The organism is Pedobacter kyonggii, from assembly GCF_004310665.1.
Taxonomy (GTDB): domain Bacteria; phylum Bacteroidota; class Bacteroidia; order Sphingobacteriales; family Sphingobacteriaceae; genus Pedobacter; species Pedobacter kyonggii.
In genome coordinates, this window is record NZ_SIXF01000005.1 from 173,015 (window position 1) to 230,685 (window position 57,671).

53 protein-coding genes (2 of these 53 running past the window's edge) are annotated in these 57,671 nt (G+C 37.8%); 20 read left to right on the top strand and 33 right to left on the bottom strand.

Annotation, left to right across the window (positions count from 1 at the left end):
- Window positions 1-325, top strand: the 3' portion of a protein-coding gene (polA, locus tag EYS08_RS07775) for a DNA polymerase I (protein ID WP_131029484.1). It extends 2,483 nt beyond the left edge of the window; 325 of the gene's 2,808 nt are visible here — the last part of the coding sequence; its start codon lies off the left edge, out of view; it ends in the stop codon at window positions 323-325.
- A 152-nt stretch (window positions 326-477) separates the two neighbouring features.
- The gene (locus EYS08_RS07780; protein ID WP_131029485.1) at window positions 478-819 is read left to right on the top strand and encodes a hypothetical protein; all 342 of its coding nucleotides are present in this window, start codon (window positions 478-480) and stop codon (window positions 817-819) included.
- Between the two features lie 248 nt (window positions 820-1,067).
- Here EYS08_RS07780 and EYS08_RS07785 read toward each other — a convergent pair whose 3' ends face one another.
- The 4 genes from EYS08_RS07785 to EYS08_RS07800 all read right to left on the bottom strand — a co-directional run bounded on the left by EYS08_RS07785 (window position 1,068) and on the right by EYS08_RS07800 (window position 4,203).
- On the bottom strand, window positions 1,068-1,583 hold the full coding sequence (locus tag EYS08_RS07785) for a metal-dependent hydrolase (protein WP_244215889.1): 516 nt from the start codon (window positions 1,581-1,583) through the stop codon (window positions 1,068-1,070).
- 237 nt (window positions 1,584-1,820) lie between these two features.
- Window positions 1,821-2,126, bottom strand: a complete 306-nt coding sequence (locus EYS08_RS07790; protein WP_057930731.1) for a YbaB/EbfC family nucleoid-associated protein — start codon at window positions 2,124-2,126, stop codon at window positions 1,821-1,823.
- A gap of 224 nt (window positions 2,127-2,350) precedes the next feature.
- Window positions 2,351-3,583: a serine hydrolase domain-containing protein gene (locus EYS08_RS07795; RefSeq protein ID WP_131029486.1), complete on the bottom strand. Its 1,233-nt coding sequence runs from the start codon at window positions 3,581-3,583 to the stop codon at window positions 2,351-2,353.
- Between the two features lie 68 nt (window positions 3,584-3,651).
- Entirely contained in the window at window positions 3,652-4,203 is a 552-nt protein-coding gene (locus tag EYS08_RS07800) for a cupin domain-containing protein (RefSeq protein ID WP_131029487.1), read from the bottom strand.
- A 201-nt stretch (window positions 4,204-4,404) separates the two neighbouring features.
- Between EYS08_RS07800 and EYS08_RS26635 the strand changes: the two genes are divergently transcribed.
- Window positions 4,405-4,542, top strand: a complete 138-nt coding sequence (locus tag EYS08_RS26635) for a GxxExxY protein (RefSeq protein WP_394343109.1) — start codon at window positions 4,405-4,407, stop codon at window positions 4,540-4,542.
- Window positions 4,493-4,783 carry a GxxExxY protein gene (locus EYS08_RS07805; protein WP_262711720.1) on the top strand — a complete coding sequence of 97 codons (291 nt, stop codon included), beginning with the start codon at window positions 4,493-4,495 and terminating at the stop codon, window positions 4,781-4,783. Before EYS08_RS26635 ends, EYS08_RS07805 begins: the two co-directional genes overlap by 50 nt.
- A 132-nt stretch (window positions 4,784-4,915) precedes the next feature.
- Here the strand turns inward: EYS08_RS07805 and EYS08_RS07810 are convergent, their stop codons facing one another.
- The 4 genes from EYS08_RS07810 to pdhA all read right to left on the bottom strand — a co-directional run bounded on the left by EYS08_RS07810 (window position 4,916) and on the right by pdhA (window position 10,856).
- Window positions 4,916-6,121: a DUF418 domain-containing protein gene (locus EYS08_RS07810; RefSeq protein WP_131029488.1), complete on the bottom strand. Its 1,206-nt coding sequence runs from the start codon at window positions 6,119-6,121 to the stop codon at window positions 4,916-4,918.
- Between the two features lie 113 nt (window positions 6,122-6,234).
- Window positions 6,235-8,013 (bottom strand): DUF885 domain-containing protein, encoded by a 1,779-nt coding sequence (locus EYS08_RS07815; RefSeq protein ID WP_131029489.1) that lies wholly within the window; start codon window positions 8,011-8,013, stop codon window positions 6,235-6,237.
- A 141-nt stretch (window positions 8,014-8,154) separates the two neighbouring features.
- Window positions 8,155-9,831 carry a 2-oxo acid dehydrogenase subunit E2 gene (locus EYS08_RS07820; RefSeq protein ID WP_131029490.1) on the bottom strand — a complete coding sequence of 559 codons (1,677 nt, stop codon included), beginning with the start codon at window positions 9,829-9,831 and terminating at the stop codon, window positions 8,155-8,157.
- Window positions 9,832-9,860: 29 nt separating this feature from the next.
- Window positions 9,861-10,856 carry a pyruvate dehydrogenase (acetyl-transferring) E1 component subunit alpha gene (gene pdhA, locus EYS08_RS07825; protein ID WP_029274973.1) on the bottom strand — a complete coding sequence of 332 codons (996 nt, stop codon included), beginning with the start codon at window positions 10,854-10,856 and terminating at the stop codon, window positions 9,861-9,863.
- A 495-nt stretch (window positions 10,857-11,351) separates the two neighbouring features.
- Between pdhA and EYS08_RS07830 the strand changes: the two genes are divergently transcribed.
- The 3 genes from EYS08_RS07830 to EYS08_RS07840 all read left to right on the top strand — a co-directional run bounded on the left by EYS08_RS07830 (window position 11,352) and on the right by EYS08_RS07840 (window position 13,411).
- Window positions 11,352-11,909: a C40 family peptidase gene (locus EYS08_RS07830; RefSeq protein WP_131029491.1), complete on the top strand. Its 558-nt coding sequence runs from the start codon at window positions 11,352-11,354 to the stop codon at window positions 11,907-11,909.
- Between the two features lie 177 nt (window positions 11,910-12,086).
- Window positions 12,087-13,184, top strand: coding sequence for a CapA family protein (locus EYS08_RS07835; RefSeq protein ID WP_131029492.1), 1,098 nt, complete (start codon window positions 12,087-12,089; stop codon window positions 13,182-13,184).
- 44 nt (window positions 13,185-13,228) lie between these two features.
- Entirely contained in the window at window positions 13,229-13,411 is a 183-nt protein-coding gene (locus tag EYS08_RS07840; RefSeq protein ID WP_131029493.1) for a hypothetical protein, read from the top strand.
- A gap of 125 nt (window positions 13,412-13,536) precedes the next feature.
- Here EYS08_RS07840 and EYS08_RS07845 read toward each other — a convergent pair whose 3' ends face one another.
- A complete protein-coding gene (locus tag EYS08_RS07845; protein WP_029274977.1) occupies window positions 13,537-13,722 on the bottom strand; it encodes a hypothetical protein in 186 nt (61 codons plus the stop codon).
- 113 nt (window positions 13,723-13,835) lie between these two features.
- Window positions 13,836-15,878: a M13 family metallopeptidase gene (locus EYS08_RS07850; RefSeq protein WP_131029494.1), complete on the bottom strand. Its 2,043-nt coding sequence runs from the start codon at window positions 15,876-15,878 to the stop codon at window positions 13,836-13,838.
- A 90-nt stretch (window positions 15,879-15,968) separates the two neighbouring features.
- Here EYS08_RS07850 and EYS08_RS07855 point away from each other — a divergent pair, with 90 nt between their 5' ends.
- Window positions 15,969-16,901, top strand: coding sequence for an SPFH domain-containing protein (locus EYS08_RS07855; RefSeq protein WP_131029495.1), 933 nt, complete (start codon window positions 15,969-15,971; stop codon window positions 16,899-16,901).
- A gap of 123 nt (window positions 16,902-17,024) precedes the next feature.
- Entirely contained in the window at window positions 17,025-17,288 is a 264-nt protein-coding gene (locus EYS08_RS26315) for an NAD-dependent epimerase/dehydratase family protein (RefSeq protein ID WP_244215890.1), read from the top strand.
- Between the two features lie 445 nt (window positions 17,289-17,733).
- Here the strand turns inward: EYS08_RS26315 and EYS08_RS07865 are convergent, their stop codons facing one another.
- The 4 genes from EYS08_RS07865 to EYS08_RS07880 form a co-directional block, all read right to left on the bottom strand.
- A complete protein-coding gene (locus EYS08_RS07865; RefSeq protein ID WP_244215891.1) occupies window positions 17,734-19,899 on the bottom strand; it encodes a carboxy terminal-processing peptidase in 2,166 nt (721 codons plus the stop codon).
- Between the two features lie 270 nt (window positions 19,900-20,169).
- Window positions 20,170-20,859: a tetratricopeptide repeat protein gene (locus tag EYS08_RS07870; protein WP_131029497.1), complete on the bottom strand. Its 690-nt coding sequence runs from the start codon at window positions 20,857-20,859 to the stop codon at window positions 20,170-20,172.
- A 29-nt stretch (window positions 20,860-20,888) separates the two neighbouring features.
- Window positions 20,889-21,731, bottom strand: a complete 843-nt coding sequence (locus EYS08_RS07875; RefSeq protein WP_131029498.1) for an isoaspartyl peptidase/L-asparaginase — start codon at window positions 21,729-21,731, stop codon at window positions 20,889-20,891.
- Window positions 21,732-21,824: 93 nt separating this feature from the next.
- The gene (locus tag EYS08_RS07880; protein WP_131029499.1) at window positions 21,825-22,700 is read right to left on the bottom strand and encodes a cyanophycinase; all 876 of its coding nucleotides are present in this window, start codon (window positions 22,698-22,700) and stop codon (window positions 21,825-21,827) included.
- A gap of 294 nt (window positions 22,701-22,994) precedes the next feature.
- Here EYS08_RS07880 and cphA point away from each other — a divergent pair, with 294 nt between their 5' ends.
- On the top strand, window positions 22,995-25,610 hold the full coding sequence (gene cphA, locus EYS08_RS07885) for a cyanophycin synthetase (RefSeq protein ID WP_131029500.1): 2,616 nt from the start codon (window positions 22,995-22,997) through the stop codon (window positions 25,608-25,610).
- Between the two features lie 219 nt (window positions 25,611-25,829).
- Here the strand turns inward: cphA and EYS08_RS07890 are convergent, their stop codons facing one another.
- The 4 genes from EYS08_RS07890 to EYS08_RS07905 all read right to left on the bottom strand — a co-directional run bounded on the left by EYS08_RS07890 (window position 25,830) and on the right by EYS08_RS07905 (window position 32,401).
- Window positions 25,830-26,285, bottom strand: a complete 456-nt coding sequence (locus tag EYS08_RS07890; RefSeq protein ID WP_131029501.1) for a PA2169 family four-helix-bundle protein — start codon at window positions 26,283-26,285, stop codon at window positions 25,830-25,832.
- Window positions 26,286-26,389: 104 nt separating this feature from the next.
- A complete protein-coding gene (locus EYS08_RS07895; RefSeq protein WP_131029502.1) occupies window positions 26,390-27,307 on the bottom strand; it encodes a glycosyltransferase in 918 nt (305 codons plus the stop codon).
- Between the two features lie 161 nt (window positions 27,308-27,468).
- Window positions 27,469-28,329 carry a methyltransferase domain-containing protein gene (locus tag EYS08_RS07900; RefSeq protein ID WP_244215892.1) on the bottom strand — a complete coding sequence of 287 codons (861 nt, stop codon included), beginning with the start codon at window positions 28,327-28,329 and terminating at the stop codon, window positions 27,469-27,471.
- Entirely contained in the window at window positions 28,304-32,401 is a 4,098-nt protein-coding gene (locus EYS08_RS07905) for a T9SS type B sorting domain-containing protein (RefSeq protein ID WP_131029503.1), read from the bottom strand. The genes EYS08_RS07900 and EYS08_RS07905 overlap by 26 nt, the downstream gene beginning before the upstream one ends.
- 830 nt (window positions 32,402-33,231) lie before the next feature.
- Between EYS08_RS07905 and EYS08_RS07910 the strand changes: the two genes are divergently transcribed.
- Both EYS08_RS07910 and EYS08_RS07915 read left to right on the top strand, forming a co-directional pair.
- The gene (locus EYS08_RS07910; RefSeq protein WP_131029504.1) at window positions 33,232-34,611 is read left to right on the top strand and encodes a M57 family metalloprotease; all 1,380 of its coding nucleotides are present in this window, start codon (window positions 33,232-33,234) and stop codon (window positions 34,609-34,611) included.
- A 643-nt stretch (window positions 34,612-35,254) separates the two neighbouring features.
- Window positions 35,255-35,938, top strand: coding sequence for an FkbM family methyltransferase (locus EYS08_RS07915; protein ID WP_131029505.1), 684 nt, complete (start codon window positions 35,255-35,257; stop codon window positions 35,936-35,938).
- Here the strand turns inward: EYS08_RS07915 and EYS08_RS07920 are convergent, their stop codons facing one another.
- The 10 genes from EYS08_RS07920 to EYS08_RS07965 form a co-directional block, all read right to left on the bottom strand.
- Complete coding sequence (locus EYS08_RS07920; protein ID WP_131029506.1) at window positions 35,939-37,264, bottom strand: flippase; 1,326 nt, start codon at window positions 37,262-37,264, stop codon at window positions 35,939-35,941.
- A 78-nt stretch (window positions 37,265-37,342) separates the two neighbouring features.
- Window positions 37,343-37,960, bottom strand: coding sequence for a hypothetical protein (locus EYS08_RS07925; RefSeq protein ID WP_208745815.1), 618 nt, complete (start codon window positions 37,958-37,960; stop codon window positions 37,343-37,345).
- Window positions 37,961-38,005: 45 nt separating this feature from the next.
- Window positions 38,006-38,518, bottom strand: coding sequence for a DinB family protein (locus EYS08_RS07930; protein WP_131029507.1), 513 nt, complete (start codon window positions 38,516-38,518; stop codon window positions 38,006-38,008).
- Window positions 38,519-38,537: 19 nt separating this feature from the next.
- A complete protein-coding gene (locus EYS08_RS07935) occupies window positions 38,538-39,236 on the bottom strand; it encodes a DUF4476 domain-containing protein (RefSeq protein WP_131029508.1) in 699 nt (232 codons plus the stop codon).
- A gap of 76 nt (window positions 39,237-39,312) precedes the next feature.
- Window positions 39,313-40,002: a YjjG family noncanonical pyrimidine nucleotidase gene (locus EYS08_RS07940; protein WP_131029509.1), complete on the bottom strand. Its 690-nt coding sequence runs from the start codon at window positions 40,000-40,002 to the stop codon at window positions 39,313-39,315.
- A 41-nt stretch (window positions 40,003-40,043) separates the two neighbouring features.
- Window positions 40,044-40,361, bottom strand: coding sequence for a low molecular weight protein tyrosine phosphatase family protein (locus EYS08_RS07945; protein ID WP_131029510.1), 318 nt, complete (start codon window positions 40,359-40,361; stop codon window positions 40,044-40,046).
- A gap of 60 nt (window positions 40,362-40,421) precedes the next feature.
- The gene (gene upp, locus EYS08_RS07950; RefSeq protein WP_131029511.1) at window positions 40,422-41,066 is read right to left on the bottom strand and encodes a uracil phosphoribosyltransferase; all 645 of its coding nucleotides are present in this window, start codon (window positions 41,064-41,066) and stop codon (window positions 40,422-40,424) included.
- An 89-nt stretch (window positions 41,067-41,155) separates the two neighbouring features.
- Complete coding sequence (locus EYS08_RS07955) at window positions 41,156-42,424, bottom strand: DUF7033 domain-containing protein (RefSeq protein WP_131029512.1); 1,269 nt, start codon at window positions 42,422-42,424, stop codon at window positions 41,156-41,158.
- A 135-nt stretch (window positions 42,425-42,559) separates the two neighbouring features.
- Window positions 42,560-43,066 carry a DUF6702 family protein gene (locus EYS08_RS07960; protein WP_131029513.1) on the bottom strand — a complete coding sequence of 169 codons (507 nt, stop codon included), beginning with the start codon at window positions 43,064-43,066 and terminating at the stop codon, window positions 42,560-42,562.
- A 49-nt stretch (window positions 43,067-43,115) separates the two neighbouring features.
- Window positions 43,116-43,781: a class I SAM-dependent methyltransferase gene (locus EYS08_RS07965; protein WP_131029514.1), complete on the bottom strand. Its 666-nt coding sequence runs from the start codon at window positions 43,779-43,781 to the stop codon at window positions 43,116-43,118.
- Window positions 43,782-44,037: 256 nt separating this feature from the next.
- On the opposite strand from EYS08_RS07965, the gene EYS08_RS07970 reads away from it, so the two are divergent.
- From EYS08_RS07970 to EYS08_RS08000, 7 genes are all read left to right on the top strand, one after another.
- The gene (locus EYS08_RS07970) at window positions 44,038-44,622 is read left to right on the top strand and encodes a HupE/UreJ family protein (protein ID WP_131029515.1); all 585 of its coding nucleotides are present in this window, start codon (window positions 44,038-44,040) and stop codon (window positions 44,620-44,622) included.
- 11 nt (window positions 44,623-44,633) lie between these two features.
- A complete protein-coding gene (locus tag EYS08_RS07975) occupies window positions 44,634-47,003 on the top strand; it encodes a M1 family metallopeptidase (RefSeq protein ID WP_131029516.1) in 2,370 nt (789 codons plus the stop codon).
- A gap of 337 nt (window positions 47,004-47,340) precedes the next feature.
- Window positions 47,341-49,383 (top strand): excinuclease ABC subunit UvrB, encoded by a 2,043-nt coding sequence (gene uvrB, locus EYS08_RS07980; RefSeq protein WP_131029517.1) that lies wholly within the window; start codon window positions 47,341-47,343, stop codon window positions 49,381-49,383.
- 1,038 nt (window positions 49,384-50,421) lie between these two features.
- A complete protein-coding gene (locus tag EYS08_RS07985) occupies window positions 50,422-51,714 on the top strand; it encodes a DUF3472 domain-containing protein (RefSeq protein WP_131029518.1) in 1,293 nt (430 codons plus the stop codon).
- 56 nt (window positions 51,715-51,770) lie between these two features.
- Window positions 51,771-51,968: a YwbE family protein gene (locus EYS08_RS07990; protein ID WP_131029519.1), complete on the top strand. Its 198-nt coding sequence runs from the start codon at window positions 51,771-51,773 to the stop codon at window positions 51,966-51,968.
- 128 nt (window positions 51,969-52,096) lie between these two features.
- Window positions 52,097-52,351 carry a DUF4834 family protein gene (locus tag EYS08_RS07995; protein WP_131029520.1) on the top strand — a complete coding sequence of 85 codons (255 nt, stop codon included), beginning with the start codon at window positions 52,097-52,099 and terminating at the stop codon, window positions 52,349-52,351.
- Window positions 52,352-52,452: 101 nt separating this feature from the next.
- Window positions 52,453-52,902 (top strand): nuclear transport factor 2 family protein, encoded by a 450-nt coding sequence (locus EYS08_RS08000; protein WP_131029521.1) that lies wholly within the window; start codon window positions 52,453-52,455, stop codon window positions 52,900-52,902.
- 6 nt (window positions 52,903-52,908) lie between these two features.
- On the opposite strand, the gene EYS08_RS08005 is transcribed toward EYS08_RS08000, so the two are convergent.
- From EYS08_RS08005 to EYS08_RS08025, 5 genes are all read right to left on the bottom strand, one after another.
- A complete protein-coding gene (locus EYS08_RS08005) occupies window positions 52,909-53,373 on the bottom strand; it encodes an SRPBCC family protein (RefSeq protein WP_244215893.1) in 465 nt (154 codons plus the stop codon).
- Complete coding sequence (locus EYS08_RS08010; RefSeq protein WP_131029522.1) at window positions 53,366-54,322, bottom strand: TIGR01777 family oxidoreductase; 957 nt, start codon at window positions 54,320-54,322, stop codon at window positions 53,366-53,368. The genes EYS08_RS08005 and EYS08_RS08010 overlap by 8 nt, the downstream gene beginning before the upstream one ends.
- Window positions 54,323-54,327: 5 nt before the next feature.
- Window positions 54,328-55,143 (bottom strand): thiol-disulfide oxidoreductase DCC family protein, encoded by an 816-nt coding sequence (locus EYS08_RS08015; protein WP_131029523.1) that lies wholly within the window; start codon window positions 55,141-55,143, stop codon window positions 54,328-54,330.
- Window positions 55,144-55,324: 181 nt separating this feature from the next.
- Window positions 55,325-55,831 (bottom strand): GbsR/MarR family transcriptional regulator, encoded by a 507-nt coding sequence (locus EYS08_RS08020; RefSeq protein WP_131029524.1) that lies wholly within the window; start codon window positions 55,829-55,831, stop codon window positions 55,325-55,327.
- Window positions 55,832-55,866: 35 nt separating this feature from the next.
- A complete protein-coding gene (locus tag EYS08_RS08025) occupies window positions 55,867-56,976 on the bottom strand; it encodes an alginate lyase family protein (RefSeq protein WP_131029525.1) in 1,110 nt (369 codons plus the stop codon).
- A 129-nt stretch (window positions 56,977-57,105) separates the two neighbouring features.
- Between EYS08_RS08025 and EYS08_RS08030 the strand changes: the two genes are divergently transcribed.
- Window positions 57,106-57,671 carry the start of a YfhO family protein gene (locus tag EYS08_RS08030; protein WP_131029526.1) on the top strand. Its footprint extends 1,930 nt past the window's final position, so 566 of the gene's 2,496 nt are visible here — the first part of the coding sequence; its start codon is at window positions 57,106-57,108; its stop codon lies off the right edge, out of view.

A 57,671-nucleotide genomic window follows, 5' to 3' on the forward strand; every position in this document is an offset into this window, starting at 1 on the left:
AAGACGTTATTTAAGAGACATTAACTCTGCCAACCAAACCGTAAGAGGTTTTGCAGAACGAAATGCCATTAACGCACCCATTCAAGGTTCTGCGGCCGATATGATTAAGATTGCGATGATCAACATCCACAAAGAAATGAAAGCGCAGAATTTACAGTCAACTATGACCATGCAGGTACATGATGAGTTGGTGTTTGATGTGCTGAGATCGGAAAAGGAAACGATGAAGGCAATTATTCAGGATAAAATGGCCAATGCCATTAAACTCACTGTACCCATTGTAGTGGAGATTGGTGAGGGGGATAATTGGTTGGCTGCACATTAAAAGAATAAAAATATTCGTTATCTTCATTAAAACTTCATATCAATTAATCAATTTTATATCAACAAATAACGAGTAAACAAAAATTAAGGATTATGAAACCTCTGAGTGAAACGAAGAAGCTTCATGTTCATTAAAAAACAAATCTAAAAAACATGAAAAAATTATTGAGTTTAATCGCAATCGCAGCATTTGGTTTAACAACAGCATTTGCTCAAACACCGGCTACGGCTCCTGCAGCTAAAGCTAAAACAGTTGCTAAAAAAGAAGTAAAAACTACAACTGCACCAGTAAAAGCAGGTGTAAAACAAGAGGCTAAAAAAGTAGAAACTAAAACAACTACTACAGCTGCTAAAGTAAAAGCAGATGGCACGCCAGATATGCGTTTTAAAGAAAATAAAGCAAAGGCGGTAACTAAAGTTGCTGGTCCAACTAAAAAAGACGGAACAGCTGATATGCGTTACAAAGCAAACAAAGCTGCTGCTAAAAAGAATTAGGTTCAGGTTTATAATTTGAAGGGTCTCCAATGAAAATCGGAGGCCCTTTTTGTTTTATTGGTATGGGGGATACACATCCCTAATAAATGTCGTCATTCCCGCACAGGCAGGGATCTTAAGGCTTGTGGCATTACGATTCCCAATCAAGTTGGGAATGACGATTCTCCGAAACTAAAACTTATGGTTTCTCGTTGGTCGTGATTGCAAATCACGACCGTTCAAACGGCGGATTTGTAATCCTCACGAGATTATAAACTTATCGTCTCACCAATTTCTGGCAACAATAAGGTTTTGTTTTCGCGCTTAAATTTATCTAAAGCCACTTTGGTATCAATTTCGATTACCGGGAAAGTATTGTAGTGTACACCGATTACAGTATCGCAGTCGAAATATTTCGTTGCAACCAAAGCATCATCAACATCCATCGTGTAATTTCCACCAATCGGTAAGATGGCATAATCCAGGTTGTAAATATCAGCCAAAACCTTCATCTCGATGGTTAAACCTGTATCGCCTGCAAAGTAAATCTGTTTGCCATCTACTTCAAGTACAAAGCCTGCCGGGTTTCCGCCATAACTTCCATCTGGCAAACCCGATGAGTGGGTTGCAGGCACCATGCGTACAGTCCCCCAATCAAACGTAAATTTGCCAAAATTCATTCCATGTACTTTTTCTATGCCTTGCTTACTTGCCCAATCTACTACTTCTGGCATGGCAATAACGGTGGCTTGGGTTTGCTTTGCCAATGCTACCAGATCAGCCACATGATCGCCATGGCCATGGCTAACCAGTATATAATCGGCCTCAATTGCTTTAGTATCTATATTTTAGCTAATGGATTATGTGATATAAACGGATCAAATAGTAATTTTTTGCCGGCTGCCTCTAACAGGAAGCAAGATTGGCCGTAATAAGTGTATTTCATAATAATAGTATCAAGATTTGAGTCTCAAGTAGCAAGATTGATGTTACTAAAATAACAATTGAGTTTTCTAATAGTTTTATTGCCCAAACATACCACCTAAGCCTCCAAGCATATCCTGCGCTGATGCCTGCATTTCGGCGGCACTTACCTGTTCTGCGCTTGCCATAGCTTTATTAATAGCTGTTAATAAAAGTTCTTCTAATTCTTCCTTATCGGCATTTTTCAAAAACTCCTCATCAATGGAAATTCCGGTGATGGCTTTGTTTGCTGTAGCGGTGATTTTTATGGCACCATTTTCAACTTCGCCAAATACCGAAATGGTATCCAGGCGTTTTTTAATTTCCTCGGCTTTTTGTTGAGCCGCAAATAATTTATCGAACATAACTTGTTGTTTTTATTATAAAACGAAATTAAGGTAAATTGTTTTTTGATATTTATTTTTAAAGCGCAGTTACAGCAGCCAGATCAATGTTTGTTCCCGTTCTTTGCTTATCCTTTCGCTGCGCTACAGGGATGCCGCTTCGCCTGGGGCTAAGAAACCAATTCCTGCTCTCTTAGGATCGGCTAAGGCCCAATCAATTGACCCCAAAAGCCTAAATATGGTAATTAATCCTCGTCGCTTCCTGGCAAACTTCCATTGCCATGGTAAGCCCCTTTACGGATAACCGGCATGTTGAAATGCTTGTACAGCTCATCAAGATGCATTAAACTTCCATTAGTAAGGTTGCCTAAAAATATGATTACAATATTCTTGTCTAAATCCCGCACATAAATATGGCGGAAACCATGCCACCAACCCGTATGATAAACTACTTTGTCCATCTTTTCGCCATCAAAGATTCTCCACCCATATCCATAGTTAAAATGGCCGTTTATGGGTTTATTGCGACCTACATATGCCGAATCGAGACTCTTTTTGGTGAGTAATCTTCCGTTTTTCAAGTATTTATCAAATAATACCAAATCGTGTACCGTGCTATAAATGCCTTTATCTCCAACAGGACCGTCTAAAAAATTTTGTGCAACAGAATATCTAAAACTATTGCGGTCGTGACCAACTACATCAACCGGAATTTTTTCATACTCAGTGGTGCTATACACATGCGTATGCTTTAGTCCGGCAGGTTTAAACACATGCTCCATCATATACTGCGAGTAACGTTGTCCGGTTACCTTTTCTATAATGGCACCCAAAACCATAAAGTTTGAGTTGTTGTAGTGAAAACGGTTATCGGGTTTGGTATATGGGTTTGGTTTCCGCTCGGCAATAACATTCATTACTTCCTGATTGGTTACGCCTTTTTTCATGTTGCGTTTTTCTTTACGCCAGATATCGTCAATGAAGTACACATAGTTCATCATGCCGCTGCGGTGAGAAAGCAATAATTTCACCGTTATGCCCTCGTATGGGAAATTAGGATAGAATTTTTTTACATTATCGTTTAACGAAAGTTTTCCGGCTTCTACCAATTGCATAATAGCTGTACCGGTAAAGGTTTTGGTAATTGAAGCCAACTCAAATTCTGAGTTGATGGTTAAACTATCGCGGTGCAGGTAATCGGCCCATCCAACGGCTTTTTCGTAAAGAATTTTTCCATCTTTGGCTACCAGCATATTTCCGTTGAAATTGAATTTCCGGTGTAGGTTATCTACAAAATCAGCAATCCATTTATCACCTTTTTGTGGATTATAAACCAATAAGAGGCTATCTGCTTTGTCGTCATCTTTTGTGCGGATTTTTTTTTCAGCAGCCTTTTTCTCTTCAGATTTTTTGCTTGAACATGCAGTTAGTAAAGTTACAGAGAGGGCTAATGCTGAACATATATATCGAAAATTCATTTATATTAAGGATAGTGTATTTAAAACCCGAAAATTAAAGAATTTTAGACGGTTAAAACGAAAGAGTTTTACACATTTTCGCAATTTTGATTATACCAGCATTCAAATAAGTGACCTTTACTTCCATAAACGGGGTCGCTGTCTGGATTTTTCACTTTGGCTATGGCTTCATCTGCTTCAGGCCGCTCTTCAGCTTTGCCATATTTAATATCGTAGTCTGAGCCATTCGGGTATGCACCAACAACAGTGAAGTCATCGGTTGAGTTCAGTTTTTTATGTGCTACACCTGCAGGGATAATAATTACATCACCTTTATCCAGTTCTATACAAACACCATGATCGCCTCCAAACTGTACATCGGCCTTGCCACAAAACACACCCATTACTTCGTGCGTATTGCTGTGGTAGTGGTGGTAATCAAAAATACCATCAACCCAGGCATTGGTATACCCGTTCTCTGCGAAAACTTTCTTGATTACTTCTTCGGTATCATCAGGATGCAACCTGAATGTACCTTTGTAAATCATTAACGGTAAAGTAGGATTGTTCGGGAAATTGCCATTCTCCTCTATTTTATGTGCAACCAAATAGGCTTCTTGTATCAATTTTTCTTTGTCCATGATTTTGGGGTGTTTTAATAGTTAACAAAGTAATGGGCAAAGGGTTTAGCGTTATCAGGTTTTTCTCCCGCAGATTTAAGAAGATAGGCGCAGAGCTGCTCTCTTTTTCTTAAACTGAATTTATAATTTTGATAATTACAGAGATTATAATATTTTTAGTTAATCATCCTGATTTAAGAATACCCATTAAATTTTTATACTATGGATGAGAATGATATCTCCTATCAAATAAGGGGTGCAATATTTACAGTTTACAATGAATTAGGCCCAGGGCTATTAGAATCTGTTTATGAAACGGTACCTGGCTTATGTTTTAACCGAAAATGGCTTAGATGTTAAGCAACAGGTAAAATTACCAGTTGTTTTTGAAGGTATAACCCTCGATGCCGGCTATCGGATAGGTTTATTAATAAACGATCTGGTCATTATCGAAGTAAAATCAGTAGAAACACTTGCGCCTGTTCACCATAAGCAAGTACTTACCTATCTAAAGCTATCGGGGCTAAAACTCGGCCTGCTTGTTAATTTTAATTCTTCAAACATATCGCAATCGATCTGGAGAAAAGTTAATGACCTTTAATAAATGTTTTCTATAGATCTAAAAAGATTAATACAGATTTCAACTATTTTTATCTGCGCACTTTGCGAAATCTGCGGGAAACAATTTGCTGTTTGGGTTTTGTCCCGCAGATTTAAGGATGATTTGCACAGTTTAAGGTTGTTGATATTCAGTACTAGAGAAAAGAGGCTTCCCAGCTAACTTTTTAAGCGGTAATTTTTTTCCATAGCTTAACTGACGCCAGATCCATTCAATGGGGCCATAATTATACCTGGAAAGCCACCATTTGCTAAAGAAAACCTGCAGTCTGTAAATAATAATTGCCAATATTAAATAAAAGCCTATTGGCATTGACGTCCAAATACCAAGACCAAAGCCCGAAAAAATAAGCAGGCCTATCAGGTTTTGTGCCATATAATTGGTCAGGGTCATTTTACCCATAATAGCCAAACTACCAAAAAAAGTTTTGCATCGCTCTGAAATGTACAGCCAGCAAATGGCGCTGGAAATAAATAACATGGTGCTTAAAATTAGCCAATAACGTATGTTATAATAATCCTTAACGTTCCACTTTAATTTGTCGATAATAGGGAAATAGGCAGAAAGTACTAGGGTAACAGCCAATGAAATCCAAAACATTTTTTTTACCAGTTTTATTTTTGTTGGAAATGCATTAAAGAAATTGATCTTGTACAGGCTAAAACCCCATAAAAAACAACAGAACATTACAACATGTACCGTATATAAGTACGGCTTACTGATCATTTGGGCAACATAGGTGCCTTTTAGCCCGAAGTACAGTACGTCGACCAGATAATTGCTCCTGTAGAGGTAAAATAGTTTTGTGATATCCTCACGGCCAGTGTCGTGCAGCGAGTTGATAAAAGCACTTAGTGCCGGGATAATCAACAAGAGCACCAAGCTTACCACAAAAGTGGTTTTGGCTGAGCTTCGATAGAAAAATAACAGTAACATCCCCAAAATGGCATAATCTTTTAGAATGTCGCCAAAAAACAATGCGCTATTAATTAATGCGAGCACCAGCAACCAGAACATACGGCGCATAAAAAAAGTATAGGGATTCTTTCCCTTAGTGCTAATGTTATTCATTAAAACAGCAAAACCATAACCAAAGAGCAGGCTCAGCATTGTCCACGATTTGGCTGCAAAAACTGTTTTTGAGAAATACATCAAGCCGTCGGTTAAACTATCGGGCTTAAAGAGAACAGGGTCTTTATCCAGTACAAAAAAATCATAATAATTCATCAAAACAACACCCAAAAGTGCCCAGCCTCTAAGTATATCAATAATCATAGTGCGCTGATTGAGTTGAATAGGTTGGCTTGACAAGTTATTCATAGAGTAGGGATTAATTAGAATGTAGGATAGAATGTTTTTAGACTTAATAGTCCTCGTTGCAAACAAGGACAATGAAAGTAAAAAGAGGATACCATTTCTGATATCCCCTTTTTTTACTTCTGACTTGCTGCCCAGGCATTCATCTTCGCTTCAAAAACAGACAATGGGAACGATCCATCTTTTAAAACTGCAGTATGAAAAGCCGCCAGTTTAAATTTCGGACCTAATTCTTTCTCATATTTGGTTCTCAGTTCTCTTATTTTCATGGCACCAGTTTTATAACCTAAAGCTTGTGCAGGTATACCCATATAACGTTCAATTTCTGCTGTTGCACCTTCAGTGCTGATGGCTTCATTGTCTGTCATGTATTTTATGGCCTCTTCTCTGCTCATATTTTTTGTATGGATGGCCACATCAACCACTAAACGGATGGCCCTGTGCATTTCATCGCCTAAAGCGCCCATATGCTGGTAAGGATCTTGGTATAGGCCAAGTTCTTTACCCAACGACTCGCAATATAATGCCCAACCTTCTACATAAGCATTATGTCCGCCAAAACGGCGGAAATTAGGAAGCAACTTATTTTCCTGGGTTAAAGAAATCTGATAATGGTGACCTGGAATTGCCTCATGAAGAAAAAGAGATTCCATACCCGAAGTAGTGTTAAATGTTTTAGCATCTAAAATTGGCACATAAAAGATTCCGGGGCGTGATCCGTCTGCTGAACCCTGATTGTACTCGGCACTGGCCGATGCTGCTCTGAAAGCTTCTGTTTGGCGGATTTCGAAAGGTGTTTTAGGTTCAACATCAAACATCTTCTTCAAATTGGGTTTCATCCGCTGGTGGATATTCTCGAAGGCAGCTAAAACTTCTTTTGGTGTTTTATAAGGCATGAATTTTTTATCCGTTTTCATGTATTCGAAAAAAGCCTTCAAATCACCCTTAAAGCCAACTAAGTTTTTGATGCTGTCCATTTGGCCTTTAATACGGGCAACCTCTTTTAAACCTGTTTGATAAATCTCCTCGGGTGTTTTATTGGTGGTAGTTTGTTGTTTAACCAGATAAGTGTACCAGGCTAAACCACCTGGCATGGCAGAATAGCCAGAGGTAGTTCTTGTTTTTGGCAGATATTCGTTCTGCAAGTAATCGCCCAATTTTTTATAGGTAGGAACAATTACTTTAGTGATCGAATTGCGGTAGGCTTCTGTTAACTTTTGTTTATCAGCTGCAGAAAAACTTGCAGGCATTAATTTGATTGGCCCATAAAACAAACTCTCTTCGGGTGTAGCCACAACCATACTCTGCATCTGGGGGATCATTTTAATCACCAATGCTTTTGGCAATACAATACCGGCGGCAGCACCTTTTTTAAAATTGCCAATGGCGGTATCGGCCCATACCGAAAATGCATCAACACGTTTTAACCAATCTTCATAATTTTTTACGGTTTTAAAAGGCTGGATGCCGGTTCCAGAACCAAACTGGCCAATGGTTAAAGGCAAAGCAAACATCTGGTTAAACGGCAGGTATTCGAAATGATACTTAAACCCTTCCATATTAATATCCAACTGATCTTTTAAATAATCGAAAGATAATTTGTCGTTTGCACTTAGACTTTCTCTATCGTATTTGCCCAGGCTATCTAGATAGCGTTCGTTATAGCTTTTAAACTCTTTTATATAAGCTTGCGATCCGTCATTTGCCAAAAGATCGTTATAACGTTGATCTCCGATGTAAGTAGCGCTTAAAGGATTTAATTTTAATCCATCCTGATAATATTGCTCGCAAAGGGCCGAAAAGGCTTTGTTTTCTGCGGCATTATCAGAACTGTTTTTTTGCTTACAGGCAAGCATTGCAGTAATACAGACAGCAAAAAGAAATATCTTTTTCATTTATTTTGGGTTAAGGTTCTAATCAAAAATAGGAAATTAAGTCGCCATTTACGAAAAGCCTTAAACGCAAAAAAGCCATCCTAAAGAATGGCTTTTAAATTTTATAATGAGATCCTTCGACAAGCTCAGAATGACAAAGTATTATGCTAATAACCTGATTGGCTCTTCTAATAAACCTTTTAATGTTTGTAAGAACTGTGCTCCGGTTGCGCCATCAACCACACGGTGATCGCAACCTAAAGTCAATTTCATTACGTTACCAGGAACAACAGCGCCGTTTTTAACCACTGGAACTTGTTGTATAGCACCTACTGATAAAATTGCACCATCAGGAGAGTTGATAATTGAAGTAAATTCATCAATACCAAACATACCTAAATTAGATACGGTGAAAGTAGAACCTTCCCAATCTGCTGGCTGTAATTTTTTAGCTTTTGCTTTACCACCAAAATCTTTTACCTCTGCAGAGATGTGTGATAAAGATTTGCCATCAGCGAAACGCACTACCGGTACCAATAAACCATCTTCAACAGCCATTGCTACACCAATGTTGGTATGTTCGTTAAATCTGATTTTATCGCCACCCCATGATGAGTTAACAGCTGGGTGTTTTTTCAATGCAACAGCAACCGCTTTAATTACGATATCGTTGAAAGAAACCTTAACAGGAGCAACTGCATTGATTGCCGTACGGGCAGCCATTGCGTTGTCCATATCAATACTGATGGTTAAATAGAAATGTGGCGCTGTAAATAAACTTTCTGCTAAACGTTTTGCAATTACTTTACGCATCTGCGAAACCGGAGCTTCCGTAAATTTAACTTCACCAACAAACTGAGGAATAACTGGTGCTGGTGCTGCAGCTTTCTCTCCAGCCGGAGCTGATGCAGATTCTGCTTTTGCTGGCGCTGCACTTGGTTTAAAGTTTTCGATATCTTTTTTAATGATACGGCCACCTTCTGCGCTACCCGCAACCTGTGCTAAATCGATCCCTTTATCTTTAGCTATTTTCTTAGCCAAAGGAGATGCTTTAACGCGGCTATCGCTGTTGTCTGTAGTTGTACCACAAGATGAAGTTCTTGGTGTTTCAATTTCAGCAACATTTGCAGATTTTTCTTCTTTAGGTGCTTCAGCACTTTCAGCTTTTGGAGCCGGGGCTGAGCCGCCTGCTAAAATTCCGCTCACATCAGTACCTTCTGGACCAACGATAGCAATAATTCCGTTTACTTTTGCAGCAGCGCCTTTCTCTACACCAATGTGTAATAAAGTTCCGGTTGCATAGCCCATTACTTCCATAGTCGCTTTATCAGTTTCTACATCAGCAAGAACATCATCATCTTTTACTTTATCGCCAACTTTTTTATGCCATTCGGCGATTACACCTTCGGTCATAGTATCGCTTAATAAAGGCATGCGGATAACCGTAACACCTTTTGCAGCTAATTCTTCTTCGCTTAAGCCACCACCCTGAGCTGGTGCTGCCTCTTCTTTTTTCTCTTCAGCTTTTGGGGCTTCGGTGCTTTCTGCTTTTGGGGCTTCTGCGCCTTTTTCAGCCTCTAACGCTGCTTTATAGTCTTCGCCTTCTTTACCAATAACGGCCATGATGGCATCAACAGGAACGGCTGATCCTTCTTCTACACCTATGTATAAAATCGTACCATCCCAATAAGATTCCATATCCATTGTTGCTTTGTCAGTTTCTACTTCTGCCAAAACATCGCCGCTTTTCACTTTATCGCCTACTTTTTTATGCCACTTTGCCAAAACCCCTTCGGTCATGGTGTCGCTCATTTTGGGCATTTTAATTACATCAGCCATTATATCTAATTAATTGAATCTTATTAATATTAGTCCATTACGTAAGGGTAGTCCTGCTGCATATATACATCTTTGTATAATTCAGATGCATCAGGCCAAGGAGATTCTTCAGCAAATTTTACTGCTTGATCTACAATTGCTTTTACTTTAGCTTCTACTTCTTCAATCCAGGCTTGATCTGCATACTTTTCTTTAAGAATCGTTTCTCTTGCATGCTCAACTGGATCTTTTGCTTTATAATCTTCTAATTCTTCTTTGGTACGGTATTTTGCCGGATCTGACATTGAGTGACCACGGTAACGGTAAGTTCTCATTTCTAAGAAAGTAGGCCCTTCACCTTTACGTGCACGTTGGATCGCTTCGTCCATTGCATTGTGAACAGCAACCGGATCCATACCATCAACTGGCGCACATGGCATATCAAAACCTAAACCTATTTTATAAATATCGGTCATGTTAGTGGTACGTTGTACTGAGGTACCCATTGCATAACCATTGTTTTCGCAAACAAAAATAACAGGCAATTTCCAAAGCATGGCCATGTTAAAAGTTTCGTTTAATGCACCCTGGCGCACAGCACCATCGCCCATATAACAAATGTTAACATTATCAGTTCCTTTGTATTTTTCTGCAAAAGCAACGCCAGCACCTAATGGAATCTGACCGCCAACAATTGCATGACCACCGTAGAAGTTATGCTCTTTACTGAACATGTGCATTGAACCACCTTTACCTTTAGAGCAACCTGTAGCTTTACCGTACATTTCTGCCATAATACTATCAGCACTAACTCCCAAAGCTAAGGCATGAGCATGATCACGGTATGTTGTAATCATTGAATCACCTTTTTGCATTGCAGATATTGCACCTGCAACTACAGCTTCTTGTCCAATGTATAAATGACAAAAGCCACGTATTTTTTGTTGTCCGTATAACTGGCCAGTTTTTTCTTCGAATTTGCGCATAAGCAACATCGACTCAAACCACTTTAACCAGGTATCTTTATTTATTTCTACTGCACTCATTTTAGGGTATTTGTTTTTTGCGACAGCAAATCTAATTTTTTTATTGTAATTTTTGGCACTTTTTAGTGTAAAAACATCATAGTATAAGGGTTGTAATCAGATTTAACAGTTGTTTTACAATTAAATATAAACCCTGGCTGCTGATATCGATTTAACAGCGATTTCTTATAATTAAATCAACACCCTTTATCATAATATGGAATCAATTTATTCTGAAATTTAATTCTGTATATACGCTTATTCTCATAATTTAAAATAAAATCGAATTATTCCTGTTTAGTGTAATTAAGTAAATCGTTTTTTGAGAAAAGATGAGTTTTTAGGAGATGTTTATAACAAAAAATGATGGCGGAAAAACAAAAATGTTAATAACTTTCGTTTTTTAACGTTCAATATTTGGATAACATTTGTATAATTAATACTTTTGGCAACCAACAATAAGCCCATGTGGTGTACGTTAATGTGTAAGTGAATACCCAAACATAACTGTATAACATGATTAAAAAAATTTTGTTTTCCACTCTAATTGCTATTTGCACGCTCTCTGCTGCATTTGCGCAAACAAAAACAAAAGAATCTGGTAAAGAATTAAATGATCCCGACAACCTAGCATCTCAGTATTTTTCGCAGGTTATGGGGGTTGCTGTAGATGCAACTTCGAATTTAAAACTGTACAAGTTTATTTACGAATGGATCGGAACTCCTTATAGTTACGGTGGAAACACCAAAAGAGGCATTGATTGTTCGGCTTTCACTAAAGCGATTTACGATAAAGTTTTCAACACTACCATCAGAAGAAATTCTCGCGATATTTTTAGCATGGTAGATCCATTGTCTAAAGAAGATTTAAAAGAGGGCGATTTAGTTTTCTTCAAGATTAAAAGCAGAAGTATTTCACATGTTGGTATTTACTTGGGCGATAACAGATTTGCACATGCATCAAGTTCTCGTGGTGTAGTAATCAGCAACCTTAACGAACCTTATTACAGCCGTTATTTTTACAAGGGTGGGCGTGTGTTAGAATCGTTCAAGAAAGAATTTACAGTAGAATAGATCAGTTGGCACTTTTCAGTTAACAGTTAAAAACATACACAATCCTCCTGAAGTAATTTTGGAGGATTTTTTATTGAACTAGCATTTTCTCTCAACCGATCGTCGTCCTGCCCCGAAACTTCTGGATCAGGATCTTTATAGTTGTTAGAAGAGGCCAAACAACCTGCAGAACATCTAATGAAGCTTATTAATACAACTTTAATCTTACCTATTATCCTAATTGTTTTAATTAGCTGCACCAGTAATAATGCACAGATTACTGCCTCTGTAGCCAAACAGGATACGGTGATCAGAAAAATAAAAGATACTATATCCATTACGGCTGTAGGCGATATTATGCTCGGCTCCGCTTTTCCATCTAAAACAAACCTCCCCCCTGATGATGCTGTAAACAGCTTCCAGGCGGTAGATAGTTTATTAAAAGGTGATATTGTTTTTGGGAACCTCGAAGGTTGTTTCCTTAACTCAGGCAATTCGAACAAATGTAATGGCATTAACCCGAATAACTGCTACGCTTTTAGAATGCCAGAGCGCTATGCCGGGATATACAAGGATGCAGGATTTAATGTTTTAAGCATCGCCAATAACCATGTTGGTGATTTTGATGCCAGGGGAAGAAAAAATACAGCAAGGATTTTAGATTCGCTGCAGATCCATTATGCCGGACAAGTAAACAAACCTTTTGAAGTTTTTGAAAAAGACAGTGTAAAGTACGGATTCTGTGCCTTCGCACCGAACGAGAATACAGTCTCAATTAATAAAATCGACAGTGCCAAGGCTTTGGTTGCCCGTTTAAAATTGATGGCGGATATTGTAATTGTTTCTTTTCATGGCGGTGGTGAAGGAGCAAGGTTTGAACATGTTCCCCGTAAGAACGAGATTTTTTATAAAGAGAACAGAGGTAATGTTTATGCCTTTGCACATGCTGTTATTGATGCCGGTGCGGATGTAGTGTTGGGGCATGGCCCGCATGTAACCCGGGCTGTGGAAGTGTATAAAAATAAATTCATCGCTTACAGTTTAGGTAATTTTTGCACCTATGGTATGTTTAGCTTAAAAGGCAATAACGGTATTGCGCCCTTGCTTCAGCTAAAAATAAATGCGAGGGGCGATTTTCTATATGCAGATATCGTATCAGTTAAACAGGATAAGATTAACCGTTTAACCCTGGATGATAATCATCGTGCCTTTAAACGGATTAAAGAATTGACAGATATTGATTTCATTGGCCATCAGCTAAAATTCGCTGATAACAGGATCAGTTTAAAAGATTAATCTTCTGCGACATCAATCTCAATTTATTTCAGAATATTTGCCTTATGAAAAAAGGATTAATACTTCATTATATTATAGGTATTGCAGCTGCAATTTTAGTATTGGCAGCAGCCTACTATATCAACCAAAATCCCGAGAACCTGTTGTCTGCAGGAATTATAATCCTGGCGGGCTGCCTGGTTGCTTTTAGCCAGTACCAAATCATCAAACACAAAAAGAAGCAATAGTATGATGACAACTGTTGTCCACGCTACAAAGGCTAATAATTTTAAAGACGGCTATCTTGGTCTGGCCATCGGGGCAGCTATAGTACTCTTTCTGCTGTCCAGAAAGTTTAGAAGGAAGGCTTAAACTAACTCTCATCTTTCGTATTCTTTACCAGGCCAATGCCCGAGACAAAGAATATAAGTCCGATAATGCCATAAACCATTAATCCCCTAGTATTTTCGCTATGGCTTACAAAGCCATAGCCTGCGTATATCAATCCAATTATACCAAGTACGGTTAATATGGTTCCAAAAGTGCGTTTTACATTCATAGGGTTGTTATTTAATAAGATAAAGACAAAATATTATCGATTTTGTTTTAAGGAAACAAAGAAGCCCATCTCATTAACTGAAATGGGCTTCTTTTATTAGATGAAAGAACCGTTTACCACACACCTAACCGGTTTGTTGGAGCTATATACATTTTTGCTGTTGCAGGAATGTTGAACGCCTTGTAAAATGCTCCCATATTGTACACGGGGCCATTTACACGGAACATTTCTGGGCTATGTGGGTCTGTTTTTAATCTTACACGCATACTTTCATCGCGGGTTTTGATTCTCCATACCTGGGCAAAGCTTAAAAAGAAACGTTGATCAGGAGTAAAACCATCAATCTTTTTATCGCCTTTTCCCTGCTCAGTTAATTTAAAGGCATCGTATGCAATGTTTAAGCCACCAATATCGGCAAGGTTTTCTCCCAGTGTTAACGAACCATTTACATGCTGATTATCCAACAATGAGAAGTTGTTGTAAAATGTTTCTACTTTACCTGCTTTAGCTTTAAATTTATCGGCATCGGCTTTTGTCCACCACTCTTTTAAATTACCTACTGCATCGTACTGGCGACCCTGATCGTCAAAACCATGTGTCATTTCATGACCAATTACAGCACCTATTGCACCGTAGTTAATGGCGTCATCTGCAGCAAAATCAAAGAACGGGAACTGTAAAATCCCAGCCGGAAAAACAATTTCGTTGAAAGACGGATTGTAATAGGCATTAACGGTCGGTGGAGTCATTCCCCACTCGGTTTTATCAACATTTTTGCCGAGTTTATCCATCATTTCTTTGTAGGCATGTTTACCTGCCGACTGAAGGTTTGCATAATAAGTGTTCTTCGAAACCTCGACATCATCGTACTTTTTCCATTTATCAGGATAGCCGATTTTTTTGATAAATGCGTTTAGTTTTTCTAAAGCTTTCTTTTTGGTTTCAGGTGTCATCCAATCTACCTTCTGGATTCTTTCTGCATATACTTTCTGTAAATTGTTTACCAGCGTTAACATACGCTCTTTAGCCTCTGGTTTGAAATACTTTTCGGCATATAACTGACCTAAAAGTTCACCCAAATTACGATCGGTTGCATTTACAATGGCTTTCCATCTTTCTGTCGGTGCTTGTTGACCATATAATGTTTTAGAGAAAAAATCGAATTTAGCATCTCTGAATTTTTTGGTAAAGGCATTTGCCGATCTGTTTAAAGCATCAAACTTTAATTTTTCTTTCCAGATTTCGATAGGTTGGCTTTTTACCAGGGCTGATAAAGTTTGATAATATTTTGGCTGCCTCACAATAACGGTATCCGTACTTGCCCCCAGTTTACTTAAAACAGATTTCCACTCAATGTTCGGTGTCTGTTTTTGAAAATCAGCCACGGTCATTTTGTTATAGTTTTTCTGTGGATCGCGTAGTTGAACTGGAGTAGAATGCGACTGCGCAATAGCCGTTTCCAGTTTTAAAATATTGTCGGCATATTTAGCTGCATTAGCAGAATCGCCTGCCAGGCTAAAAATTTTTGTGATGTATTTGATGTACTCGGCTCTGATTTTTTTTGCCTTATCATCTTGTTCTAAATAATAACTGCGATCAGGCAGGGTAAGACCGGACTGCGAAAATGATAAAGCATTTTTGGTGCTTAATTTGTCGTCTGGATCAACGCTAAAGCCCAATAAATCTCCCTCACCATCTTTATAGCCGTCAGCAACAAAGCTGATTAAATCCTTATCGTTTTTAATCCGATCTATTTTACTTAAGAGCGGCTTTATAGGTTCGATACCTAACTTCTCAATGGTAAGGGTATCCATTCCACTGGTATAGAAATCGCCAACTTTCTGTTCGGTACTTCCTTTGGCTGCATTAGCTTTTGAAGCGTTTTCAAGAATGCTATTCAGATTCTTTAGGTTATCATTGTATAAAGTATAAAAAGAACCCCAGCCTGTTTCTGTTTTAGGAATTTCAGTGTTTTTCATCCATTTCCCATTGGCATACAGGAAAAAGTTATCACCAGGGTTTACAGAGGTATCCATGCCGGCTTTATCGAAAAATTCGGTACGTGTATTCGCCACATCGGCATCTTGATGGCTTTTATTCTGGCAAGCCGCAAAAAGCAATACGCCGGCCGCCGGAAGTAATAATTTAATTTTCATTGTATATAAGTTAGTTAGAAAAGCTTAAAGCTACAAAATGCCTAATGTAGTTTGTATGAATTTTTTATAACTTCATAAAAAAATCTAATTATGCAATACACCGTTTACATTATAGCTGCCGTAGGATTTATTATCCTGCTGAGCTCGTTTGTTACTGTTAAACAGGGAACCATTGCGGTGGTAACCGTTTTCGGTAAGTACCGTCGCCAGTTAAGACCTGGTTTAAATTTTAAAATCCCATTAATAGAGCAGATTTATTCTCGCATTTCCATTCAAAACCGTTCTGTAGAGTTGTCGTTTCAAGCGGTAACACAAGATCAGGCCAATGTATATTTTAAAGCTATGCTGTTGTATTCTGTTGTAAACCAGGATGAAGAGACAATCAAAAATGTAGCTTTTAAGTTTGTAGATGCAACCAACTTAATGCAGGCATTAATCAGAACAATTGAAGGTTCGATCAGGGCATATGTGGCTACACAAAAGCAAGCAAATGTATTGGCACAACGCAACGAAATTGTGCTTCATGTTAAGGAACAGATTGATCAGGTTTTAGATGGCTGGGGTTACCATCTTCAGGATCTTCAATTGAATGATATTACTTTTGATGAAGAAATTATGCGTTCAATGAGTCGCGTAGTAGCCTCAAACAACTTAAAAGCAGCGGCTGAAAATGAGGGCCAGGCATTATTAATTACCAAAACCAAAGGTGCAGAGGCCGACGGTAACGCGATCAAAATTGCAGCTACTGCCGAGCGTGAGGCTGCACAGTTACGCGGGCAGGGTATCGCTTTGTTTAGGGAAGAGGTTGCAAAAGGGATGACCAATGCTGCGCATGAAATGCAACAGGCTAACCTTGATACATCGGTAATTCTTTTCACCATGTGGACAGAAGCCATTAAACAATTTGCAGAATACGGCGAAGGTAATATCATTTTCTTAGATGGTAGTACCGAGGGAATGAATAAAACCATGAAAGAAATGATGGCAATGCAGCTGAGTCAGAATCCTCCGAAGAAAGACTAGAAGTATTTTTCATACAAAAAAGACTGTTGCAGTTGGCAGCAGTCTTTTTTTTACGTTAATTATTCGTTTTGGCTAAATGAAGAATAGATTAACCTAAATTGTTTCTATAAAATTAATTGAATTTTGAGTGATGATGAGATTCGATTTATTTCAGATCGATGCGTAATTGTTGTACACTATTTAAAAATTAATTATAATAAAAGTTTTTGTACAGGCGCAACCGGATTTGTCGGTTCTGCAGTAGTAAAAGAATTAATTAGCGCAGGCCAAGAGGTTTTGGGCTTGGCACGGAATGAAGCGGCTGAAAAAGCACTTGTACTTGCTGGAGCTGAAGTGCATAAAGGTGACTTGGAAGACTACAGCGTTTACAGGAGGGCGAAAAGTTAGCTGATGATATTTCCATACTGGCTTTATCCATGTGCTGCCAGATGTTACCATCCAACAGTTAAATAGATTAAAGATAAATGTGGTTTAGTGTCGGATAGGAATATCCGACACCACGAAATTCCGAATGTCTAATATACTTTTAGAGTTGTCAACTTTTTAGCGAATTGGTTATTAAAGTTGACAACTCTGAAATCCAATTACAAAAAAGGCCGCTTTAGTTTGCTAAAGCGGCCTTTTACTATGTCTATCGTCATGCTGATTTTGTTTACAAGTAGAAGCAGTACTTTTAATTGTCTTGTAGCTACTACTTGGTCAGCATCTTTTCCGCTAGGTAGACCCTGAAATAAATTACCTTCGGTGAGCTCGCTTAAAGCTCGGTTTACTTCGTAGCTTTCCGCTGCGCTACAGGTCAGGGTGACGAGTATGAATTAAAATATATTTCTTCTTAGTTATTTTTTGGCATCACGCCTAAGTTCATTACATAGTTGCCAGATTGTTGCATAAAATCGCCCATTACTTTTAACGATTCATCTTCAATAAAATCGAAAGCATCCTGCTTGGTAATTTTATCTCCTTTTTTAATGGCAGGTAATCCTCTTAATGCTCTTAATTCATTCTGTCTGGCAAGCGTTTTAGCTTCTTGCGCATCGCGCTCAGCTTTAAGTTTTGCTTCGTTTAAAGTTACAGAAACTTCATTATCACGTTTTTTAAGATCAGCAATATCTTGTTTCAGGTATTTAAAATCCAATGAGTTTGCGATACGCTGCTCGCTGTTTTTAACCAACTGTGCTTTAACAGGAGTCAGATTTGCAACTGCTTTAAAGTTAGAGCTTGGAATAACGTCCCATGGTAAGGCTGATGATTCAGTATCTTCTCCAATTTTATCCATCGGATAAACTGAAGGGAAAACAACATCGGGTGTTACACCTTTATGCTGAGTGCTGCTTCCTGCTACACGGTAAAATTTAGCCATGGTTAGATTAATTTGGCCTAAATTGATATCAGCCGGGCTTGCTCCACTTGGCGATGTGCCAACGGTTTTGTCTTTAGAAATTAATCCTGCTACCCTTTGTAACATACTTGGGTTTACCAGTTTATTTAGGTCGATAGAAGATTGAACGGTACCTTTACCATAAGTTTGGCTACCCATAATGATACCACGGCCATAATCTTGTATTGCACCAGCGAAAATTTCTGATGCAGATGCACTTAAACGGTCTACCATCACACCAAAAGGCCCATCCCAGGTTACACCGCTATTTTCATCCTCATCCACTTCAATTTTACCGCGTAAATCTTTCACCTGAACTACCGGACCTCTATCGATAAATAAACCGGTTAATGAGATGGCTTCAACAAGTGAGCCTCCACCGTTTCCACGTAAATCCATTACAATTGCATTTACCTTATCATATGTTTTTAACGAGTCGATTAATTTTCTAACATCGCGGGTAGTGCTTTTGTAGTTTTTATCACCTGCATTTGCTGCTTTAAAATCAGCATAGAACGCCGGTAGGGTGATAATCCCGATTTTATAATCTTTACCATTACTGTTAATGGTTTTAACTTTTTTCTTGGCGGATGTTTCTTCCAAAACAATTTTATCGCGAACCAATTCGATAATTACTGGTTTAGATGACATTTCTTTTCCAACTGGGATAACTTTCAAACGCACTTTGGTTCCTTTCGGGCCTTTAATTTTCGATACTGTGTTATCCAATCTCCAGCCTACTACATCAACAAATTCTCCATCACCTTGGGCTACGGCAATAATGCGATCGCCAGCACTCAGTTGTTTCCCCTTAAATGCAGGCCCACCAGCAATAATTTCAGAGATTTTAACTACCTCATTTTCTAATTGTAAACGGGCGCCAATACCTTCAAAAGAACGCGACATATCTTCGTTAAATGCTGCTGCGTTGGTTGGGTTAAAATAATTGGTATGTGGATCAATAGATTCGGTAAAAGCATCCATCAAAATCTGGAATACATCCTGATTATTGGTTTTTGAAGTTTGCGACTGTAGGTTCTGATAACGTTTAGTCAATGTTTCTACATTCTTTGCTTCAGCTGTTCCGGCTAAATTTAAATTGATCAGTTCGTATTTAACACGTTTTTTCCAGGTATCGTTCAATGCTTCTGAAGAAGTTGCCCAAGGCTGCTTCTCTCTATCGTATACATAACTGTCGGTTTGATTAAAATCGTATTTTGTTTTAATCTGTGCTAAAGAATAGGTAAAATATTCGTTTAATCTTTTGGCATAAACGTTATAGATGAAAAACGGGCCACTTAGATCGCCATTTTTGAAATCATCATCCAAAGTGTATCTGTATTTTTCAAATTCCTTAATATCCGAAGCCAAAAAGTAATTTTTGCCTTGATCTAAAGATTTGATATACTTATCTAAAATGATCGAAGATATAGAATCGTTGATCTGAATTTTTTTATAATTATAACTCTCAATTAAATTTACAACCTCTTTTATAACTAGTTGTTGCTGCTCATCTGGTTTTACGTTGGTAACACCCTCAACTATTGGCTGAGTTTTAGGTGCAGCATGACAAGCAAGTACTGCCGCAGTAAAAATTACAAAAAATATTCTCTTTAACATCTCTTTAAATGATTTAAAATCCATTTCCAATTCTATATAGCCAATATGATACCATTTTAGCAAAAAAACAAAAAAGAGACAGCATTATTACCGTCTCTTGTTAAAACTTTATCAAATCTAACTAAAAGCTTTTTATTTAACAATTTCCTATGTAGAACGTTGATCGTTATTTTTTGTTTTGATGGGTAATCAAAATTTGACCGATTACAGATCTTTAAGGGCTATATTCTCAGTAATATAAGAAGTTTTACAGAAAAATAAGTATTTAAACTAGCTTGGGTTTACCTTTTTACTGGTTGTTTTGCTGGCAATCATTTCCCTGGCATCTTTGATCTGCGTTTTGTACTGGGTGGTTTTGATCGAGTTTGCTAGCCATTCGGCCGATTTCAGATCTCTCAGTGCAAGTGTAAAATCTTTCTTTTTAATTTTAACCTGAACAATACCTAAAATAGATTCGATATAAGCGTTGTTGCTTTTTAACTGTTTTGCCAATATACCTTGCTGTGTATAAAACCACATCGATTGGGTATACTTGGTATTGGCCAAATAAACTTTGCCTAAAAGATTATAGGTGTTCATTACTCCTGATCTGTTTCCAGTTTTAGAGTAATTTTTTAAAGCCACATTTAACAGAATTTGCTCAGCATCAGTGAAACGGCCAAGTTGATAATGCATACTGCTCATCTTGATAACTGCCTGTCCGTACCTGTTGAAGTTTTTTACGGCATTATACTCGAAAGCGGCTTTGCCAAATAAGGTGAGGGCTTCGTTATAATCGCCTTTTCGCTCTAAATCTTCTGCTTCCTCAAAAAAGGAATTGCCGTCTTCCAGGTCAAATTTAGATACTGCTATATTTATAGCACTACCGTTAGGTTCTTGGATCTCAGATTTATCTATATTTTGAGCTTGTAGTTGTAATGATGCAAAAAGGCCTATTAAAGCCAATACAATCTTGGTCATGCAACAAAAATAATACTTTAAATCTAATTTCAGCTAAATACCTGTAAATTAACATCAAAAGATGCCCAAACCATGTATGCGTGTGAGTCGCAATGATACACTTCGCCTGCTGCAGAAATGCCTACAACGCCTGCAAAGCCATCAAAAGCTTTGAGTTCAGCAAAAGATTTATCTGATGCTTCCTTTAAAGAAAAACCATCGGTAACACGGGTTACAATTTTTGCGGCTAAGGCACCGCTTACAATATCTTCACCTACTCCGGTACAAGAAATACCTGCATATTGATTGGCATAGTTGCCCGCAACGGTTGCAGAGTCACTCACCCGGCAAGGGATTTCGAATCCTTTTCCCCCTGTGGAGGTTGCGGCTGCTAAATTTCCATCTGCATCGAGTGCTACACAACCAACCGTTCCTTTATTGTTCTTTTGGTTTAATTTAGCTTCGTATTCTGATTGGCGCTGTGGGGTAATCGGATCGAAATATTCAAATCCGTTTGTTCTTGCAAATTGCTGGGCACCATCATCACTGAGTACCCGGTCATCATATGTTAATAGGTTCTGCGCAATCTGTATAGGGTTTTTAACATCTTCAACATTAATTACACCACTAAATTTTTCTGTTTTACCATCCATTAGAGCTGCGCTCAATCTCACCTTTCCATCACTTTGAATCTGCGAACCGATGCCTGCATTAAATAATTCGTTATCTTCTAATAGTGCAACCGTATAAACCACGGTTTCTAAAGCAGTATGTGTTTTTAGATATTCGTGTCCGAGCGTAACAATCGAAGCCAAAGCATCTTGTTTAGCCTTTTTCGTTTCCTGGTTGGTAGACGATTCGCTGAAGAAGCCGCCATGTATGATTAGTTTCATTTTTTGAGTATTGTTGTATTAAGTAGCAAGTAGTAAGTATCAAGATTGGGTAAGTCCTAACTGAAAATCGCCCACTGTTAACTGCTAACCGAATTACCCTATCGGAACAACCTTTGGATGATGAATCACCAAGCTATGGTCTGTTAAATCATAAACGTCGCCATCGCACATTACATGTACCACCATGTTTTTAATTGAAACAGGCTGGCCCATTTCTACATCGGTTAAATTGGTATCGGCCATATTGCGGCCATCTACTAAAATTACCATGCCAGAGCCGATGGCTTCCATCGTATGACCATCAGAGATGAAAAGCCCGGTATCCTCGCCGAGACCAATGCCTAAAATACCAGGATTGCTGGCAGCTGCATATAACAAGCGGCCAATCCTTCCACGCTGAACAAAATGTGTATCAACAATAACATCATCAATAAAACCTAATCCACCGGTAATTTTAACCTCCCCTTTAAGTAAAGCATCTTTGCTGCTACCCTGATAAATCATGTTTTTAGAGCTTGCAGCAGCTCCAGCTGAAGTACCAGCAATTACTACGGGCTCATTTCTGTATTTTTCCAAAAGGATCTGATGGATTTTTGTTCCACCGAAAATTGAAGAAAGACGAAGCTGATCGCCACCGGTAAAAATAATTACCTCTGCTGCTTTGATACGTTCATAATTTTCATCAGAATTGGCCTCTTCACGATTGGTAATGTTAAGAACACCAACATTGTGTACGTCTAATTGTGCATAAGCCTTGATGTATTCTTCACCAACTTTTTCGGGCATTAATGATGCTGTGGTGATGATCTCGAAACGAGATTGAGTATCTCTTAATGATTCTGTAGTAATCCGTTTTAAAATTCCACGCTCAAAAAAATTCATATTCTCAGGCAGTCCAAATTGCGTTTCTGCGAAGCTACCTGTGTTTATTGCGCCACCAATGATGATGAGTTTACCTTTCGGAACCATTCTTTGTGTATTATAATTGTATCAAAAAACCCAAATATATAGGCTTATGATAAAAAACACGACTTTTTTTGTCAAGAATATTCAATTTATTAACAAACGTTAAAATATTATAACCTAAAATTAACAGGATTGTGCTTGAAAATAAAACAAATACACCTTAAAATTGATTTAGCTAAATGGAACGTCTAATTTCAAAATAAATGCATAATTTACCATCATCAATTTTATTCTAAAAATTGAGTTAAAAAGGCTGTCCCAAACGCTTGTTTAAATAAAAAACGAACAAAACATTACATGAAGATATCAAACATACAAGTATTAAGAGGGCCGAACATATGGTCAATTAGCCGAAAAAAATTGATCCAGATGCGTTTAGATTTGGAAGATTTGGAGCAAAAACCAACCAACGTAATTGAAGGATTTAGCGAAAGGATTGAAAAACTCTTGCCAAGCATGTTTACACACCGGTGTTCTAAAGGTGTGGAAGGAGGCTTTTTTACACGTGTGAAAGAAGGGACCTGGATGGGGCATGTAATTGAACACATTGCTTTAGAAATCCAAACATTGGCCGGAATGGAAACTGGCTTTGGCAGAACTCGCCAAACCAAAACTGAAGGTATTTATAATGTGGTATTCAGTTATCTGGAAGAAAAGGTTGGTGTTTATGCTGCTGAAGCAGCAGTTAAAATTGCCGAAGCCCTGATTAATAACGAAGAGTACGATTTGGAGCACGACATCCGCAGGATGAAGGAAATACGTGAGCTGGAAGCTTTAGGGCCAAGTACAGGTTCTATTGTAGAGGAAGCCGTAAGTAGAAGTATTCCATGGATCAGATTAAATAAAAGTTCTTTGGTGCAATTGGGATACGGTAAAAATCAGGTACGTTTTAGAGCTACCATGACCGAAAAAACCAGTAGCATCGCTGTAGATATTGCCAGCAATAAGGAAGAGACAAAACGTTTGCTTACCGAAGCTGCCATTCCGGTAGCCTCCGGGGTAACGATTTCAAATCCTGATGACCTGGAAGCATCGGTTAAAAAAGTTGGATTTCCTTTAGTTTTTAAACCACTTGATGGCAACCATGGCAAAGGTGCGACCATTAACGTGAAAACGATGGAAGATGCTGTAGCAGCTTTCGAATACGCCAAAACCTACTCGAGAAAGGTTATTATAGAAAAATTTATTACCGGTTTCGATTTTAGGGTACTGGTAATCGATCATAAAGTTATTGCTGCCGCACAACGCGATCCTGCACACGTTAGGGGCAATGGAATTCATACTATCCAAGAATTGATCGATAAGGAGAATGAAGATCCACGCCGTGGTTATGGTCACGAAAATGTGCTAACAGAAATTGCTGTCGACCGGGATACTTTGGATCTGCTGGCCAAAAAAGAATATACCTTAAAAACTATTCCAGAAAAGGGAGAAGTGGTTTATTTAAAATCTACTGCAAATTTAAGTACAGGCGGGACATCAATCGATGTAACTGACATTGTACATCCTCAAAATATTTTTATATGTGAAAGGATTTCGAGGGTAATCGGATTGGACATCTGCGGTATCGATATCATGGCGCAGGACCTTACTCAACCCTTAACCGAAAACGGAGGTGTGGTTTTGGAAGTTAATGCAGCACCAGGATTCAGGATGCACCTTGCGCCAAGTGAAGGTTTGCCTAGAAACGTGGCTGCATCGGTTATTGATATGCTGTATCCGCAAGGGAAATTATCACAGATCCCGATTATTGCTGTAACTGGAACAAATGGAAAAACCACTACTACACGGTTAATTGCCCACATCATCAGAAGTAATGGTAAACGTGTAGGTTTTACAACGAGTGACGGTGTATATGTGCACAACACGATGCTAATGAAGGGCGATACCACTGGACCGGTAAGTGCTGAGTTCATTTTAAAAGATCCGACAGTTGAATTTGCTGTACTGGAAACCGCCCGTGGCGGAATTTTAAGGGCAGGACTGGGATTTAATGCATGTGATATTGGCGTAGTAACCAATATCCAGGAAGATCACTTGGGTATTTCTGATATCCATAATCTTGACGATCTGACACGTGTCAAAGCGGTTGTGATCGGGGCAGTACGCCGTAAAGGTTGGGCAGTATTAAATGCCGATAATGGTTATTGCGTTCGCATTGGCAAAGATGCGCGCTGTAATGTTGCTTATTTTAGCATGGATGAAAATAATCCGGTGATTAAAGAACATTGTAGAAAAGGTGGAATTGCCGCTATTTACGAAAACGGATACATTACCATTAAAACAGGCGACTGGAAATTAAGGGTAGATAAAGCCACGCATATTCCATTAACTTTTGGTGGTTCTGTGAATTTTATGATCCAGAATGTGCTTGCAGCAACGCTGGCAACTTATTTATGGGGCTATAAACCTGAAGACATCCGTTTATCGCTAGAAACATTTATCCCTTCTGCAGCACATACGCCAGGCAGGATGAATATTTTCAGGTTCAAAGAATTTAAGGTGCTGGTCGATTTTGCACACAACCCTGATGGATTTAATGGCGTAAAAGGTTTCTTGCAAGGTGTAGAGGCTACCGAACATGTAGGTATTATTTCGGCAACAGGCGATAGAAGAGACGAAGATATTATCGAAACTGCCCGCATTTCTGCTCAGATGTTTGATAAAATTTATATTTGTCAGGAGAAATATCTGCGTGGCAGACAACAACAAGAACTGGTTGATCTGCTGGTAAAAGGCATTAAGGAAGTTGATCCTAATAAAGAGATTATCATCAACAATAAAAGCACCGAATGTTTACAGATCGCAATCGAAACTGCTAAAAAAGGCTCTTATTTAACGATTCTAAGTAACACGATCGACAATACGATCCAACGCGTTACGGAACATTTAGATCGGGAATTAGAATCGTAAGTAACTAATTTATTCTGCCACCGATCGTCATTTCGAGCGGAATGAAATGAAGCCGAGAACCACGTAGTGCTCAGCGAAGCTAAAACTTTCTCGATACATCTCCCCCGTTCCGAGTTGCTCCATCCGATAGCTATCGGATCGAGATGACGAAAATACTATAAAAAAACCTCCTCCGATAGTAAATCGAAGGAGGTTTTTCCGTTTTTATATATCGGTCACTTATGCTTGAGCATCACGTAATCTTTTAATTTCATCATGCGATACTCTTAACGATGCTTTCTGGTCGGAGATTAAATCTCTTATATTTGAAGGAAGATCCTCTTCCTCTAATGCCATTTTATATGCATTTTGTGCTGCATCTTCTCCAAACTCACAATTGTTTAAAACAGTTTTACGGTCGTGGCCGGTAAATAATGCTTTAACATCCATCCATGCCCTGTAAATTTTTCCTGAGTTTGTTGTTCCGGTTTCAATATCCTCACCCAATGCAGCTACTTCTGCAGCCAAAGCCATTTTATATTTTTGACTTTCGGCAATCATATTTAAAAATAGCGTTTTTAGATCGGCATCTCCATCCTTTAATTCCTGACGTGCTTTTTCATAACCTTCAATACGATCGTTATTAATTTGAACCAGATCGTTTAATACCTCTGCTGTTGCTGTTGTCGTTTTCATGTTTTTTTATTTTTATAGTTTCGATGTATAAAAGCAACATGTTCAATTAAAAAAAGGTTTGTCATTTTTTTAATTGCTTACAACAGTGAGCTATATCAGCTTAATTATTTCTTTGAAAAGTATTGTGTCAGCTTTTCTTTTACAAAGCGCCTAACACGGGTTACCATATTGCCTTTTCGTTTAATCAAAAAGCTTTTTATGGCTTTGTACGCGATGGGGTCTTCAGCTATTACGGTAGGAAACTCGACAATGGGTTTAGGGTTGATGATTACGTTATAGATATCGTTTATTCCTGAATGCACACCAGTGCCATCATGGCCTATGTTGTTAACGAGTGATTGAGATGGGTTAAGTGTGATGCCTCCTTTTAAAAAGATAGAAGCATACCATCTAATTGCCCAACTGTTATTTTTTCCTTTCTTAAACTCTAGCATCTGCTTCCAGAAATTCATTTTATTATCAATGGCGAATGCAGCTCTTTTCTTTTTGTCAAACTGTTTTATAAGAACGTTAATATCCGGTTCGAAGTTTTTCCATGCCCTTCCCCATGTGGCCCAGCCCCAACTTGTGGCTGCCCTGTAGAAAAACGATTGCGAAAGGTTATCTGATTTTAAAGGATACATGTAAGCTCCAATATGCATTACTTTTTCCTCTTCGCGGTATTGGTTTAAAGCGTTGTTGAAATAGGCTAAAGTATGGGGGGAGGTAACCAGATCATCTTCAAAAACAATTACCTGATCGTATTCTGTTATTAATTGGGTTATACCTGCAATTACCGAATTGGCTAAGCCAGCATTGGTCTTACTTTCGATTACTTTAACCGATTTAAAACCATCTACTTTTTTGATGATTTTTCTTACGGCAGCAACTTTTTCTTTATCTAGGTCTGTTTTGGCGCCATCAGAAAAGATATACAAATGGCTTTGCGCAGCCAGTTCATTTTGTTGCAGAAATTGTAATGTACGCTCGGTGTGTTGCGGACGGTTGTATACGAAAAGTGCTATTGGGGCAAGGTTTTGCATTTTTGTTTTATCAATTAAGTTTATCAATAAACTGCTCAGTTTCTCCGTCATTTCGACTGGAGCAACGCGGAATGGAGAAATCTTTTAAATTATGTTAAGAATCAAGCTATAAGATTTCTCGGCTTCGTTGCACTTCGCTCGAAATGACGATCGCCCTACTCCTAAAATATATGTAGATTATTGTCAGACTTTTTTGTTAACACCGTATAGGCATTGGCAAACTGTTCTTGCTTTTTCTTCCCAAACAAATTGCCCAAGTTTTTTTTAATCCGGTATTCCAGTTCGATTTTTAAGTTTTTAAAAAATGTTTTTGATGCTTTTCTATTGATAAACTCATTAAACTTTACCGTTTCTGGTGCAGTCATCGAAACTTTATCTTCCAGGATTTCTAAACCCTCACTCTGCAGCAAAAACCTCAAGGAAGTTGGAGTGTACATGTTAATGTGTCCATAATCCAAAAAATGTTTCATCCTTTGGTCTACACCAAAACGATAATCTTTAGGTACTTCAACTACAATATATTTTGCTACCCTTTTCAATTCACGGATCAGGATTCTTTCGTATTCTACGTGTTCTAAAACGTGCGCAAGAATAATCAGATCAAATGCATCATCTTCATAAGGGATTTTATACCCATCAAAAGTTTGTGCTTCTTTTAAGCTGGCGAGGTTACGATCTTTTATAATATCGACACCACTCTGTGCAATTTCTAAAGCATAAAGTTCTGGTGCGAAATGCCATTCATTTAAAAAATGTAAAATACTGCCATCTCCGGCACCAACCTCAAGTACTTTTTTAGGTTTTAGTCCCTTGCAAACATCAACAATGTTTTGCGCTTTATATTTTGCACCGAGCATTCTCCATGCTACATCGCTATTGGTATAAAAATTATCGTAGGCCGTTTTTACTTCTTCGCTTAACATGCAGTTTGTATTGTTAATTGCGATAAAAATAGTTAAAATTAGTAAATACCGTGTTTTTTTGTACAATACAATACTATCGTAAAACCGTAATGCTTCCATTATAAACGGAATTGTACTTATCTTTAAGTTCAATAACGTAGTAATACACGCCAACAAGCACTAGCTTACCTTTATTCGTTCCATCCCAAGCTGCCAAAGTACTAGTGTTTTGGTACATCAGCACCCCGTACCTGTTGTAAACTGATATTTTAGAACCAGGATAATTTAAAATGTTTCCAATGTTCCAGTTATCGTTAATGCCGTCGCCATTTGGTGAAAAGCTTTTCGGAATATCTATCGTGTTTAAAACAATTACCTCTATCGGAATTGATTTACTGCAATTAAGTCCATAATTAATTTTTAATGTGTAAGTGGTATTTTCTCTCGGACTGGCATCGGGGCTTAAGCTATACTGATTTTTCAAACCAGTTTTGGGTAACCATTCGAAAGTATAGGGTTCGTTCCCTAAATCTGTAATTACATTTAAATTAACCACTTTACCGTAATCTATGGTGAGCTTGGCAGGGGCGGTTACAGAAATGTCACGGTATGAAATGATTTCCACTTCATCTTTAGTAGTTGTATTACAATTATTGTTTGCAATTTCCCACTGAAGAACAACCTGTTGACCGGATGGAAGATTATTGATAACAGCATTAGGATTATTAATATTTGCAGCAGTAAATGGATTAAAATTTACGGGCGAAATAACAGACCAAGTGCCCACTTCGTTCTCACCAGGTTTATTTCCGCTTAAAACAATAAATGATTTTCCACATAAACTCAGATTTTCTCCAGCATCGGCAATGGTTGGCCGTGGATTCAAAGTAATTTTTAATACGTTACTTAGTGACACACAGGAATTACTATACGTTGTTCTTCTAAAATAACCTGTTTGTGTTAGGCTGTTCAATACAATATCTTTCGCAGTTTCGCTACCGATAATACTCCAGTTTACCTCATCATTGCTCAATTCCCAGGCATAACTTAGGGTCATGCCAGCTGCCCCAATAGGATCTGAACCCATAATGCTGAGCGGTCCTGTTGTATTGCCGCAATAATTTAAAGTTTCGGTACTAATGATGTTATTTCGCGTATGTGGAGAAGTGCTTATCTCATATTTTGAGTCGAAATAGCTTGTGCCTCCTGTGGTAATCATCCTTCTGTAAAGCATAATGATAGGCGTGTTTTCAAAATGCTCAATGGTTTTTAAAGAAAAATCTGCATTGTTACCGTTCTGGATATTTACCCAGGTTCGCAAATCAAAAAATTGCCATTGGATAATTGGGCTGCTTCCAATAAAAGCCTCTCCTGTAAGCTGCACTGTTTCGCCTGAGCAAGTTGCAAGTTTAGTTGTTTTATCAATACCGATTCTAATATCTTTCTCAATAACACAGCTATTTCCATAGGTAATTTTGAGGTGGTAGACCGTTGTTTTATCAGGTTTCGACGTAGGCGTTAGTATATCAGGATGATCAAGACCGGTGCTTGGACTCCATGTAAATGTGTAGTTATTAATAACAGGCGTTATTGTAGCAGGAATTTTTACCGATTGACCTTCGCTAATGGTTATATTACTGGGTAAAGTTAAAATGGCCTCACTGTAATTGTGGATGGTAATAGTAGATGACGAGGATGTTGAGCATACATCCTGGTTGATTGTCCATTTTAAAACCACATCAACATCACTTGGTATATTGGTAATCTGCAGGCTAGGATTATGTTCATTAATAGCATTAAAAGGATGATAACTTGCTGGGCTTACCACCTGCCAGGTACCAGTTTCGTTCATGGCAACCGCATTTGCATTTAAGGTAACCATATCGTTATTGCAAAGGGCAATATTATTGCCAGCAATTGAAGCTGTAACCTGTGGTTGAGCTTCTATTTTTAATGTATTGCTATAACTAATACAACTTGCAGAGAAAGTAAGTCGTTTAAAATATTTGGTTTTGGCAATGCTAACCGAAAGGTCTATCCCTGTTGCGTTGTTTATATCCCGCCACGTTAACTCATCATCACTTTCCTGCCATTTATAAACCGCTGTTTCATTTTCTGCACCTTGTGGAACTGTTCCGGTGATTAGCACATTGGATGCTCCACTACATAGTACATTTTGCGTTGTGCTGATTAAATTAGTAGTGGTTGCAGGGTGGATTATAATATTTATATTCGGTTCAATAAGTTCGGCATTTGCCGTAAACACCTTCCGTCTAAACTGATAGGTTATATCCTGATTGGTAAAGTTGGTAAGCCCTTTCAGTTCATAATCGATACTCGCACTAGCGTTGGGTGCAGCTATCCAATTGCCTGTTGGATCTTTAATCTGCCATAAGTAGGTGTATGATGGCCTGGTATTGGCCGCAACACCTACCAAAATCTGTGTAGCCCCTGAGCAAATTGTTATTTCGTTTGTTTCTTCTACCTGTACGGTAACCAACCAGGTATAATCCTGGCAGTTAGATGTAATGATATATTTCTGTGGCTGGGTAAAATTGTTTGCTACGCCAGATAATGGTGCAACAACGCCTATATCGGTTGTTAATATTGGTTTAAGTGCCGTAACATTGGTTCCGGCCCTTACCTTAATGGTTATCGTTTTATCCTGTGTGTTTATTAATGCAGGTGCTGTTTGTTCTGCTAGCTCAAAAGAAACAATGTTTGCCTCACCGGTAAACTTAATCTGGTTATATTTTGAAATATAACCATCTGATGTCCCATTTTTTGCAGTAATCTTTAATTCGCATATTCCTGGATTAAAATCTACAGTACTACAAAATGAGCCGCCAAGCAAAACATTTTTTTTCGAATCGACTGCAATTTTATGCCCGAAGTTGCCCGAACAGCTACTGCCAAAATTAAATGCCCATACATATTTGCCCGTTCCTGTATATTTTCCAAAAAATGTATCCCTTACACCGTGGAAGGTTAATGTTTTATTGAAACTGACATCACCAAAAATCAGGGTTCCATCAAAGTAACCTCCAATGTATACGTTATCATCTACATCAGCGGTAATATAATAACTATAAGGCGTTGAGCTATTTCCGCCTATGTTTTTGCCCCACAATGCCGCACCTGAGGAACTGTACTTTCCAACGAAAAGATTTTTCCCTCCCGTTGATGTTAAGGCAACATTGTTTGCGGGAGAACTGAGGGTTACCGTACCACTATAAACACCGGTTAGGTAAATATCGTTGTTTGGGCCTGAGGCTAAAGATGATACAACGGCAGTAGCTCCATCAATTTTGTCAGACCATATTAGCTGACCGGTTTCTGTGTATTTTGCAATAAAGTAATTTGGTGAAGTGCCGGTAATATTGTTGGCCGGACCTTTGGGATTTAAATCGATGCTGGACGAAAAATAACCCATTATAGTAATCTCGTTGTTGGTATTGGTTATTACATGCCGGATCTCATCTGTACTGAATGAACCGAAACCATAAGCCCATTGAATATTTCCATTTTTATCATATTTGACCATAAAGCCATCTAAACCTCCTTTGGGTAGTAGGTTAAAACCGCCAAGGCTTATATTAGATGAATAGGAGCCTACAAATATAACATTACCTAAACGATCAGCGGCAACAACATGTCCATACTCGGTAGATGAACCACCAACATTTTTTGCCCATTTAAAATTGCCATCCAAATCTAACTTTACAATAAAAGCGTCATTTCCGCCAGCATTGTTAAGATTGAAGGTGCCTGATCCTGGATCACAATCCATGCTAAATGAACTAAACTGGCCGCCAAAAATTACATTTGATTCATTATCAACTGTTAAATTATTCACCTGGTCAAGCTCTGATCCACCAATGCTTTTTGCCCAGATTAATTTTCCATCAGGTGTATACTTAGCAATAAAAACATCATAATCACCGTTCGATGTCAGACTAACCGGAGCAGAAATACCCGATAAATCTACAGTGATTGTACTTCTAAAATTTCCAGCAATGTAAACGTTATCAAATTTATCAACAGCAACGCCGCTCACCTTGCTTTCCCCAAAACCGCCAATATCTTTAACCCAATCTGGAATGGGCTGCTGTTGTGCAAAACTGTTAGAAGGAAGGATAAAAAATGCTAAAAGATATAATAACCTGTGAAATAGCCGAATTTTATTGTGCATTATAAGAGCGGTAAAACAGTGTGTTTAGATTCTGTAAAAAATAAAAATAATACAAATCTACAACTAATTAAAATAGCAGGTTAATTATCGCTTAATGATTTTTTTTGTTGATTTTTCTTACTGCAGTAAATTTTTCTTTATCCAGATCGGTTTTGGCACCATCAGAAAAAATATACAAATTGCTTTGTGCTGCCAACTCATTTTGTTGCAGAATTGTAACGTACGCTCTGTATGCTCCGGACGATTGCATACGAAAAGTTCTATTGGGCAAGGCCTTGCATTTTTATATTTATCAATAAGCGAGCCAGGTATTTTTTTACCATATAAGATGTTTAAGGTCTGTATAAGTTTGGATATATCTTGCCCTCTGTATTCACATTTAATCACCTCAAGTACTTTTTAGGTTTTAGTCCTTTGCATACATCAACGATGTTCTGGGCTTTATATTTTGCATCCAGCATTCTCCAGGCCACATCGCTATTGCTATAAAATTATCGTAGGCCGTTTTTACTTCTTCGCTTTACATTTCAGTTATTAAGCATAAATATAACTTTTGAGAAATAAATACCTATCACTAAATAATAAAAATATAAAAGTTTTATGCTGTCTATACATCAACATATTATTAATAATACTTTAACGTAAAAAAAATTTGTATTTATGTAAAACTTTAGTTTATTTGTATGTAGATTTTCGCAGCGTAATGTTTTCTTTCAAAACAGTATACGTTTGTAATCTGATTAATTAAAATAAAGAAAAATTAAAAATTCTTCTGATGCCAAAAGGAGTGCTCAGTAGATATAATTGTCTATAAATCTAAATTAACCATTATGAAAAACAGAAAAATGATTGTGAGGTTGCTCATGATCTCCGCTATTTCTATCTCAATTTTCGCCTGTAAAAAAGGAGAAAATAATGTTAGCCAGGAGGAAGTAAAAAAAACAGATGCTGTTTACTCCTACATTAGAAGCCTAGGTTTCCCAGCATCAGCTATTAAAGATCTCGGCAAAGAATATCTTGTAGAAGAAGATATTGCCTTCTCAAAGGATATGATTATCCCTTCAACTTCAGGGCCAAAAACAGAACAGTATTATACTGGAAATCTCGTGAGTTCTGCTAACAGAACCAATATCAGAATTTATGTTGATGCATCTATGGCATCTTTAAGTGCGGAAGTCAATTCTGCAGTTAATCAATGGAATACAGTACCAAGTTCTAATATTCATTTTAATCTTGTAACAAGTGGTAGTTATGATATTCTAATTATGGATGAAAATTTAGGAAATGGTTATTGCGGTGTTGCCCGTTTTCCTATTAATGGAAATGCCGGAGGATTAATCAAGATCAACAAGACTTATATCTCTGGAAATAGTTTTGACCAGAGACAGCGGACAATTGCCCATGAAATAGGCCATTGCGTTGGATTCAGGCACACAAATTGGTCCGCAAATGGCGAACCACAAAACGGTACTGATGATATTGGAACTCCAGCAAGTGCGATAGACGTTCCGAATGTTGGTGGCACAGATCCATCCTCTATAATGAATGGAGGTCAATGTGGTATCGGTGCTGCTTATTTCTCAGTTAAAGATAAACAAGCTATTGCTTCATTATATCCTGTAGTAACTTCAGGTCCATCAGGAACATTAACCACAATGGCAGGGATAGACATAGGCGTAGATGATGGTGTATATTTTTGGGGTTTATCTGGCTTGGTTACTAAAGGCAACTCAACTTCAATTAATGGCCCTACCCAACAGTATTTTCTGCCTTCTGGTAAGAACTTTGGTGACGTTATAGATATGGCTATTTCTAATGCTGGCCGTGGTTACGTTTGGTATAAAGATGGTACAATGTCTGTAGGCCAAAGTATTGGTAACTTTGGAGATTATATTCTCCCTAAAAGTTATGTCCTTCCTGCTGGCAAAACACCTCTGGATATTGTTGGGATTGCAATTTTAAAATCTAACGATCACTGTTTTGCATTTTATAGTGATGGTACATTTTCTGAAGGAAACTCCACAGACCTTGGTGCATATGTTGGGCTTCAAAATTACGCACTTCCTCCAGGAAAAAATTATAATGAAATCGTTGATATAGGTATTGCAGCTAGTTCAGGGTGGTTTTATGCATGGTATTCTGATAATAAAATGTCTGTTGGAACATCAACTGATTTAAACTATTGGATCCCACTAAAATCTATGGATTAAATCATTGATTTTTTTCAGTAACATATCTTATTCAAAGATAAAATAATGCAAAGTTTAATTAAACGAATGAACTCGATGTATTTCGGGTTCATTCTGTTAAGTTTATGTAGATACTAATCGAGGTATAAAAAAGTTATAAGTTAATTGAAAAGGTTATACTTATATTATAGAACGCACACCTAACCATGACAAAAGCTAGGATTTAGTAATTTTTAAGCAGTATTTAAAGCATAATGCTTTTTTGGTATCAAAAATTTAGGGCTTTCGACATGCCACCACTGACGTTATTTAACAAATCAGTATTTTAGCTGCTTATGTGTCCACATCCAGTTAAGCCCATAGCACAGTATCCTCGTTTTACTTAAATCCGGCCAAACAAATTTTTCGGACTTCACATTCCTCGCCCTACTGCTGGCTTTGAAAGAAAAATTTTCATTCGGCGTTTTTTGGTTCTTTTTGACGGCAAAAAGCAGAAGTCCATCGGCAGCGTCGAGCCGAAGCAAGCTACTTGCCGTAAGGGTAAAGAAATCAATATATGCCACTCATATTTATTTTTAAGAATAAATTATCCCTCAGATCGGCATAGTAATTATTTTTTATTAAATTTTAAACAGGCTCTTAGTTTATATTTATATTTTTATCCATGATTAAATCAATAAAAAAAGCACTATCAAAATACTTACCTGTTAATTATTTCGCCTACAGTAAATCATACTCACAAGATGGTGAGGACATGATACTTAAAGCGATTTATGAGCAGAAAAAAGCGTATAAAGGCTTCTTTGTAGATGTTGGCGCACATCATCCCGTAAGATATTCCAATACCAATTACTTTTATAAACGTGGATGGAAGGGGATTAACATTGAACCTACGCCATCGGCTATTGGCGCTTTTAATACCTTTAGAAAAAGAGACATTAATTTAAATATTGGTATAGGTCCGGAAAAAACCAAACTTAAGTTCTACTGTTTTAACGAGCCTGCATTGAATAGTTTTTCTGAAGAGGTTTCTAAAAGGATCGACGCCGAATCCGCTAAATATAAAATTATAAAAGAACTTGATATTGATGTACTGCCTTTGGGTGATGTTTTGGATCAACATCTGCCAGCCAATACCACTATCGATTTTTTGAGTATTGATGTGGAAGGTTTGGATTACCAGGTTTTACTTTCCAATAACTGGGATAAGTATAAACCAAGTGTTATTTTGGTAGAAGAGAATGTTAATGTTGATGAGCTGAATAATTCGCCGATATACAAATTTCTAAAGGATAAGGGTTACGCCTTTTTTGCAAAAACCTTACGCACCTGCGTTTATCGCCTATAATTATTTGTTAAATATTTTTTGGAACGCGGTAATAAGGAACAGTGATTTTAACATCATCAAACCTTGTTGCCGCGTTTTTTTGAATAGCAAAATAAAAAAAGTAGAACAGAAATAAGCAATTACCGTAGCTATAGCCGTACCGATCATACCCATTTTTGGGATCAGTATTAAGTTTAATACAATATTAACAGCTGCTCCAAAACCCGTACGGATAAAGGTAAGACGGCTAAATCCCTCTGCAATCAGATACTGACCACTCGCTACACCTAAGAAAACAAAAATACTTCCCCATACATGTAAGGCTAACGCTGGCGCTGCAAATGCGAATTCAGGGTTATATAACCTATAAATATAGGGTGCAGCAAAAGTTACAAATAAGGCAAATGCAAGACTTAGCCAGGCCATTAAATCGTATAAATTTTGAAGCCTTTTTTGGTACCGCTCCGGATTATCTCTTCTGGCATTTAAAATTGCAGGAAAAAGAGAGGTTACAATGGCCACAGGTACAAAGTTTAAGGCTTCGCTTAAGCTAACCGCGGTTGCATAGGCACCAGCCTCTGCAGTTCCCTTTTGCCCCATAATTTCTTTCAACATCAGCAGATCTATTTTCATGTAAACCGAAACCATGATCCCCGAAATAATTAATGGCCACGAAAAATGGAGCAATTTGAGCGCTAATTCTTTATTAAAAGACCATTTAAAAATGTTTCTGCCCTTCCGTTGGTAAACGTAAAAATAACCTATTGATAGCAGGGCAGTATCAAAAAGAAATGAATACACGAAATAGATCAAGTTAGCAGAAAATACAATCAGCGCAATTTTGGTAAGCGCTGATATGACATTTCCAACAATCTGTACCTGCATAATGTATTTCGACTGTACTTCGGACTGGAAATAAGAATCGATTACGGTTAAAGATTGAAATAAGCCCGTAAAAGATAATATTAAAATAATATGATATGGAATATCAGAAAGCGGGCGGATGGTCCAGGCTAAAAAAATAGCAGGTATGCAGACCAGACCAGCAATAACCTTTAACAAAAATGCAGTTCCTAATATGGTATCTCTATTTCCTGGAAACTGATGAAGCTCTTTTACGATGAACTGATCGAGGCCAAGGCCTGCAATAGATGCAAAAAGATAGGTATATGTAATTGCACTTGTTAAAATACCATTATTAAAGGCAAGCAGGTAGTTGGCTACCATAATGCTAACAGCCATTTTAATAGCCAAGCTGCCAACTCTGCCCAGCATTAACAACCCCGTATTTTTTAAATACTTGTTAAATGCTTCTTCGTCAAAACCTTTTAAGGCGGGTAATTTCATTAACGCAAAGATGTAAAAAAATGTGCGTTAAGTTAGGTGCTGAAAATTCAAAATATTAAGTACACAATATATGTACTATTATTTTCCTTCACTTTTGGTTTCCAGCGCCTTTGCTTCTGTTGTTTTGGTTTCAGGTGTTGGCGCAGGAACAGTATTTACCACTGGGGCAGGTTTGCTGTTTAAAGGTGCACCAACAGCAATATCACAGCGATGGTTGGGCTGGCCATGGGGTGGGTTCAAGCCCTTTCCTGTTTTTATAGCTACAGTTTGTTTTACTGCAGCAGGCTGTGTGGTAACTACTTGTGTTGGTTTGCTATCCAGCGGCGCACCAATGGCAATATCACATCTGTGCCCAGGTTCTCCGTGTTTAGGATTTAGTTTTTTACCTGAAGTATTTACAATAGGGGTGGCCGGAGCAGGTATTGCTTGTTGAGTAACCTTCGGCTGTGGCTGAACTGTGGCTGTTTGATTTAACGGTGCACCAACAGCCAATGCACAGGTATGTCCGGCCTCACCATGTGGCGGATTGAAAATAAGGTTAGTTTTGGCACTTTGCGCTGGGGGCTGCACAATATTGCTTTTTTGAAGTCCCTGTATTCCCGTAGGTGTTGGAATAACAGCTTGAGCAGTTTCTTTCTTTTCACTATTACAGGCGCAAAGTAGAGTTAAGGCGAACAGATAAAAAACATGTTTCATAGCGCTTAATTTAATTTATCCAAATATGGCGAAATTAATTTACGCCTAAAAACTCTTTTCTATTCTTTCTAACTGCTTGAGATGATGTTTTAAATGAATTTCGATAAATCTTAGCCATTGTTTGGCATTTAAGTAGCCTAGTCGTGGGTGTTTTGTTTTACAATTGGCTTTTGCGTTAGCAATTATGGGATAGTTATCATCAAGACCTTTTTCAAACTCTAAAATAAAATCGAGGGCTTCTGTTTTGCTGATTTTTTTAACACGCTCGGCCAGTCTTTTCGGAACTTTATACTTTTTTGCCGGCGGTAAAGTGCCTAAAACCAAAATCAGTTTTACAATAAAATGTGTGGGTTTGTTTTCGCCTTTACCACTTGCTGCGCGTTCGAGCGCAATTAACGAGAGCAGGCTTGAATCGAAAATATGCGAATATACTTCGCTGTAACTCCATCCGGCAATGGGTGGCGTGGTTTGAAAAATATCCTCAGAATAGTGAGATAATTTCGATTTATAGGCATCGACAATTTTATGTACCGATGCCTTTATTTTTGCAGTCGTCATTTAATAAAGATAAGCTGAATTACTGTTTCTCCAAGTATTTTAAAAAATCATCTTTATAGTTGAAAAATTCGAATATTTCGGCGATTGTAAAATAATTTTGTGGATCTACAACCGTTTGATAAAGGCTTTTGGCAGTTTTTGAACGTTCAGTATCGAAAGTAAATGCTTTGAGTATGAGTTTGCACTGACTACTGGAAAATGAAGCTTTCTTATTTACCGCGTTGATGAGTCTCACCCTTTCACTATCAAAACTTGATTTTTTATAGCTGGTATAAAATTCTTGAAAAGCCTCAGGCGATAATAGCCTATAGTTTAGGTCAGCTAGTGTTGGTTGAATAGGGGCCGTATTGAGATTTTCCGTATAATCATAAAAATCATCCAGCGCGTATTGATTGTTGCGAAACAGGCTTAGTTGTTTAATTACATTCAGCCTGCCGTTATCGAAACCTAAAATGAGACGCTCCTGTGCATTTACATTAATCCGCTCTTTTAGGATTAATCTATCGCCCTGGATTATAGACAGCTCGGGTTTAGAATTATATACATCGTAAAAACGAAATCTGCCCGTAGCTGATCCTATGACTTCATCGTCTAAGTATACTGTATACTTGCCCGGTTTAGTAATTTGCAGAAATACTTCGGCTGCACTACGGTTGTTTTGAGCGAAACTTAGTGTAGCAAAAAGCATTGCCAATCCTAAAAAGATGGTTTTCTTCATTTAATTAAGGTTTCATTTGTGTGTGTTTAAGCTAATGCCAAACGAATGCCAAAACCAAACAAAAAAGGAGGTAAAACTAAAATAGTTTTAATAATTCTTCGAGATGCGCAATTTCTTTCTGCACATCACCAGGTTTTTCTTTCTGTAAAGGATTGAAAAATATAGCCTCCATACCAAAATTTAAAGCACCATAAATATCCGCTTCAAGACTATCGCCAATCATAATGCTTTCTGCCTTTAAGGCTCTGGCCTTATCTAAGGCATATTCGAAAATAATAGGATTGGGTTTGTTTACGCCCACATCTTCTGAGATAATTACGTTTTCGAAATAAGGGTTAAGATTAGAGAGGTTCATTTTGGTTAAGGTTGTTTCCTTAAAGCCATTAGAAATAATATGCAGGGTATATTTTTGCTGTAGGTAGCCCAAAACATTTTCTGCCCCATCGAACAAATTGGTTTTGGTGGGTGAGATATTTACATAATCGTCCTCAAATTGATGAGGTACCGAATCAGGGTGAATACCTAATTGAATGAATGTTTTGTTAAACCTTTCCGATCTTAAAAAATCTTTGGTAATTTTTCCCAAGTGGTAATCGGCCCACAGCTGATGGTTGTTTTCGGTATATGTTGTAATAAAGTCGGCACACGATTTTAAGCCAAGCTCCTCTAATTTATAGATTTGGTATAGCTCGTTTAATGTTTCTTCGGCATTACGGTCAAAATCCCAAATGGTGTGGTCAAGGTCGAAGAAAATGTGCTTTTTCATGAGTGATGATTTTTTACAAAGGTAGCCTAATGATTTTTGATTTATAAATAATCGGCAACTTTTGCATTTAACTCTTCAATAAGTTCTTCATCCATATACTGATAATCATCCGGGATATGAAGCGTAATAATTTCCTTATCGTAGGTTTCTTCAGGAAAACGTTCAATGATCCTTTGCTTATGCTTTTTCTCCATCACAAAGATAAGATCGGTCCAGATGATTAGTTTTTCATTGATTTTAATCCTCGCCGATGGTGCTGTTCCCGCTGACCTTACCTGATGATCGGGATGATTTTGATATATGGTTTCGGCAGTGGCACTACGCCATTTATTTCTGCTGCATATAAAGAGGATGTTCACTCAATTGTTCTTATAAGAATGTTGACTTTGGACTAAAGACTCTAGACTAAGGACTAAATGTTAAACCTTCTCTCCGTAGGCCAGATCGCCTGCATCGCCAAGTCCCGGAACGATATAAGATTTACTAGTCATTTCGTCGTCGATTGCTCCAAGCCAAAGTTTTGCTTTTGGCAGATTCGCGCGTACATGCGCAACACCTTCTGTACTGGCTATTGCGGCAACGATATGAAGTTCTGCAATTTTGTAGCGGTTAATCAGTTCTTTACAGCACATCACCATGCTTTGTCCAGTTGCTAACATCGGATCGGCCATAATCAAAACTTTTCCTTCTAAATCCGGGGTAGAAATGTAGTCCATCTGAATCACAAAATCGCCGCTCTTCTTTACTTTTCGGTAAGCAGAAATAAAACAGCATTCGGCTTTGTCGAAGATGTTAAGCAAACCTTGCTGAAGTGGTAATCCGGCTCGGAGTATAGTAGCTAAAACGGGCTGCTGAGTTAAAACCTCACAGGCCGATACACCCAAAGGGGTTACGATTTCTTGAATGGTATATTCCAATGATTTGCTGATTTCGTAGGCAAAAAACTCACCAAGCCTTTCCATGTTTTTGCGGAAACGCATCGAATCTTTCTGGATGTTCTCATCCCGAAGTTCGGCAATAAAGGTATTGGCGATAGATTTTGTCTTGCTTACATCAAAAATCATAATAATGTTCTGGTATCTTACAGGTTTATTCCAGTGGGACGTTTAATTACTAAAATTAGCAATTTTAAGCCGGATAAATTAAATTAAAATCAATTTCCCGCGTAATCGAGCATTTCTTTAAACAGCGACTTTAGTTTTTTGTATTTTGCATTCGAAGATAGACTTTTTAGGTCCCAACTGCTATAAAAGGTACCGTTTACCACCTTCACTGCACCGATATACTGGTGTATTGTTTTAGTGGCTACCTCATGTGTTAAAAACTGAAGAATGTAATCGGTGAGGCAGTAAGAATTAACGATTAAAGGGGTTACTTTTTCAAGCTGAAGATCGTACCAGTTAAATGGCGTACAGGTTCCGGCCCTAAAGCCCGGTACATTACTATAACCCATAGAATAATCGGAAGTAATACCTGAATTGAGAATATTTAAATAACAAATGGGGAATTTTAATACTTCTAACTGCTGACTACTTACAAGTGTAGGGTTTGGGTGGATTTTTTTGAGCTTAACCAGGCCTTCTTTAATCTCGAGCATTTTTTGCTTATCGCTGGCACAAGGTCTTAATAGTCCAATTGATTGATTGCTAAGTATTTTTGAAATGCCATTTATCCTAATGTAATTTATCGGCACGTCAGGAAAATCGACAAAATAAAGAGGATTACTTTTTTTTGAAGAAAATAGCTGGTTTACCTCATCTAAAACCTGCTCATTATTAATCCCTACCCCTGTTAACCTGTCAAATTTCGAGCTCAGGTAATTGTTATCTTTTTTAAAGATGGCACTGAAAATAAATTTGGTCCTATTTAATAATCCCTCGGGTAGGTTGGGCAAAATATTGAAGTGAACGGTTGGCTGGTGCTGGAAATTCTTTTCGTGAAACTTAAAATGTGGATGCTTTTTTTTGATTAAACTTTTAATGATCAATGCCCATTCATCAATAATCGGTCTATCTAAAATCTTCCATTTATGTTGATGGCTTTTTGATGGCTTAAATTCCTCTTCATTTTTTATGGGATAAAAATATTCCTCATAACGGCTTAATATAAAAAATGAGGCAGCAAAAACATCAAATGGCAAGGCTGATTGTGCAACAGGAAAGGGAGTCTGATATTCACCAAAAGGAATAGTTTTTGGTTTAATTTCTTCTAATTTGTTGGAGAAGAGTAAAGCGGTACGCTTAAAAAAAAGCTCATCACCTAACGGCTCTTCGCCATAACTGATTTTGATGTGCTCACTTTGTAGAAAATATTGGCTATTGCCCGTAAATTCCAGTTCTGCTTTAAGAATATCTTTAAAAATAAAGTTAAAGATATATTTTATCCGAGGCGTTAATATGTTGGAGAAGATGATTAGATGCATAACTTATTTTAACAACACGGTATTTAAAAAAAGATTACAAGAAATATTTCTCAGCAGATATTAACTTAAATAATATTGCCATCCAAAATTAACGGTAATTTAACATTGAGCTGTAATTTAATACAAAAAATACAATTAAAAGTTTGCTGTGAACTTTTTTTCAGGGTAAAGGATTTTTGTGCTTTTACGGACAGTACCTTTTACAATATGTACAATGCTCATCTGATCGTCAAACATATCATATAAAATAGTGTTGCTCACCTCAACAGATTTTATAGACGAAATTTTCTCCACTTCAAGATAAATATTAGTGGCCTCATGATCAATCTCAAATCCAATGTAGTTCATGGCAACAGCTTTGCTATTGGCTTTTAGCTGTAAATGAGAAAGTAGATATTTTTTTATCAATTCATCCATCGCGCTCTTCATATTCGGATTGCTTAGATCCGTTTTCTGTTTATATACTTTGGCTAAAATTGCTTCGAAGTCGTCAGAAAAGATTTTACAGCTTACTTCTAGGGTTTTATCCTTGGCATTAAAGTTTACTTCAGTCGTGCTTACATGCAAAGGGTGTTTTATTTCTGCTCCAACAGAAAAAAAAGCAGCACACAAAAGCAAAAAGCTATATTTTAATTTACGCATCAACATATTAAATCCTTCCTTAAAAGGGTAAAGTTAACACATAATTAGTCTACTTGTTAAATGTAATTAAGGTGTTATGCCCACATTGTTCTAAATGTAAGTGCCTGAAATTTAACAGGGCAAATATTTTACTTAGTTTCTTATGGGATGGATGAACGTGTGTAAGCTTAATATTGAAATTTTCATTGAGCCAAAAACTCATTTTAATGGCCAATTTTCTAAAACCCGATTCTTTTGCAAGTTCTTCCTGAAGATATTTCTCATTATTAACCACAATAAAACCGTACCCGTTTTTTTTGATTAAGTTGTAGATGCATTTTGCAAACCGGTAATCGTTAATACAGTAATACCAACATATGCGGTTAAAAATAATATCGAACTTGCCATGGGCTTCCTCTAAGTAGCCCAATGAAAAATTTACTGTTATGTTTTGATCCTTAGCTTTAGCTTTTGCTATTGTTAAATAATTCTGGCTGATGTCGTGCCAGGTAACTTTTGCGCCCCTTTTGGCAAATTCTAGACTATATTGCCCAGGACCGCCGCCCAGATCAAGTAAAGTTTTGTTTTCGAAACTGCCTAAGTGGCTTTTTATGATATCTATAGTTTTACTGTCTATTTTTTTGTATTCGTTTGCAGCATATTGTTCTGCAAAAGCTTTTGGAACAGGATCGAAACCTTTTTCTGGTTTTTGTAATAAATATTTGAGCCAAAGCATAGTGTTGAATAGAAGACCAGTAGTTGTAAGTGCCAAGTTACTGTATTGGCTATGTATATGAAACAACAATTTTGTTTACAACTGTAAACCCAGTTGTTTGGGGTAAAACTTCGCCAAAAAGCACTTTCTAACTTAGAGAATAGTAACAAATTTGGTATTTAAGCTTTTGTTTACAAGATATTTGGGGTTTTTATAATTAAAAATATAATTTTAGCTATTGTAAACTATTTCCTTATCAATAGTTAGCTTATTATTCATGCCGTTACAAGATTTTATCTTTTATTTTAAATTGGGTTGGGCGCATATCATAAGTGCCGATGCTTTAGATCACCAGCTGTTTGTTTTGGCACTGGTTGCTATTTACAGTTATGTCAATTTAAAACAGGTGCTCATATTGGTTACGGCTTTTACTATCGGCCATTCATTTACCTTACTTTTAAGTGTATTGGATATGATCAGGTTTGATAGTAAATGGGTAGAATTTTTAATTCCCTGTACCATTGTAATTACTGCAATCAGCAATTTGTTTAGAAAGAATTTCTCCTTAAAATCAATTAAGATCAATTATTTTTTGGCACTTGGTTTTGGTCTTATTCATGGAATGGGCTTTGCAAACTCCATCCGGATAATGCTGGCCAAAGATCAGAATATTGGCTGGGGCCTATTTGGTTTTAATGTAGGCTTAGAAGCTGGACAGGTTTTTATGGTGATCATCATTCTTTTAATTACCTTTTTAATTTTTAATTATACCCGCATCAAACGCATGCGCTGGGTTTTATTTATATCAGCAGCCGTATTTAGCCTGGCTTTAAAAATGGCTTTAGAACGAATTCCTTTTTAATAAACCACATCATGAATAAACTATTTACTTTAACCGGCCTGCTGTTCTTTTCTGGCAGTTTAGCTATGGCCCAAAATACGCAGAATAACCCAGGGAGTAACCATGGGAATAAGTTTGAGCAGTTGGGCACCATTTTACCAACCCCTAATGAACAACGTACAGCCAGCGGGGCACCGGGTGTTAAATATTGGCAGCAACGTGCCGATTATAACATCAAATGCGAGCTGGATGAAAAAAATCTGTTGTTAACCGGGTCTGAAACGATTACCTACACCAACAATTCTCCTGATCCTTTAACTTATATCTGGTTGCAGCTTGATGAAAATGAGCATAGCACGGATAGAAATGCCAATTACCAGGATGCGACTAAAATGCCTGCTATCGGAACTACTAAAAATTTAGATCAGTTAAGTGTAGCAGGAAACAATGGTTATGGCATAAACATTACCAAGTTAACTGATGCAGCCGGTAAAAACTTACCATATACGGTTAACAAAACCATGATGAGGGTAGATTTACCTGTAGCGCTGAGAAGTGGACAAAAATTTATCTTTAATATTGATTGGAACTATAAAATTTCTGACCGGATGAGTGTTGGTGGCCGTGGAGGTTACGAGTTTTTCCCAACCGATGGAAATTACCTGTTTACCATGACCCAGTGGTACCCACGCCTGTGTGTGTATAGCGATTTTCAGGGATGGCAGAACCATCAGTTTACCGGTAGAGGTGAGTTTGCCTTAACCTTTGGCGATTTTAAAGTTCAAATGACTGTTCCGGCTGATCACCTGGTGGGTTCAACAGGAGAGTGTATCAATTATAGCGCCGTTTTAAATCCAACACAGTTAAGTAGGTATAATGCTGCTAAAACTGCTGCTGCACCTGTAGAAATCCAAACCTTGGCTGAAGCGAAACTGGCAGAAACCAAAAAATCGACAGCAAAAAAAACCTGGGTTTTTAATGCGAATAATGTCCGCGATTTTGCCTGGACATCCTCACGCAAGTTTATCTGGGATGCCATGCCTCAAAAAATTCAGGCCAATAACAATACCGTAATGTGTATGAGTTTTTATGGAAAAGAAGCATACAACCTTTACAGTAAGTTTTCTACCCGTGCGGTGGCACATACCATTAAAACCTATTCAGATTTCACCATCCCATATCCTTACCCTGTTGCACAAAGTATCGAAGCTGCAAATGGAATGGAATACCCAATGATCTGTTTTAACTATGGCCGTACAGATACTGACGGAACATATAGCGAAAGCACTAAAAATGGGATGTTAGGTGTAATTATTCACGAGGTTGGACATAACTTCTTCCCGATGATTGTAAACAGTGATGAACGCCAATGGACCTGGATGGATGAAGGGTTAAATTCTTTTGTTGAGTATTTAACTGAAGAACTTTGGGATAACAAATTTCCAAGTAAAAAAGGACCGGCATATACCATTGTTGATTACATGAAACTGCCAAAAGATGAGCTGGAACCAATTATGACCAACTCTGAAAATATTGCCCGTTTCGGTCCAAATGCGTATTCGAAACCTGCTACCGGTTTAAATATTCTTCGCGAAACCATTATGGGAAGAGAACTTTTCGATTATGCATTTAAAGAATATTCGAGAAGATGGGCTTTTAAACATCCTGAACCTGCTGATCTTTTCCGTACTATGGAAGATGCCAGTGGCGAAGATTTAGATTGGTTTTGGAGAGGTTGGTTTTACGGAACCGATCCATGTGATATATCTTTAGATAGCGTGAAATTTGCGAAAGCCGATTTCCCTAAAGATTTACCGGAAGCCAAATCGAAAATGGTTAAAATTGATAAACCCGCTGTTAATGCCTTTGAAGATATTTCAAAAATCAGGAACCGTGAGGATAAGAAAATTAATTTTTATGTAGATAAAACGCCTGCAGCACAAGATTTTTATTATAAATATGATAGGGGCATGGTTACTGTTGATACTACTATTGCCACTAAAACAGAAGCCGTTGCTGCGCTCGAGGCAGTTCCTTCAGCAGAGCAGGACAAATACGGTAACAAATTTCTTTATGAACTGAGCTTTAGCAATAAAGGGGGCTTAGTGATGCCAATAATTGTTGAGTTTACCTATAAAGATGGAACAAAGGAAATAGACCGCATTCCTGCTCAGATTTGGAGACATAATGAATTGAAAACAGCTAAGTTTTATGTTAAAAATAAAGAAGTAGCCTCTATTTTAGTAGATCCGTTACGCGAAACTGCAGATATCGACACCTCAAATAACACCTGGGGCGGTAAAGCAAAAGAAAGTAAGTTTAAGGTATATAAAAACAAAGTCGGTGGAGCAGTAAGAGGTCAATCAGTTGGTAAAAACCCAATGCAGGCCGCTGGTAAATAACCGCATTATTATTCTGAGCGATCGTCATTTCGACCGTAGCGGAGAAATCTTTAAGCTAGTGGCATTACGATTCCTGCTTTTGGGAGGATGACCCCAAATCCTTATTGAATTTTTCAATGGGGATTTTTTATTGAATGTGGTAATGCTAAGAATCAACCTAGTAAATCAAAAGTTAAACTTTTGATTTACTAGGTTCGTATGCCTTTAATCTGTCCAATGGGGTATTTGAGCATTGAAGGCTATAAAATTCTGAAGGGAATAAAATTCTTTTACCCCAACTTTCCTGACTTTCTACTGTTTTAGACTTTGCAGCCTAAATCGTACATTTGATTTACCCATGAAATTTAAAATCACCTCAGAATACCAACCTACCGGAGATCAGCCGAACGCGATAAAGCAATTGGTAGATGGCGTAAATGCCAATGAACATTATCAAACTTTACTAGGCGTTACGGGATCGGGAAAAACATTTACGATAGCTAATGTGATCGAGCAGACACAAAAACCTACCCTAATTTTGAGTCACAATAAAACTTTGGCGGCGCAGCTTTACGGCGAGTTCAAAAATTTCTTTCCTGAAAACTCGGTGAATTATTTTGTCTCTTATTACGATTACTATCAGCCAGAAGCTTTTATCGCGTCAAGCAATACTTATATCGAAAAAGACCTGAGCATAAACGAAGAGATTGAAAAACTCCGGTTACGCACTACCTCTTCGTTAATGAGCGGTAGGCGCGATATTATCGTGGTATCATCCATCTCCTGTATTTATGGTATGGGTAATCCAGAAGATTTTTCCCGGATGGTTTTCCGTTTTGGCGTCGGCTTAAGGATTTCGAGGAATGCATTTTTGCATAGCTTGGTTGAGATTCTATATTCCAGAACTACAACAGACTTTAAACGCGGAACCTTTAGGGTTAAAGGTGATACGGTAGACATTTTTCCGGCCTATCTTGATCATGCTTACCGCATCTCTTTTTTCGGTGATGATATTGAAGAACTTTCTGCAATTGATCCGGTTTCCGGAAAAACCATAGAGAAATTAGAAGATATGGCCATCTACCCGGCAAACCTTTTCGTTACCCCGAAAGATAGATTCAATTCTTCGATTTGGGGAATACAGGAAGAACTGGAAATACGTAAGAACCAGTTAATTGCAGATCGGCATTTGTTGGAAGCAAAACGTTTGGAAGAACGTACCAATTTTGATATCGAAATGATGAAAGAATTGGGTTACTGTTCGGGTATCGAAAACTACTCACGTTTCTTCGATGGAAGACAACCCGGCATGCGCCCTTTCTGTTTGTTAGATTATTTTCCTGAAGACTATTTAATGGTGATAGATGAAAGTCATGTTACCGTTCCACAGATCAGGGCCATGTATGGTGGAGACAGGTCGAGGAAATTATCTTTGGTTGAATATGGTTTCCGTTTGCCGGCTGCATTGGATAACAGACCTTTAAACTTTAATGAATTTGAAGCCCTTGCCCCGCAAACTATTTATGTAAGTGCAACTCCGGCTGAATATGAATTGGAAAAATCTGAAGGTGTGGTAGTAGAGCAGGTAATCAGGCCTACAGGTTTGTTAGATCCTGTTATTGAAATTAGACCTGCCATTAACCAGGTTGACGATCTTCTAGATGAAATAGATATTACCATAAAAGAAGGTGGGCGTATTTTGGTTACCACATTAACCAAACGTATGGCTGAAGAATTAACTAAATATCTTGATCGCTTAAATATTAAGACCAGGTACATCCATTCTGAAATTAAAACCCTCGAACGTGTAGAAATTCTTCGTGGTTTACGTTTAGGAGAATTTGATGTGTTGGTTGGAATTAACCTTTTGCGTGAAGGTTTGGATTTGCCTGAGGTTACTTTGGTTGCTATTTTAGATGCGGATAAAGAAGGTTTCTTACGGTCTGAAAAATCACTGATCCAAACCATAGGTCGTGCAGCCCGTAACGATAAAGGCCGTGTAATTATGTATGCTGATAGCATTACCGATAGTATGGAGAAAACCATATCAGAAACGAACAGACGTAGGGATATACAGATTGCCTATAATCTTGAAAATGACATTACCCCAAAAACCGTTGGAAAATCTAGAGAAGCAATTTTAGAGCAGACCTCGGTACTCGATTTCTCACAAAAAGCCAGCGATAACAAAGCAAGAGCCTATGTCGAAAATGCAGAAATCAGTATTGCGGCAGACCCGATTGTACAGTATATGGGTAAAGCAGAGCTGCAAAGAGCCATTGATACTACACGTAAGGATATGCAGAAAGCGGCAAAAGATATGGACTTTTTGCAGGCGGCAAAACTGCGTGATGAAATGTTTGCCTTAGAGAAAATGTTTAACGAAAAGTTTTTAAAATAACTTAATCGTTCTCATTTTAAAGGATTTATCGGCTTTTACGATATAGGTTTCTGTTAGACTATCATGCCAGCCTCTGTGGAGAAAAATAAAAGAAAATGCTTCAAAAGGTATTAGTCAGGCAAATGTTCATCCTATTCTTTGTCGGACTGAGGGTTGTCGCGCTGTTTCGTTAACAATTATATTGTTAAATATTATTTTACCCATAGAGGTATTAAAAATACCCTCGCTTATTAAGTAATAAAAAGTTAAACTGAAATATACAGGCAAATAAATCTCGTCTTGATAATTGAAAAAATAACCTATTGTAGACAGAAAATGATTCTCACTTCTAACTAAAACAAAAATAATTCTGTCAATAGAATCAATATTATAGTAAAGAAAACAAAAAACAAAAATTACATCTATAATTCGATGTAGTAGGCGTTGCACCTTGTTTATTTCTGTAAATTCAAACTCATTATTCTGCTTTGTTACTTTTGGTTTAAGCTGTTTTTGTAGGTAAAAAAGTACGTAAGAATCCAGTGCAACTGTTAGGATCCACATCAAAAAATATTTTGTCTCCGTTTTGAGGATTAAATCGTGATTATCTGATATAGCATTCAAAATTCTGAACAGAAAAAAAAGTATCTGTGAAAAAATGGAATACAAAAGGACAATTCTCAATAAAGCAGATTTTTTATATTTCGAAAAAACATAGATCAATATTCCCAATAAATTAATCAAAAGAATTATTGGATGGATGTAATTTGTAATATAAAACGAGGAACCTTTTTTGGTAATCTGTAACAGATGGGAGAAGAAATTGATAGAACTTATAATACTATATAAAAAGACGGCAATTAATAATGCTCAAATAATTAGATTTTTTTTCATTTGAATAATTTGAGGCGAACCCTAAGGTATTTATTTTGGAAAAAATTTTACCTCGAAATAAGTGTTTAAACGAAAAATTCGGTAAGTAACGATTTGGTTTTATAGCATGATTTTTAGATAATTTAGCCTACAATTGCTTTAAACAAGTTATCTAAAAATCATTCAATGAAATCTTTTAAACTAGTAACACTGATCGTACTCGGTGTAATGGGGCTAAAAAGTCATGCCCAAAATGCTACAGCAATTTCCCTTCCACTTGGAGGGAATGCCTACAGTTCTTTACATCAGGATTCAGAAAGAACATTATCCAACAGGGGAATCGTAAACTGGTCTAACCCAAAAGAATATTTTACAGCTTATTTTCGGGTTTCTAAACCTGGTACCATAACGGTATCATTAAGCGATAAACCTATGGTAGATGGGCAATCTGTTCTGGAATTCGCCATCAACAATCAATCTAAAAAGGTAAGTTTCGATGAAACCAAGACATTTGACGGTAAGATTGGTGAGTGGACCATTAAAGATACTGGCTACGTTGCCTTAACCATTAAAGGGATAAGGAAAAGTGGAGCGAAATTTCCTTCAATACAAACCTTGACCATCGGTGGTACAGCCACTGAAGGCAAAACGGCTTATGTTAAAAACAATGAAGGTAACTTTTTTCATTGGGGCAGACGTGGGCCATCGGTTCACCTCAACTATCAACAACCGGAAAATGTAAATGCAGCGTGGTATTATAATGAGGTAACCGTACCAAAAGGTGAGGATATTTTGGGCTCTTATTTTATGGCGAACGGATTTGGTGAAGGCTATTTCGGTATGCAGGTAAATAGTCCGACAGAACGGCATATCTTATTTTCGGTATGGAGCCCTTTCAATACCGATGATCCGAAAAGTATCCCGGAATCGCACAAGATAAAAATGCTAAAGAAAGGAGAAGGCGTACATACAGGAGAATTTGGCAATGAAGGTGCTGGAGGTCAGAGCTACCTAAACTACATGTGGAAAGCAGGAAATACCTACAAATTCTTGTTGCATGGCGTGCCTGGAAAAGATAGCCTAACCACCTATACGGCATATTTCTTTGCACCCGAAACCAATAAATGGCAGTTGATAGCCAGTTTTACCAGGCCACAGACTAGAACGTATTTAAAGCGCTTCCATTCCTTTTTAGAAAACTTTTCACCTGTACAAGGAGACCTATCGCGAAAAGTTTTGTTTGATAACCAATGGATCTGCGATGATAAAGGAACATGGACTGAATTAAAATCTGCGCGCTTTACGACTGACAATACCGGGGCAAAAGGATATCGGATGGATTATCAGGGAGGAGTAGATAAGGGTGCCTTTTATTTAAAGAACGGAGGCTTTTTTAACGATTACACCATACCAAGAAAAATCTTTACCAGAAGCACTACAGGTAAAAAACCTGAAATAGATTTCAGTAAATTACCGTAACACTCAAAATAATTACGGATTTTTGAAGCTTTAATTATTATCACACTGCAATACAAATGGACGGGCAAAACAGAAAAGACATTTATCCAGGGTTAGAAGTCGGAATTATTTTAAAGAAAGATCAGCGGTCAGGAAATATCACTTATGGTGTGGTGAAAGATCTGCTTACTTCATCGGCATTTCATTCAAGAGGGATAAAAGTGAGGCTCGAAGATGGTCAGGTGGGCCGCGTAACTGAAATTATTGAAGATTAATGCGGATATTAAAAACCTTTATGGGCTTATTTACGTATTATATTTGTAATCAAAATGCAATTAAAGGCTCAATAAGTAACAAAATAAATTTTATGACGTCTATATTTGTAACAACAGTAATTTAAAGAATGGGATTAGGTTTATTAAAATTCATTTTTATCACAATATTGGTACTTTGGCTGATCAGAATGTTGATTAGGTTAGTTCTGCCAATGTTGTTTAATAACCTGGCTAGCAAAATGCAAAATCAGGCTACAGGACAGCAACAACAGAGGCGATCGAAACCTGAAGGTTCTATTTCGATAGATTATATGCCTCCAAAACCTGATCAAAGTAAAACAGATAAACTCGGCGACTTCGTAGACTACGAAGAAGTGAAATAAAACTAAACCCTGAACTTGTTTCAGGGTTTTTTGTTTAAAGTATATAGTTTAAGTTTATACTTTTAAACCTCAACCCAAAAACCAAAACTATACCTGCAACTATGAAATATTTTATTGTTTTTATCTCCTTGTGGATGATAAGTGCAAAATGCTTTAGCCAAACAAAAAAGGATAGCTTAGAAATCAAACGTGCAGTCCTTGATTATATAGAATCACAGCATACCCCAAACCCTAAACAAATGGAGCAGGCTTTGCACCCAAGGCTGGTTAAACGCACATTTTGGACAGATAAGGAAACAAACAAGGATTATGTTCGTGAAACCTCTGCAGAATCGATGGTTATGCTAGCCGAAAGTTATAACCGCAAAAAAGATAAATTTCCTGCTGTTCCTAAAAAGGAAGTTAAAATGCTTGATATTTCAGAGAAAACGGCCTCAGTTAAACTCATTGCAGATGAATGGATCGATTACATGCACCTTGTTAAATTAAATGGCGCCTGGAAGATTATTAATGTGCTTTGGCAATTTAATGATAGTACGAGGCACAAATAGCGCATATTACCATTCAGCTTTAAATTTGATTGTCTTATTTCTTTTCTCAATTAGTTTCAGCATATAATTTTTAAGAAATGTTTTTTCTACAAGCCTACCTAACAAACCAAACGGTGCCTGAAATTCAAAAACATCTGTCATTTCTGTCTGAGCATCTATTATTTTAAACTGGTGTTGGTGGTGGAGTTTTTTAAAGGGGCCTTTAACCATCTCATCGACAAAGAATGTTGGGTATTCCATTGTACTAATCTTATTTGTCATTTCGAACAGAATGCCAAAATGTTTGGCTCGCCAGGTAACCGATTCATGTAAACCGATCAATCCAGCTCTCTTCCCAGCGATGGCTTTCTCACCAGAACTTTGCATCGACTGTACGTGGAGGTCAATACTCCTGGCCAGATCGAAACAGCGTTCAATGGGCGCATTGATCAATGTCTTTAAAATAATTGTTGCCATTTTTAACTTACCCATGCTCCCGCTGGGCGTCTATACCCTTCAAACCCTCCGCTCTCAACGCCTTCACTGCCTCATCTATCTTCGCATACTTAAATTCAAAGCCACTGTTCAACAATCTCCTTGGTTTAACCCACCTGCTTTTTAAAATCAGTTCGGTTTCTGTTCCGATTAGTTTTGCACCTATGGCCAGTAGCCAGGCTGGAGCAGGCAAACCGAAGCCGATGCCGTAGGCTTTTCTAATACTGCGCATAAACACATGGTTTTTAATTGGCTCGGGTGCGGTACAGTTTATTATGCCTTCAACCTCATTGTGGTTCAGCAACCATTCAATACTGCCTGCGGCATCTAACTCGTGCACCCAGCTTACATACTGTTCGCCATTGCCCTGTTTACCACCCATGCCCAGTTTAACCAGGTTGAGCAAGCGTGGAAATGCGCCATCTTTTAGTCCCAGTACAATGCCCATCCTGAGGGCCACTTTTCTGGTTTTTGGGGTTTCGTTTTCAAAGAAACTACTTTCCCAGGCCTTACACACCTCAATCGAAAAGCCATCACCGATTTCTCCCTTAAGTTCATCTTGCGGACAGTCTTCGGCATGCCGGTAAATGGTTGCAGAGGTAATGTTGATCCAAAGTTTTGGCGGGTTTTCCAGGTTTTTGATTACTTTGCCGAGTAAACGGGTAGGGATTAACCTGGAACTGATAATTTCTTTCTTGTTGTTATGGGGGTACCTACAGTTTACATTTTTACCACAGAGGTTAACCAGTAAATCGGCACCTTGAAGGTTTGTTGCCCAGTCGCCCAGGGTTCGGCCATCCCATAGCAAGGTTTTAATGTTCCCTGCTGCGGCTTGTGGTTTTCTTGACAGGATAATCACTTCACCAGCCCGACGGCTAAAGTGTTTGGCCAGTACGGTACCTAAATATCCGTTTCCTCCTGCAAGTACAATTTTTCCGTATTTCATGATTCCTATAAAGTAAAGATTAAACCTAAAACAATTAAACGGTAAAGCACCCAGGTAATACTCATCGCCCAGCCCAAATGTAACAGCTTGCTTCTGCGGAGGTGCTCCAAAAACATAAGTCCGGCCACCATCAAAAAGTAAAGGATAAAAAATATAGACGGGATGTTGAGGTATTGAGCGATAACCAAAACGGGCAAAAACAAAAGTGCACCAGCTAAAGAGATGGTCATGATGTTGCCCAGGTAATCCCAGATTTTTTCTTTTTTATAAAAAACAATGATGATGCCCTGAAAAAATATTTGTCCACCACAGATGAGGTATTCACGATATTGGCTGCCCAGTGGCACAAAATCAGTAAGCAGATGTGCATAAGCGGTTAAAATGTAAGCTGTAATAAACCAGGTAAAAAGCAGATAGGCCAAACGGTATTGGATTTTAAAGCTGGGCTGTATAGTGTTTTCTTTAACGGCCGCAGGAATAATTACTTTACGGTTGTAAGAGATAAAGGCATAAAACTTACGCATTAAATAAACAAATGGCCCAAATAAAAATAGCGGTTTAAAGATGGGCATAGCATGCGCAATAATTTTAAATAAACTCTGGATACCATAAGTTACTTCACCATTTTCGGTATTCACGAGCGCAATCTCATTGGCGGCCCTTTGTTTGTCAACCAAAGGACAAATGTTTTCAGACATGCTTTGATAAGCCTCACGACCACCTTTGGCCAGCATACCTGTTTTTACAAATGCTTTGGTATAAGCATAACACATTGGGCATTCATTATCAAATAAAATCACATGGTTGTTAAGCGTTTTCATTTTATTTAAATTTTAATACTTTCAGTAAAAAATGAAAGATATGATTAAAAAATTAAGCCGAACTTAAGGGTAAGGCTTTTTAGGGATTAGGGTTTAGCTTGGTGGTTAGTGTTGAGGGTGAATATGTCTTGATACACGATACTTACTACTTGATACCTCTCACGTCTCAAATCTCCTGTCTTTATTTAAAAACTTTCAATACCGAGCCCCAGAACCAGCTCTCTTCTGCTTTAAGCATCGTTTCTAAAGTTTTATCTACGTTGAGGGCAAGTTTGTTAATATCGCTTACCGATTTTTTAAAGGTTTTAAACTCCGGATCTTTTTCATCGCCTGTTACTGTCGAGAGTTCGTTCAGCACTTTCAATACCGGCTCTAACTCTCTTTTTTTACGCTCTTTAGCTACCTGACGGGAAATATTCCAAACATCTTTATCGGCAAAAAAGTACTCTTTGCGCTCGCCAGCTTTGTGTTGCTTTTCTATTAAGCCCCATCCAATTAAATCGCGCAGGGTCATGTTGGCGTTTCCCCTGGAGATACTCAATGCCTCCATAATTTCTTCAGTGGTAAGCGCTTCAGGAGAAATGAGTAATAGCGCATGTACCTGGGCCATGGTGCGGTTAATTCCCCATTCGGAGCCTAATTTGCCCCAGGCCTCTATAAATTTTAATTTTGCTGCTGCTAATTCCATAAGCAAATATAAAGTTATTTTTAAACTTTCAAAAATTATTGAAACTTTGCTTGTTTTGAAAGATGCTTGCGTCGCTTAATTTCATCCAGCATCATTTGCCAGTCGTTCCGCTTACCGTTTACTTTTTTTAATAGCTCGATTTGTGATGGATCGAAATAAACCGCTAGTTTTAATACTGGTAATGCCAAATCCGGTTTAAACATCGTTCCGGCTGCAAATCCCGGTTCATTATTTTTTGCCCGGTCGCGGTCGAATTTAACGGTTGTATTTACATATTCTTCATGCTGTTTTTCCTCTTTGATGTATGGGATTAACCATTCTGCAGATTTTTTGATAGAAGATTCTTTAGATGACTCGTAGGTGTAAAAATTGGTGCCTTTCGCTCTGTCGATCATAATGGCCAACTTTAGCATAGGTTCCAGGTCGTAAATGTGGTAATGCATGGCATCACGCTCTTTAAAATCCAAGCTTGTTCCGTCAGCATATAGATTGATATTGATGTGGCTTTTAAGATTTTCAATGGTCCATTTAATAAAATTTTGATTGTTTAAGGTGTAACCAATTTCGCCAACTATTTTTAGCCGGTGAGCGTTCCAGTTATTAATGGCGGTAGCTCTCCCCGCTTTCATCCGCTTGCTGTTAATTTCTGACCAAGCCGTTTCAGTAAGCCATTGTTCAATCTGTTTTTTATCAGCTGTTGGGATATCTTTTTTAATCAGGTCGTAGGCTTCAATGGCTTTATCCAGATTGGTATCGTCAATAGGATTGCCCTTCGGTTTATTGATTTTGGCCCATGCACCAAGAAATTCTACACATTTGTTTAAATATTTTTGATCATCGGTAATCCGGTATTGTAAGGCCAGTGCAAACATTTTGTTCATATCTGCCAGGGCTAATCTGGTTTTCTCTTTTTTTGGATTTCCCTTTAATAATCCTTCAGTTCTGATGGTATCAATTGGATTCGGGTTTTCGTTTAAATAATTTAATGCCGATTTTTCAAAGCCCAGGTATAGTTTTTTGGTTTCCCCATCATTTTTGATCTGAGTTTTCAACTTTTTAATTTCACTGGCATTTAAACTTACAATTTGCGAAAACGAAGAAAAAGATAATAAAGCAAGAGCGATTGTAACGACAAACTTTCTCATAATAAATAGGTTGAATTTTTATTCTTTGATACAAATCTAATTTTTTATTCAGCATGCATTTAATTTATTACTTTTTTATACCGCCCAATTTTTTATTTTTGACGTTCGTTTAAACTTAAACAAACCTTAATGAATAACTGGTTTAATAAAAATGGCGTACACCTGGCCATTATTGCATTTTTTGTAGTCATCACTTTTGCCTACTTCAGTCCTGTTTTGCAGGGTAAAGCGCCACAACAGGGCGATGTTTTGCAGGCTAAAGCCATGCAGAAAGAAATTATGGATATTAAGGCGAAAGATGGTAAAGGCCCACTTTGGACCAACCAGATGTTCGGTGGTATGCCAGCTTACCAAATTTGGGTACAGTATCCCCTCAATATTACAACCTATGGTATCGATGTAATTAAAGGTATATTCCCAGATCCTGTAGGAACTGTTTTATTATACCTTTTAGGTGCATATTTATTATTCTGCGTATTGAAAATAAACCCATGGCTTGCTGCAGCGGGTGCAATTGCTTTTGCATTTACCTCGTATAATTTTATCATTATTGCTGCGGGGCATAGCAATAAGGCCCTGGCCATTGGTTTCTTCGCTCCTATTTTGGCTGCCATTATTCTCATCCTAAGGGGCAGATATCTGGTAGGAGGCAGTTTGCTGGCGTTGTTCATGGCGCTAGAGATCCGCTCGAACCA

Bases quoted from the DNA above. Each gene is read 5' to 3' on its own strand.
- EYS08_RS07835 (WP_131029492.1), top strand. From the start codon at position 12,087: ATGAAGCTTATTAATACAACTTTAATCTTACCTATTATCCTAATTGTT.
- EYS08_RS07990 (WP_131029519.1), top strand. From the start codon at position 51,771: ATGGACGGGCAAAACAGAAAAGACATTTATCCAGGGTTAGAAGTCGGA.
- EYS08_RS07900 (WP_244215892.1), bottom strand. From the start codon at position 28,329: ATGGAAGCATTACGGTTTTACGATAGTATTGTATTGTACAAAAAAACA.
- EYS08_RS07795 (WP_131029486.1), bottom strand. From the start codon at position 3,583: ATGAATTTTCGATATATATGTTCAGCATTAGCCCTCTCTGTAACTTTA.
- EYS08_RS08010 (WP_131029522.1), bottom strand. From the start codon at position 54,322: ATGAAATACGGAAAAATTGTACTTGCAGGAGGAAACGGATATTTAGGT.
- upp (WP_131029511.1), bottom strand. From the start codon at position 41,066: ATGATTTTTGATGTAAGCAAGACAAAATCTATCGCCAATACCTTTATT.
- EYS08_RS07925 (WP_208745815.1), bottom strand. From the start codon at position 37,960: ATGAAACATGTTTTTTATCTGTTCGCCTTAACTCTACTTTGCGCCTGT.
- EYS08_RS07840 (WP_131029493.1), top strand. From the start codon at position 13,229: ATGAAAAAAGGATTAATACTTCATTATATTATAGGTATTGCAGCTGCA.
- EYS08_RS07920 (WP_131029506.1), bottom strand. From the start codon at position 37,264: ATGAAATTACCCGCCTTAAAAGGTTTTGACGAAGAAGCATTTAACAAG.
- EYS08_RS07865 (WP_244215891.1), bottom strand. From the start codon at position 19,899: ATGTTAAAGAGAATATTTTTTGTAATTTTTACTGCGGCAGTACTTGCT.
- cphA (WP_131029500.1), top strand. From the start codon at position 22,995: ATGAAGATATCAAACATACAAGTATTAAGAGGGCCGAACATATGGTCA.
- EYS08_RS07955 (WP_131029512.1), bottom strand. From the start codon at position 42,424: ATGCATCTAATCATCTTCTCCAACATATTAACGCCTCGGATAAAATAT.
- EYS08_RS07970 (WP_131029515.1), top strand. From the start codon at position 44,038: ATGCCGTTACAAGATTTTATCTTTTATTTTAAATTGGGTTGGGCGCAT.
- EYS08_RS07930 (WP_131029507.1), bottom strand. From the start codon at position 38,518: ATGACGACTGCAAAAATAAAGGCATCGGTACATAAAATTGTCGATGCC.
- EYS08_RS08020 (WP_131029524.1), bottom strand. From the start codon at position 55,831: ATGGAATTAGCAGCAGCAAAATTAAAATTTATAGAGGCCTGGGGCAAA.
- EYS08_RS07890 (WP_131029501.1), bottom strand. From the start codon at position 26,285: ATGAAAACGACAACAGCAACAGCAGAGGTATTAAACGATCTGGTTCAA.
- EYS08_RS07935 (WP_131029508.1), bottom strand. From the start codon at position 39,236: ATGAAGAAAACCATCTTTTTAGGATTGGCAATGCTTTTTGCTACACTA.
- uvrB (WP_131029517.1), top strand. From the start codon at position 47,341: ATGAAATTTAAAATCACCTCAGAATACCAACCTACCGGAGATCAGCCG.
- EYS08_RS07810 (WP_131029488.1), bottom strand. From the start codon at position 6,121: ATGAATAACTTGTCAAGCCAACCTATTCAACTCAATCAGCGCACTATG.
- EYS08_RS07975 (WP_131029516.1), top strand. From the start codon at position 44,634: ATGAATAAACTATTTACTTTAACCGGCCTGCTGTTCTTTTCTGGCAGT.
- EYS08_RS07960 (WP_131029513.1), bottom strand. From the start codon at position 43,066: ATGCGTAAATTAAAATATAGCTTTTTGCTTTTGTGTGCTGCTTTTTTT.
- EYS08_RS07940 (WP_131029509.1), bottom strand. From the start codon at position 40,002: ATGAAAAAGCACATTTTCTTCGACCTTGACCACACCATTTGGGATTTT.
- EYS08_RS07915 (WP_131029505.1), top strand. From the start codon at position 35,255: ATGATTAAATCAATAAAAAAAGCACTATCAAAATACTTACCTGTTAAT.
- EYS08_RS08025 (WP_131029525.1), bottom strand. From the start codon at position 56,976: ATGAGAAAGTTTGTCGTTACAATCGCTCTTGCTTTATTATCTTTTTCT.
- EYS08_RS07820 (WP_131029490.1), bottom strand. From the start codon at position 9,831: ATGGCTGATGTAATTAAAATGCCCAAAATGAGCGACACCATGACCGAA.
- EYS08_RS07815 (WP_131029489.1), bottom strand. From the start codon at position 8,013: ATGAAAAAGATATTTCTTTTTGCTGTCTGTATTACTGCAATGCTTGCC.
- EYS08_RS07805 (WP_262711720.1), top strand. From the start codon at position 4,493: ATGAAACGGTACCTGGCTTATGTTTTAACCGAAAATGGCTTAGATGTT.
- EYS08_RS07870 (WP_131029497.1), bottom strand. From the start codon at position 20,859: ATGACCAAGATTGTATTGGCTTTAATAGGCCTTTTTGCATCATTACAA.
- pdhA (WP_029274973.1), bottom strand. From the start codon at position 10,856: ATGAGTGCAGTAGAAATAAATAAAGATACCTGGTTAAAGTGGTTTGAG.
- EYS08_RS07800 (WP_131029487.1), bottom strand. From the start codon at position 4,203: ATGGACAAAGAAAAATTGATACAAGAAGCCTATTTGGTTGCACATAAA.
- EYS08_RS07790 (WP_057930731.1), bottom strand. From the start codon at position 2,126: ATGTTCGATAAATTATTTGCGGCTCAACAAAAAGCCGAGGAAATTAAA.
- EYS08_RS07985 (WP_131029518.1), top strand. From the start codon at position 50,422: ATGAAATCTTTTAAACTAGTAACACTGATCGTACTCGGTGTAATGGGG.
- EYS08_RS07875 (WP_131029498.1), bottom strand. From the start codon at position 21,731: ATGAAACTAATCATACATGGCGGCTTCTTCAGCGAATCGTCTACCAAC.
- EYS08_RS07905 (WP_131029503.1), bottom strand. From the start codon at position 32,401: ATGCACAATAAAATTCGGCTATTTCACAGGTTATTATATCTTTTAGCA.
- EYS08_RS07995 (WP_131029520.1), top strand. From the start codon at position 52,097: ATGGGATTAGGTTTATTAAAATTCATTTTTATCACAATATTGGTACTT.
- EYS08_RS07880 (WP_131029499.1), bottom strand. From the start codon at position 22,700: ATGGTTCCGAAAGGTAAACTCATCATCATTGGTGGCGCAATAAACACA.
- EYS08_RS07895 (WP_131029502.1), bottom strand. From the start codon at position 27,307: ATGCAAAACCTTGCCCCAATAGCACTTTTCGTATACAACCGTCCGCAA.
- EYS08_RS07855 (WP_131029495.1), top strand. From the start codon at position 15,969: ATGCAATACACCGTTTACATTATAGCTGCCGTAGGATTTATTATCCTG.
- EYS08_RS07830 (WP_131029491.1), top strand. From the start codon at position 11,352: ATGATTAAAAAAATTTTGTTTTCCACTCTAATTGCTATTTGCACGCTC.
- EYS08_RS26635 (WP_394343109.1), top strand. From the start codon at position 4,405: ATGGATGAGAATGATATCTCCTATCAAATAAGGGGTGCAATATTTACA.
- EYS08_RS07850 (WP_131029494.1), bottom strand. From the start codon at position 15,878: ATGAAAATTAAATTATTACTTCCGGCGGCCGGCGTATTGCTTTTTGCG.
- EYS08_RS07910 (WP_131029504.1), top strand. From the start codon at position 33,232: ATGAAAAACAGAAAAATGATTGTGAGGTTGCTCATGATCTCCGCTATT.
- EYS08_RS07965 (WP_131029514.1), bottom strand. From the start codon at position 43,781: ATGCTTTGGCTCAAATATTTATTACAAAAACCAGAAAAAGGTTTCGAT.
- EYS08_RS07845 (WP_029274977.1), bottom strand. From the start codon at position 13,722: ATGAATGTAAAACGCACTTTTGGAACCATATTAACCGTACTTGGTATA.
- EYS08_RS07780 (WP_131029485.1), top strand. From the start codon at position 478: ATGAAAAAATTATTGAGTTTAATCGCAATCGCAGCATTTGGTTTAACA.
- EYS08_RS08015 (WP_131029523.1), bottom strand. From the start codon at position 55,143: ATGAAAACGCTTAACAACCATGTGATTTTATTTGATAATGAATGCCCA.
- EYS08_RS08005 (WP_244215893.1), bottom strand. From the start codon at position 53,373: ATGGGTAAGTTAAAAATGGCAACAATTATTTTAAAGACATTGATCAAT.
- EYS08_RS08000 (WP_131029521.1), top strand. From the start codon at position 52,453: ATGAAATATTTTATTGTTTTTATCTCCTTGTGGATGATAAGTGCAAAA.